This is a genomic window from Terrabacter sp. Root85 (assembly GCF_001429185.1).
GTDB lineage: Bacteria > Actinomycetota > Actinomycetes > Actinomycetales > Dermatophilaceae > Terrabacter.
In genome coordinates, this window is sequence record NZ_LMIW01000010.1 from 284,429 (window position 1) to 342,099 (window position 57,671).

A 57,671-nucleotide genomic window follows, 5' to 3' on the forward strand; every position below is an offset into this window, starting at 1 on the left:
CACCTCAGGGCAGCCGCGACCTGCCGCAGGTCCGTGGACGCGCGCCCGGGCAGCCCGGTGGCCACCGCCTCGAGCACGTCCCACGTGGGTCGGCCCGACCGGTACGCCAGGGCGAGCAGAGCGAGGGCAGAGGACACCTCGGCGTCGGTGGCCCGCCTCCCGTCGTCCTTCGTGCTGCCGGATGAGGCCGCCACTGCGCCGCCACGGTTCGCGGCTGGGGAGCGGTCCGTCGAGCCGATGCCGTAGGTCGAACCGGTCGGGTGGGTCGAACCGGTCAGGCGGGCCGCCTTGGTCGAACCGGTCGGATCTGTCGAGCGGGTCGGGTCTGTCGAACTCGACCCGACGGCGATGCTCGGCGTCTCGTGGCCGGCGCTGACGACCGGGTGACCGCGACCGCCGAGCAGGACGAGCACCGCACCGGCAGCGAGGCCGGCCGCCATGACTCCGAGAAGACGTCCGCCGAGGACCACGTCGGTGAGGGCAACGGCTTCGGCGATCGCCTCGACGACGCCAGGATCGGCGGCAGGAGCAACGACGAGTGCGCTCATGGCCGCACCGCCCGACGGACCATCCGGGAGCACCAGACCCGACCGACCCAGACGAGAAGCACCCCGGCGACGACGGACACCGTCGCGATCGGAGACCCGAGGTAGAGCGTCGCCGGGTCGATGCCGCAGGCCAGCCCGAAGATCGGGCCCGTCAGCGGCAGGAGGGTCAGGACGGTGACCGTGGCCCGGGGCCCGGCCACGGCGACCGCGACCTTGCCCCGACGGGTGCGAGCGTCGAGGAGCCCACCCACCGCACGGTCGACCGCGGAGGCGAGCGGGGCGCCGGTGGTCTCGGACAGGCGCCAGGCAGCCGCGACGAGTGCCAGCTCAGCGGATGCGCTGCGAGCCGCCCATTCGGCCCAGACCGGCGAGGTCGGCTCGGCGCGGTGGCTCGCGTGGAGAAGGCTGCCGACGAGCCGGTCGATGTCGGCGGCCGGCCGGTCATCGCCGCGTGCGGTGCCGCCGGACGACCACGGTCGGCCGGGAGCCGAGAGGGAGGCCGCGTGCCGGCTGTTGCGCGCGCGGGACCGTTGGTCCTGTCGGGCATGGTCCTGTCGGGCATGGGCCTGTCGGGCCAGCTGGACCCGCTCGGCACCGAGCGTCGAGGTGGCCGCGAGCTCGATGGCACGGCTCGGCGTCAGGCCCGCCCCGAGGGCCGGACCGATGCCGCGCAGCAGGTCGAGGACGTCGTCGACGAGCGCTCCCGGCCGTCGGCGAAGTCGCCAGCGCCGGTAGAGGTCGACCGGGTCCTGACGCCACAGGCTTGCTCCACCCTGGCCGGCTGCGAACCCGTCGGTTGCCGAGCCGAGTGCGGCGTGCCGCCCGGGCCCACCACCGTGCCCGCCGGCCAAGCCACCGGAGAGCCGGGCGCCCGCCTCACCTCCGGGAGACTCACCTCCCCAGAGGTCGACCGCGGTCGCCCGAGCGGACACCCCGCTCGGCCACAGGAGCACGGCCAGACCGAGCAGGAGCGCGGCCAGCGCCCCGACGGCACCGGCGTTCACGACGCCTCCGCGGCCGAGGCCGGGATCGGTGGCGCGGCCGGGGCCGTTGGCCGCGAGACCGGGTCCGGCGGCGGGGCCGATGCCGTTGGCCGCGAGACCGGGTCCGGCGGCGGGGCCGATGCCGTCTGCGGGGTCGAGGTCAGAGCCGGGGGCGCCATCACGGTCGGCCGAACGAGCTCCGACTCCAGCCCGAGCCGGCCGGCGAGCGCCGGCCACGCCGGACCGCATCGGGGCTCGTGACCGGGGCCGTCCCACTCGAGCGCGGGCACGATGCAGGGGTTGCCGTCGCGACGGAAGAGCGCCGCCACCGAGGCGACGCGCCGCCCCCCGTGGTCGCGCGTCACGTGCACGACGACGTCGATGGCAGCCGCCAGCTGGGCCCGGACCGCATCGGGCCCCAAGCTCGCCAGGGCACCGAGCGCCTCGAACCGGGCCACGACGTCGGCCGGGGCGTTGGCGTGGACCGTGCCGCACCAGCCCTCGTGGCCGGTGTTGAGCGCGGCCAGCAGCTCCCGCACCTCGGCCCCCCGGACCTCGCCGACGACGATCCGGTCGGGGCGCATGCGCAGCGCCTGCCGCACGAGCGTCGTCAACGTGACCTCGCCGGCGCCCTCGACGTTGGCTGGTCGGGCCTCGAGCCGGACGAGGTGAGGGTGGTCGACCGTCAGCTCGCGCACGTCCTCGACGACGAGCAGCCGCTCCACCGGGTCGCTGCAGCCGAGCAGTGCCGCCAGGAGGGTGGTCTTGCCGGCTCCCGTGCCGCCCGAGACGACGAACGCGAGCCGCCGGGCGACCACGGCGCGCAGCACGGGCTCCCACTCCGGGGGCATCATCGCGCGACCGCAGAGCTCGGTCAGGGAGACCGGCTCCCCGGGCGGCACCCGGATCGTGATGTGCGGGCCACCGTCGACGAGCGGCGGCAGCATCGCGTGGAGCCGAGCGCCGGACGGGAGCTGCCCGTCGACCCAGGGACTGGCCTCGTCGAGGCGGCGCCCCGCGATGCCGGCCAGGCGGACGGCAAGACCTCGGGCGTCGTCGGCATCGAGCCGCTCGCCCACCCACTCCATGCCGTGCCCACGGTCGACCCAGATGCGTCCGTCGCCGTTGACGGCGATGTCGGTGACGCCCGGCTCGGCGAGCCAGGGGTCGAGCGGTCCGGCGCCGAGCACCCGCGAGGCCAGCGCCGACCGGGTCTCGGCGACACGGTGGGCTCCGAGCGCACCACGCTCCTGGGTGGCCACCTCGGCCACCGCCGCGCCGTCGGGACCGATGCCGTCGCGGACGCGCTGCCACACCGCCGGCGTGAGCGAGCCGCCGGGCCGTGGCTGGACGCTCATGCGGCGACCGCCTGGTCGGTGAGCCGCAGCAGCAGCTCGTCAGCGGCACGCACGACCTCGCCGCGTCCCCGAGCGCCCGGCGGCAGTCCTTCGGCCACCTCGGAGACGAGGCGCCGGTCGTCGCCGACCGTGGCCACGAGCGGCACGTCGAGGCCGTCCATGACGAGGTCCTCGAGGTCGGGCTCGGTGTGGGCACCGCGCAGGACGACCCACGGCTCGATCGGCAGGAGGGGCTGGGCCTCCCACGCCCGCCCGGCGTCACGCAGACGGCGGAGCAGGCCGCGCACGCCGGACACGACGGAGGCAGTGGCCGCGAGCTGCGGCACCTGGGTGCCGGACACGACGACGACCGCGTCGACGAGCAGCCCGACGCGGGCCAGCACGGACGGGTCTCGGGACAGGTCGAGAACCGTCAGGTCATGCGCGTCGGCCAGGCCGGCCACGACGTCGGGCAGGCTCTGCGCCCACCCGTCGTCGGTGTCGTCGAGCGGACCCACCCACCCGGAGCCGCCGCTCCCCGAGAGCACGGGCACCCCGCACGAGACCGGGAGCTCGTCGGCGAGCCCGAGCCCGTCCACGACGCCCGCCACGTCGGCCAGCTCCGGCCAGCGCCACCCCGGCTCCTGCTCGAGGCCGAAGACGACGTCGAGAGACCCTGAGACGCGGTCGAGGTCGACGGCCACGACCGAGCGCCCGGCCGCGGCGGCGCGCACGGCGACCGCAGCCGCGAGGGTCGAGGACCCGACCCCACCAGAGGCCGGCACGAAGGCGATGACGTTTCCCATGCGCCCACCGTCACGCACGGGACGGAGCCGGCCCAGCGGCATAGGCAAGCCGGTGGATACCCGGCCCTGCGCCCGAGGGGATGTGGACAAGCCGACCCAGCCGCACGCGCCCGAAGGCAACCGGCCCGGAAAATAGTGGTGGCCTTCGTCCGGGGGAAGACGAAGGCCACCTCACGAGACTGGCACCGGGGGGGAGGGGCCAGATCGCGTCGGTGCTCGACCCATGAGGGGAGCACCACCAACAATGCTGGACGCTAGTCCTTCGGATTGCAAACCGAGAAGTCACGACACGCGGTGATTTCTCGCGATTTGTCACGACACGACAGAAACGTTCAACTCCGAAGGCGCCGACAGATCTTCCCACACAAGGCGGAGGCCCCCCGACCAACGGTCGGAGGGCCTCCAGAGAAGCTCCGGGCTACCAGGCGTGCATTCTCGATAGTGTCGCCCCGGTTGTGCGCCCGGGGGTGGACTGTTCCAAGGGAACTGCTCTCGCGTGGGTACTCGGCCTCTTCTCGAGACATCTGTTCTGCGTGGATCCGGATCTACGCCTCTCGGCGATGTGGTTCCTGACTCCGTTCTACTCCACGCCGTCGGCGTGGCGACACCCCCCTCGTCGCCGCGGCGGCAAGAAACTGTCCACCCCGGTGGACATCCCGCACGAATCGCCGCTCCCGGCCTGTCAGCCAGGGCTCAGATGACTCAGGTGAGTCGTCCCGCCCGCACCGCGTCGCTGATCCGCTCCCCCTCCGCGGCCCCGCGGACCATCGCTTCTCCTGCCTGGGCGAGCCAGAGGCCGACGCCTGCGGCGCCACCCTGGGCGTATGCCGTGAGCGCACCGAGGTAGGCCGGCCCACCGTTCGCCACGTGGCCGGCTTCGGGGACGGCGACTCCGGTCGGGTCGAGCCCCAGGGCCTGGACGAGCGCGCGCTCCATGGCCCGGGCCACGAGCCCGTTGCCGTGGACGAAAGGGCGGATCGCGGCGATCTCGGCGTGCACGAGGGCCGCCACGACGGACGCCGGGACGCGGTTGCTGCCGGCCGCGGCGACGACGACGTCGGAGAGCGAGGCGAGGCGTGCGGCGACGACGGTCGGTGGCGGGGCCGGCCCGAGGTCGACGAGCTCGGTGCATCCCTCGTCACCGATGCGCGGACGGCCGAGGGCGTCACCGCTCACGACCGGCGACGCGGCGGCGACGTGGAGCCGAGCCAGCGCCTGGAGGGGCGCGGTACGCACGAGCGCGACGACGCGCTCGCTCTCTGCCGTGGCCGAGACGGCGCCCTTGAGGGTGCGCAGACCGGGGTCGAGGTCGTCGGGCCAGTCGCGCGCGCCGCTCATCAGCTCGCGCACGACCTCGACGGGGAACTCGGCACCGTCGAGCGCCGCACTCGCCTGGGCACCCCGCACCCGGGACTCGGCCGAGGCCTCCGGGATGCGTCGGCGCAGGGCCTCGTGGAAGCGGAGCCTCGTGCAGGCGTCCCGGGCTGCGTCGGCGCGGGCGCGCACGTCGGGCAGGTCGGTCAGCGCCGCGAGCTGGTCGAGCAGCACGCTCTGCTGGGAGGACGGGCTGGAGGTCGTGCTCGAGGGGGTCGCGCCCGGGGTCGGGCGGCTCGAGGTGGGGAGGCTCGAGGTCGGGCGGCTCGGGATCGGGTCTGGCACGCCTGTCAGCCTAGATCTGTCGAGGGGCCGACCCTGCCTGTCACGATGAGACGGTGGCCACTCCCCCCGTCATCGACTGGCTGCTCGCCGGCGACGTGGCCGTGGCCTACGTCACGACGCGCGACCTGCTCGGGCGCGAGGACCCGGGCCTCCAGGCCCGCATCGCCACGGAGGGTGTCGGCGCAGCGCTGCTCGCCGCGCGGGCACCCGACGGGCACTGGGGTCGAGGGTTCTACCGGCCGAAGTGGACGTCGAGCCACTACACGCTGCTCCAGCTCGGCCAGATCGGCCTGGCCCCGCAGAACGCGGCAGCCCGGGAGACGGTGGGGCTCATCCTCGACGGCTGCAAGGCCGACGACGGCGGCGTCAGCCCGTCGCCGCCCGCCAAGCCGAGCGATGCCTGCATCAACGGCATGGCGCTGGGCTACGCGAGCCGGTTCGGCGCGTCCGAGGACGAGCTGCGCAGCGTCGTCGATCTGCTGCTGCGCGAGGTCGTGGCGGACGGGGGCTTCAACTGTCGGCACAACCGTCCTGGTGTTCGAGTCACGCACTCGTCCGTGCACACGACCGTGTGCGTCATCGAGGGCATCACCGCCTACCTCAGCGCCGGGGCCGCCTACCGCGCCGACGAGCTGGAGCGGGCCCGGTCGTCGGCCGCCGAGTTCCTCCTGCGTCACCGGCTCCTGCGCAGCGAGCGCACCGGCGAGGTGATCCGTGCCGAGTTCACGGGTCTGCACTACCCGGCCCGGTGGCACTACGACATCCTTCGTGGCCTGGATTCCCTTGCAGCTGCAGGCATCCCGCGCGACGGGCGGATGGACGAGGCGCTGTCGATCATCCACGCTCGGCGCCGGGCCGACGGCCGCTGGACACCGAGCCGCGCCTACCCCGGCCTGACCCACGTGCCCAACGAGCGGGTGGGTGCGCCGAGCCCGTGGGTCACGCTGATCGCCGAGCGCGTGCTCCTCGCGTATCCTGACTGACATGAGTTCGACCGTCGCACCGACCCGCGCGTGGTGGCTGCCCAGCTGAGGCGGCCCGTCGAACCAACCCGAGATCCGGAGCCGCCCACGGGCGGCTCCTCGCATGTCCACGACGTGCGGCGAGGTCTCTCCCGTGGGCCACCCACCACACCAGGAGAGACCATGACCAGCACCATCACCAGCAGCACGACCCGCCCCGCCGCACCGCTCGCCCCCGGCGACGCCGACGAGAGGGCGACGTATGCCGTGGCCCTGGAGCGCAGCGCCGTCCTCGACGCGCTCATCGACGAGCACGCCACCGATGCCGCCAAGGACGCCGAGGACGCCGCACGTTTCCGGATGCTGACCGGTGACCGCCCCACCGGCCCGCTCCACATCGGCCACTACCTCGCCAGCCTGCGTAACCGGGTCCGGCTGCAGGAGAAGGGGGTCGAGACGTTCGTCGTCATCGCCGACTACCAGGTCATCACCGACCGCGACTCGGTCGGCGAGATCGGTGCCAACGTCCAGGGGCTCGTGCTCGACTACCTCGCCGCCGGCCTCGACCCGGACCGGACGACGATCTTCACGCACAGCGCGGTGCCGGCCCTCAACCAGCTCATGCTGCCGTTCCTGTCCCTCGTCACCGACGCGGAGCTGCGCCGCAACCCGACGGTCAAGGACGAGCTCGCCCTGTCCGACGGACGGCCGCTGTCGGGCCTGCTGCTCACCTACCCGGTGCACCAGGCAGCCGACATCCTCTTCTGCCACAGCCGGATCGTGCCGGTCGGCCGGGACCAGCTGCCGCACCTCGAGCAGACCCGAGCCATCGCGCGCCGTTTCAACCAGAGGTATGCCGCGGGGCACAGCGTCTTCGCCGAGCCCGAGGCCCTGCTCAGCGAGGTCCCACTGCTGCTCGGGACGGACGGCACGAAGATGAGCAAGAGCAAGGGCAACGTCATCAACCTGCGCGACAGCGCCGACGAGACGGCCGCCCGGGTGCGGGCCGCGCGGACCGACTCGGAGCGACGGATCACGTTCGACCCCAAGGGCCGTCCTGCCGTGGCGAACCTGCTGACGATCGCGGGACTGTTCCTCGACGAGGCACCGGAGGCGGTGGCCGAGCGGGTCGGCGACGGCGGCGCCCAAGCCCTCAAGCGCGTCGTCACCGATGCGGTCAACGAGTCCCTTGCCGGGCACCGGGCGCGGCGGGCCGACCTCGCCCGCGACCCGGCATACGTCACCTCGGTGCTCCACGAGGGGAACGCGCGCGCCAACGAGGTGGCCGAGCGGACGCTGGCGACCGTGCGGGCGGTGATGGGGATGAGCTACTGAGACCCGCAAAACCACATCGCGTGCCCGGCCCCGACGGCCCTAGCCTGAGCCATGGAGAACGACACGCAGCCGGGCGATCTCGCCGGCGCGACACCGCAGGAGCAGCTCGCGGCGATCGCCGATGTGGGCCGGCTCCTCGACGGTGCCGGTGTGCAGCACTGGCTCTTCGGGGGTTGGGGTGTCGACTTCTGGGTGGGCCGCGTCACGCGTCCACATGATGACGTCGACCTGGCCGTCCGGCGCGACGACGGCCCCGCGCTGCACGCTGCCCTCGTCGGAAACGGTTGGCTGCACACGCCGTTCGAGGACGAGGTCGTGGGCACGCGCTACGTGCGTGCCGGGGTGCTGCTCGAGCTGACCTTCGTGGTCGACGAGGGCGGGAGGGTCGTCATCCCGTTCGAGCCCGAGGCCGCCGTGTGGTCCGAGCAGCCGTTCGGGGACGCACGGCAGACACTCGACGGGGTCACGGCGCGGGTCCCGGCTCTCGAGATCATGGTTCGCGACAAGAGGCGGCCCCGCGTCGACGACGAGCAGGACGAGGCCAAGGACCGAGCGGACTATGAGGCGCTCTCACGGATCGACGGGGGCGCCTGAGCGCCACCCGTCGTGACTCGACTGCGCCGGATGCGACGCAGGCGGGCGCGCTTGCGGGAGCGCTGGATCCGCGCCTCGGCTGCGAGGTCTGCCTGGCGCATACCCTCCTCGTCGAGGCGCAGACCCTCCTCGGAACCCGGCGCCGTGCCCCCGCGGGAGGCGGGGATCCACCAGCGGTCGGCGTCGTCCTTCGGCTGGTCGGGATAGGCGTCCATCGCCTCCGCGAGCACGACCTGCAGGCGGTCCCGCAGCTGCTCCGAGACGGCATACGGCTCGGCGTCGGGCGCGGGACTCAGCGGCTCGCCCACGACGATCGTGACGGCCGTGCCCCGGCGGAGGCTGAACCGACCACCCACGGTGAGGATCCGCTGGCTGCCCCAGACGGCCACCGGGATGAGCGGCACCTGGCACCACGTCGCGACCGCGGCCGCGCCGGGACGAAACGGCCGCAGCTGCCACGAGTGCGAGATCGTCGCCTCGGGGAAGAGACCGACGACCTCACCGGCCCGGGCCCTCGCGACGGCGTGGCGCAGCGAGACCTCACCGTGTGCGCGATCGACGGCCACGTGCCCCATCGCCCGCATCGCGGCGCCGACGACCGGTGGTGTGAAGACGCCCTGCTTGGCGAGGAAGCGGACGAAGCGACCCCGCTGTCGTCCGACGAGGCCGACGAACAGGAAGTCGAGGAAGCCCACGTGGTTGGCGGCGAGCACCGCGCCACGCTCGCGCGGCAGGTGCTCGGCGCCCCGTACGTCGATGCGCAGCCCGAGCGCCGCGAAGACGCCGAGGGCAGCGCGGATGACGAGGCGATAGGTCCGGTCGGTCACACCCCATCTTCGTCGCAGGACCGCCGATCGGATGGGCAGCGACACGTCGGCGGCGCCGCGTTCGGGCGCGGCAGCCGAGCCCTCGGGCCGGTCGCAGCGGACCGGCGTATCACCCGGTCGCGCCGGGCCGTCTGTCCCGATGGAAGGCGGCACCGGCCGCCTCCGCGGGGACCATCTGGGAGGACGGACATGGCACAGGCGTCGGTGGGACTGGCGGTGACGCCTGCGGCGCAGCGCGGGTCGTCGTGGCGCCCGGCCCTGCTCTGGGTGCAGGACCACGTGACCGGGCGCGACCGTGAGCTCGCCCGGTTGGACTGGCAGATCGAGAGCGTCCGGGCGCGCTTGGCGGGACAGCCCTTGCGAGCCTCCGAGGCGTGGGAGGGCCGGGACGACGCCCGCGACCGCCCGGACCCGCAGGACGAGGTGCTCCTGCTCCTCGACAAGGCAGCCGTCGCGCGCGAGCAGCACGACGCCGGCAAGGGGTGGGCCCTGGTCAGCCGGGCCGAGGAGCTCGAGGTCTCGTTCCTCGGGCGTCACCAGCTCGAGGCCGCCCGGCACAGCCTCCGGTGCGAGATCGCGCTCGACGAGGAGGCCGGCTGGTGGCGTGAGGCCGCGCTCGACCTGTTGCGCCGGATGTCGGCCGGACCTACGGGCCCTACGGGTACCGCGGGCTCCACGGGCTCCACGGGCACGGCGGCGACGGGTGCCAATGACCCGGGTGAGGAGCCTCCCGCCCGCCGGTCGACACCGTCGGACCTTCGGGCGGACCGGGAGTACCTGCGCGAGGCGCGGCGGATCCGCAACGACCTCAACAGCAGCCGCTACACCGCGATGGAGGCCAACACGGCCCAGCGGATCTGGCTGTCGGTGATCCTCCTCGGGCTGCTCGCCGTCGCCGGCTGGCTCATCTGGGCCCACCTGAGCACGCGGTCGCCCGCGCTCGACACGCCGTGGCTCGCCTCGTCGGCGGCCGTCGCCGGGACCATCGGCGCCGTGACGAGCGCGATGCAGCGCCTGTGCGCCCGCCCGCGGGCCCAGCCTCCGTCGCACCTCGGGTCGCTGACCACCGCCGTCGTGCACGCCCTGATCGGTTCGGTGGCGGCGCTGACCTTCTACTTCGCGGCGGCCGGTGGCCTCATCACCTTCCCCGGTGCGCACGCCGACCTGCTCATCGTGCTCGGCGCCTTCGGGTCCGGGTTCGCCGAGCGGCTCGTCGTCTACGTGCCGCGGAACAAGTCCTGAGCGGGTGCGGTCCCGGCACGGGCCGGGACCGCACCCGACCTGGGTGAGGCGCCGGGTGTGGCGGGGGGCCACCCGACGGGGTGGGCGCTCAGGCGCTGCCGTGGGTCTCCTCGCGGATCGTGTCGGCGACGATCTGCTCCTGACTCGGGGTCGAGCGCCGCAGGGTCCTCGTCGGCAGCGGGTGGTCGGCGGTCTGCCGCAAGCCGCGGATGCCGTCGTCGATGACGAACTCCGCGCGGGTGAACGCCTCCGCGCCGGGTGTCGTCACGACCGGCACGCACCGGAAGCGCGCCGTCAGCTCGGACGGGGTGATCGTCGTCGAGACGTAGCCGCGCAGGTTGGTCCAGAAGCGCAGGTTGGGGTTCCACGTGGCCCACGGGTGCTGGCCCGTCGGGCTGTCGTAGCCGTTGCCGCCCGACGTGATCGAGCTCGTGATGAGCTCCGATCCGACGACCTCGCCGGGCTGGTCCCAGTCGAGGTAGAGGTCCGAGGCCCAGTGGGCGTGCACGTCGCCGGTCAGCACGACGGGGTTGCGCACTCCGGCATCGAGCCAGCCCTGGGTGACCCGCCGACGCGACGCGCGGTAGCCGTCCCACGCATCCATCGACACGGTCGTCCGCGCCGTCGCGTCGTTGTCGCGCTGCCCGAAGAAGACCTGCTGGCCGAGCAGGTCCCACTGCGCCTCCGACTGCCGGAAGCCGTCGAGCAGCCACTGCTCCTGCTCCATCCCGGGCAGCGAGCGCGTCGGGTCGTCCGCCGCGGGACAGTCCTTGTAGCCGTCGCCGCAGGCCTGGTCGGAGCGGTACTGGCGCGTGTCGAGCATGTGGAAGTTCGCGAGCCGACCCCACCGGACGCGGCGGTAGAGGTCGAGGTTCGGGCCGTCCGGCACCGACGAGCGGCGCAGCGGCATGTTCTCGTAGTACGCGCGGTAGGCCGCGGCCCGGCGCTGGAGGAACGTCGGCGTCTCGGCGACCTTCTCGGGGACGTCCCCGGCGTAGTTGTTGTCGACCTCGTGGTCGTCCCAGACGGCGAGCCACGGCGCAGCGGCGTGCGCAGCCTGGAGGTCGGGGTCGCTCTTGTACTGCGCGTAGCGCTGCCGGTAGCCGGCGAGCGTCGTCGTCTCCGGGCCGGCATGGTTGCGGCCGACGCCGTTGCCGCCGCCCTCGTACTGGTAGTCGCCGAGGTGCAGGATGACGTCCGGCCGCTCCTCCGCGAGGCGCCCGTAGGCCGTGAAGTAGCCCGCGGGGAAGTTCGAGCACGAGACGAACGCCATGGCGAGCGCCGACGGGGTCTCCCACGGGTTCGGCGCGGTGACCGCCCGACCGGGCTCGGAGAGGTGCTTGCCCAGACGGAAGCGGTAGAAGTACTCCCGGCCCGGTCGGAGGCCGTGGACCTCGACGTGCACGGAGTGGGCCCAACCGGGCTGTGCCGCAACCGATCCCGCCTTGACGACGTCGGCGAATCGGTCGTCCGACGCGACCTGCCAGTTCAGCTGGTAGGTCGCGGACGGCATACCACCGAGTCCGTCGGCGGCGAGCGGGTCGAGGGCGAGGCGCGTCCAGAGGACGAAGCCGTCGGGCTCGGGGTCGCCGCTGGCGACGCCGAGGGTGAAGGGGTTGGCGGCCGGGACGACGGCCGCCGCGCTGGGACGGCTGTCGAGGACGACGCCGGCCCCGGCGAGGGCGACGGTCCCGGTGGCGAGGCCACCACGGAGAAGGGTTCGGCGAGAGGGCAGCTGGTGAGTCGTGTCCATGTCGTCCACATTTGTGACTCCGCGGCCGCCGCAGCCCACCACGCGGAGAACCTCAGGTGAAGCGTTGGGGCCGGATGGCGTATGCCGTGGTCCCCCCGCGGGTGCCCATGGGCCCGACCGCTCGTCCTCGGACTCGGACCGCTCGGCGGGCTACTCGTCGGTAGCGATGAGACCCGGCTCACTCCGCCCTTGAAGCGCGAACTAGCCTGCGTTTGAGTTGTGCATCAACCACGTCGACCCCGCCGACACGTGCGCGGGCGGCGCGACCGCACCATCGTCGATGCGAAAGGGTGACACCAGTGAGCGAAGAGCCGCTCGAGAACCTCGTCCATGAGGGACTGACCTTCCCGCCGCCGCCCGAGTTCGCCGCGCAGGCGAACGGCACGGCCGACCTCTACGACCAGGCGGCCGATGACCACGACGGCTTCTGGGCCGAGCAGGCCCGCACCTACCTGACGTGGAGCACGCCGTTCACGCAGTCGCTCGACTGGAGCAACCCGCCCTTCGCGAAGTGGTTCGCCGACGGCGAGCTCAACGCGTGCGTCAACGCCGTCGACCGCCACGTCGAGGCGGGGCGGGGCGACAAGGTCGCGATCCACTTCGTCGGTGAGCCCGAGGGCGACACCCGCGACATCACGTACGCCGACCTCCACGCCGAGGTGCAGCGCGCGGCCAACGCCCTCGCCGACCTCGGCGTCGGCAAGGGCGACACCGTCGCGATCTACCTGCCGATGATCCCCGAGGCCGCGGTCGCGATGCTTGCCTGTGCCCGACTCGGCGCCCCGCACTCCGTCGTCTTCGGCGGCTTCTCGGCCGAGGCCCTGCACTCGCGCATCGACGACGCCAAGGCGAAGGTCGTCATCACGTCCGACGGCGGCTACCGCCGCGGCGCCCCGTCGGCCCTCAAGCCCGCGGTCGACGCGGCTCTCGACCACGACGACACGTCGGTCGAGCACGTGCTAGTCGTCAAGCGCACCGGCCAGGACACCGCGTGGAACGACCGCGACGTCTGGTGGCACGAGGCCCTCGAGAAGGCCGCGCCGACCCATGAGGCGCAGCCCTTCGAGGCCGAGCACCCGCTCTTCATCCTCTACACGTCGGGCACGACCGGGAAGCCGAAGGGCATCTTCCACACGACCGGCGGCTACCTGACGCAGGCGGCCTACACGAACGCCGTCGTCCACGACGTCCACCGCGACACCGACGTCTACTGGTGCACCGCCGACATCGGCTGGGTCACCGGTCACTCCTACATCGTCTACGGGCCGCTCACCAACGGCGTCACGCAGGTGATGTACGAAGGCACCCCTGACACGCCGCACCAGGGGCGCTGGTGGGAGATCGTGCAGGACTACAAGGTCACGATCCTCTACACGGCTCCGACGGCCGTGCGCACCTTCATGAAGTGGGGCGCCGACATCCCGGCGAAGTTCGACATGAGCTCGCTGCGGCTGCTCGGGTCGGTCGGCGAGCCGATCAACCCCGAGGCGTGGCTCTGGTACCACAAGCACATCGGCGGGGGACGCGCCCCGATCGTCGACACGTGGTGGCAGACCGAGACCGGCGCCATCATGATCAGCCCGCTGCCCGGCGTCACGACCCTCGAGCCCGGCTCGGCGCAGAAGCCGATCCCCGGCATCAGCGCCGAGATCCTCGACGACGAGGGCAAGCCGTTCACGATGCCCGAGCAGGTCGGCTACCTCGTGCTGACGAAGCCGTGGCCGTCGATGCTGCGCGGCATCTGGGGCGACCCGGAGCGCTACAAGGAGACGTACTGGTCGCGGTTCGGCGAGAAGTACTACTTCGCCGGCGACGGCGCGAAGTACGACGCCGACGGCAACATCTGGCTGCTCGGCCGCGTCGACGACGTCATGAACGTCTCCGGCCACCGCCTCTCGACGGCCGAGATCGAGTCGGCCCTCGTGTCGCACCCGAAGGTCGCCGAGGCCGCGGTGGTCGGCGCCAACGACGAGACGACGGGCCAGGCCGTGTGCGCGTTCGTCATCCTGCGCCAGGAGTTCGTCGAGGAGGCCGACGAGGTGGGCGAGGGCAAGGACCTCGTCCAGGAGCTGCGCAACCACGTGGCCAAGGAGATCGGCCCGATCGCGAAGCCGCGCTCGATCATGATCGTCAGCGAGCTGCCCAAGACCCGCTCCGGCAAGATCATGCGGCGCCTCCTGCGTGACGTGGCCGAGGGTCGCGAGGTCGGCGACGTGACGACGCTCGCCGACAGCTCGGTGATGGAGCTCATCAAGACAGGTATGTCGACGGTCTCCTCCGACTAACCCATCGATCACCGGCGCCCAACCCGATGCCGATGCCGCCCCTCCCGCGCACCTGCGGGAGTGGGCGGCGTCGGCGTGAAGAGGCCCGAGAGGCCGTGTGCCTGTACCCTGCGGTGGCGTGGCCCCCCGGCTGTACCGGCGCGCCACACCAGGGCCCGGTCGTCCGCCGCTGCGCCGGGTCCGAGCCCCACCCCCACACAGCACCTCGTCCATGGAGTCCCGTGCGCCCCACTCACCCACAGCCCGTCCCCCGTGCATGCCGCGCACACGTCGACCTGCGGACGTGCTGATGAGCACCTCTGCACACGGGGGCCGGCCCGAGCTCGTCGACCCGGCGCGCCCAGGCGGCGCCGTCCTCGTCGGCGATTCGGGTCAGAGCGTTGACGCGGTCGTCGAGGATGCACGCACCAGCGTCCAGACGCACGCGACGCAGGCGCGTCCCCGACCGGACCTGGCGTGGATCTCATGGCTGCGGTTCGTGGCCATCGCCGCAGTGGTCACGATCCACACTGTTGGCTACAACGCGCTGGAGCCCGGGGCCCGGGGCACGCTGCGTGGCACCACGGCCATCTACCTCGACGTCCTGGGGGTCTTCGCGGTCCCGGTGTTCGTCATGCTGAGCGGCGCCCTGCTGCTCGACCCTGCCCGCTACCAGGGGCCGCGTGAGTTCCTCCGCAAGCGCGCCCTCCGGCTCCTGCCGGCCATCGTCTTCTGGCACGCCTGGTACTTCCTCGTGCGCGTGCTCCTCCTCGACCAGGACCTGGGGCTGAGCGACGCCGCGGCCCAGGCACTGAGCGGCAAGCTCTACGGCGCCCTCTACTTCTTCTGGATCGTGCTCGGCCTGGCGGTGCTCACACCGTTCCTCATTCCCTTCGTGGCACAGGCGACGCGCCGCCAGATGCTGGTCGTGGGCACGCTCGGGTGCCTGATGACAGCCGTGAGCCAGGCGACGGCGCAGTGGCGCGACACCCCCGACGTGTTCGTCGAGACGGCCTGGACGTGGTGGGTCCCCTACCTCGGCTACTTCCTGCTCGGCTGGGCGCTGCGCGGCGTCGTCCTGCGAGGCCGAGCGCTGGCCGGGTCGCTCGTCGTGGTTGTCGCGCTGGGAGCACTCATGCCGTGGCAGTGGCGCAACCCTGACGCACCGGAGTGGCTCGAGACGATGAGCCCGGCCTGGTACTACAGCATCACGGCGATGGTCTACTCGGCGGCACTGTTTCTCCTCTTCCAAGGAGTGATCCGGCGCGACGGACCGCTGCACCGTCTCGCCTCGCCCCGGATGAGCTCGCTGGCGCGAACCCTCGGTGACGCGACGATGGGAGTCTTCGCGCTCCACCTCACGATCCTGTTGTGGGCCTTCGAGTGGCCCGTCATCGGTGGCGAGCACACGGCGGGGAGCACGGTGGTCCTGCTCATGCGCATCGCGGCCGTGCTCGCATTGACGTACGTCATCGTCCTGCTCCTGCGACGCGTGCCGGGAGTCAAGCGCCTGCTCTGACGCGGTTCCGCCTCCCGCCCGAAGCCGGACCCTGGACGCCCTGGGTCCGGACGCCCGGTCGCGGCGACCGTCACTTCCTGACGATGCGGATCTGCAGCGCCTCGAGGCGCAGCGAGCGCCCGGTCGTGCCGGCCGTCGCGCCGTTGGACACCCAGCCCATCCAGCCGATGTTCTGCACGTGGACGCGATAGCTGATGGTGTAGCGCGTCGCGAGGTTGCCCGTGAGCTTCAGCTGGATCGCCTCCATGCGGAGCGACCGCCCCACCGTGCCGATGACGGCGCCGGGAGCCTGGTAGCCCATCCAGCCGATGTTCTGCACGTGAGCGTTGCCGACGACGGACCCGGTCGTCGTCGTGTTGGTGTCGGTGATCTTGATCGCCTCGGCGCGCAGGGACCGACCCGTCGTCCCGGTCATCTGACCGGTCGACACGGTGGGCTGCCAGCCGATGTTCTGCACGTGGGCGGAGTAGCGCAGGACCGGCACGTTCGCACCGTAGGCATGGGCGAGGTACGAGGCGCGCTGCGCGGCCCACGAGCGGAGCAGCGCCACCTCGGCGGCCCAGGTCGACGTGATCGGCGAGTGCCCGCCGTTGAAGGCGATCACCGAGGTCTGGCCGAGGATGTTGGGCCAGACGACGAAGTTGTGGGCGGCCGACTGCAGCAGCTGCGTCTGGTAACCGTCGATCGTGGAGGGCACGTCGTTGACGAAGGGCTTCAGCGTCGCGTACGTCGCGTTGGCCTGCGCCGCGAACGCCTGGTTGCGGAAGAGCTGCGTCCACCAGTCGAAGGGGCCGTTGCCCTTGATCGTCAGGAGCTCGTTCTTGACGTAGTCCTCGGTGGGGTTGCCGCCGCGGTTGGTGGTGGCGTAGTTGCCGAGGGAGATGTCGTAGTCCCAGACCGGTCCGGCGTGCAGCTTGTCGGTCGGGCCGTCCTTGTAGAAGAAGACGCTGGACAACGCGACGTCAGGGTTCTCGACGAACTCCGAGACGAAGTAGTACTTGACGAACGAGTCGACGTCGATGAGGGCGCTGATCTTGGTCCAGTCCGGATTCCGTGCGTAGAGGAGCCCCTCGAGGGTGTTGATCGTGCTCTGGACGTCGTCCCACCCGGCCTGGGTGTCGGCATCGAGCACCACTCCCGGGTCGTTCTTGAACCCGACATAGGAGTCCTTGAGCGTGAAGATCGACCTGCTCCTGGCCGTCGTGAAGTGGATCGGTTCGGCGGCGCCGAAGTGGCTGTCCATCTCGACGAGGACGCCCTGGGGGCTCGTCAGCGCGACGTGGCTGTCCGGCTTGGTCGGGTCGAACTTCGTGACGGTCACCTTGTCGGTCAGCAGGTAGCTGCCGAGATCCTGGCCGTTGACGACGAGGTCGACGAACCGCGACTCCGGGGTGGCGACCATGCCGAACTGGCGGGCGAGCTCGAGCGTCGCCTTGTTGCGCATGAGTGACGGGTCGGCCCGGTTGGCGATGAGGATCCACGTCTTGCCCGGCAGCATGCCCAGGATCGCGGTCTTCTTGTCGAACTTCAGCTGGTAGGACTTCTTGTCGAGGGTCCAGGTGAAGTTGCCGTGGCCCTTGATGGTCGGGCAGCCGACGCCGAGGGGGGCGACGTCCGTGGGCAGTGTCGTGCACGCGAGCGTCTGGGTGGTCGTGCCGTCGGCGACGTCGACCTGGCTGGCGACGGGAACGTCCTTGTTGGCATGGATGAAACTCAGGGAGTCCTTCGCGGGCAGGTCGGTCAGCGTCACGTAGACGGTCGGCAGGTCCGTGACCGTCGCGGGTGGCGTGGGCACGGCCGCGGTCGCGGCCACGGCGGGCCCCACCAGGGCCAGCGTCGCGAAGAGCGACAGGCTCGCAACTCGAAGGTTTCTCATAAGCAAAGAATGCAGCTACTAAAGGCGTGCGAGATCGGTTTGGGAATTGTCGACCTTTAGTCGCAAGTGCAATTCATGACAATGCCTTCTTTTTCTCATTTGTTTATCTCAAGTCTGAAATATCGTGCATTCCCGGCGTTCAATCGCCGCACCCCGACCGACAGGACCACCGACCGGCCCTGTGGCATGGGTCACAGCCGCAGCACCGGGGCGTCAGGAATGCCCGACGACCCGTGATAGTTGGTTGAACCGTGAAGCAACTTCGTATCGTCGTGTCCTCCACCCGCCCCGGCCGCATCGGCCCGAAGGTCGCCGAGTGGGTGGCCGCCCAGGCACCCGCGAGCGAGTGGGAGGTCGAGCTGCTCGACCTGTCGTCGCTGCCCTTCTTCGACGAGGAGGACATGCCGCGCAACGGCAACTACGCCAAGCCGCACACGAAGGACTGGGCCTCCAAGGTCTTCGAGTCCGACGCGATCGTCGTCGTGACGCCGCAGTACAACCGCAGCTTCCCGGCGCCGATCAAGAACGCCATCGACTACCTCTTCGCCGAGTGGGACGCCAAGCCCATCGCCCTCGTCGGCTACGGCTGGAGCGGCGCGAGTGACGCCACCGCCGACCTCACGAAGGTCCTCCAGCACGTCAAGGCCGACGTCGTCGGCTCGACCGGCCTCGTCTTCACCCAGGACGTCTCCCCCGCCGGTGAGCTCGACGTCACCGACGAGCGTCGCGCCGAGCTCGGCGCGCTCCTCGACGCGCTGGCCGCCCAGGTCGACGAGCCCGTCGGCGCCACCGCCTGACCCCAGCACACGCACTCCCGACGGGGGCCGCCCACCACGGGCGGCCCCCGTCGTCGCTCCCCGATGGCGTATGCCGTCACTCCGCCGGGCTCCCCCGCCGCCGGGGCGTCTGCCGGAGTATCAGACCCGCCCCCACGCGCTCCGTCTGACAGGTACGCCGTTCGGTCGATTCGCCTGAAGTGAGGCGTGCCCGGTGCTTGACTGGACGGGTGCCACGGATGGGAGGGCGGTTGTGATGGGCACACAGCTGCGCGGGCCGGCAGAGGTCGCGCCATGACCCATGTCCTCGACGCGCTCCCGCTCGACTTCACCGACCCGAAGGTGCAGCAGCTGGAGACCGCGCTGATCCAGACCTTCCCGACGGCGGGTGACCTGCGCATGGTCCTGCGCAAGTCCGGCATCTCCGAGGCGTACGTCAACCTCCTGCAACCGACGGCCGCCGCATGGCAGGAGGTGCTCGACGTCGCCCGCAAGCAGGACCGCCTCAGGGTCCTCGTCGCAGTGGTGATCCGCGAGCCGAACTCGGCCGCGATCCGGCCCATGCTCGAGGCGCTCCTCGCCGACACGCTGGCAGCGACACCGAGCGCCGAGGCACCTCCTCCCGACGAGCCGATCGCCTGGAAGAGCGACCCCACCCCCGACGGGCTCGAGCGCCAGATCGGGGCCCAGTCGACCCTGCTCGACGTGTCCTTCCTCCAGCGCGGCATCGAGATCAGCCCGTCGGTCGTCAAGCTCGTCGTCACGCTGAACGACGAGATGCGTTACAACGGAACGGGATTCCGCATCTCCGACGACCTACTCCTCACCAACCACCACGTCCTCTTCGACGACCAGGGTCCGGCCACGACCGTCGAGGCGTGGTACGGCTACGAGCGGTCGTTCGCAGGGGCGACCCGGGAGCCACAGGTCATCGCCTGCGACCAGGGCACGATCGTGGGGCGCAAGGACCACGACTGGGCAGTCGTCAAGGTCGCGAGTCCCCTTCCGGCACAAGCGCGCCCGATCGAGATCGCGGGGGCACCGACGCCGGCGGTGGCGGACCGGGTCTACATCATCCAGCACCCCGACGGGCGGGTGAAGCAGATCGGGATGGTGCACAACACCGTGGTCAAGGTCGACGACGACAGGATCGGCTACCTCACCGACACCGAGGGCGGCTCGTCGGGCTCGCCGGTCTTCGACGAGCAGTGGCGCCTCGTCGGGCTGCACCACCGGTGGGAGACGGACGTCGTGGGCGGCCGACGGCGCATCTACAACCAGGGAGTCCGCATCGAGCGCGTCGTCGAGGGCCTGGCGGCCGCAGGCGTCGTCCTGGAGGGGGCGGCCTGATCATGGGCTACCTCGACCACCGGTTCGACCCCGGCACCCCGGCCGGGCAGTACGTCGTGGAGCGACTCGGGTCCCGCTACTTCGAGAAGCAGCCGATCCAGGAGCTGGCCCTGGCGGCCGGCGTGCAGCGCGACCAGATCTTCTGGGAGCAGAAGGCGTCGCAGCTGTGGATCGACGTGCTCGAGACGGCGTGGAAGCAGCAACGGTTGCGTCTGCTCTTCATCGCCATCTCCCAGGACGCCGGCGCCGACCGGATCTTCCAGGACCTCGCGGCGGAGCCGACCGATCACGAGGTCGTCGAGATCCCGCCCCAGTCGGGTCAGTCGCAGCCGGTGGTGGCCGGAGCCGTGGCCGCCGTGGCCGAGGCGGTCGGGGCGATGTTCACCGCCGCGGTCCTCTGGGACGACGTGCCGCTCATCGACCGCACCGACCTGCGCGGCCACGTGCAGCGGATGCTCGGACCCGGCGGTAGGCGGGCGCTGCTCGTCAGAGGCCCCAGCGGTGCCGGCAAGACCCACACCCGCCAGTTCATCCGCTACGTATCCGAGAACGCCGTGCCACCGAACGGCACGAAGGCGAAGGTCAGCCCCGTCGACGCCGCCCGCCGCGCCGGCAGCCCGATCGACGTCCGTGAGCTGGCCGACACGGTCGCGCGCTTCGTCGTCGGCGAGCCCGCGCCGAACTTCGACCCGACCGCCCAGCCGCAGACCGTCGTGTGGCTCTTCAAGGACTGGCTCGTGGCGGAGGTGGCCGCCAAGGGCGACATCCAGGACTGCTGGCTCGTCTTCGACGGCTTCGACCGGACGACCGCCACGGCCGCGGCGCTGCAGCTCGTCATGGAGCTGGCGCAGTCGGCCGCGGTCCGTGACCTCGGGCCGGTGCGCGTCATCGTGCTCGGCTACGACGACCCCCTCTCCGAGCCGGACCAGGCCCTCGTCGAGCCCCTCCGCCACCCCGGCGACGACGACGTCAAGGCGTTCATCCGCGCGTACGCGACACGGGCGCAAGGCATCTCACCCGGCGCTGACGCAGTCGACGCCGTCTTCGACGAGCTGGTCAGCGACGGCGGTCCCGTCGCCGACCGCCGGCTGGTCGAGCTCGGTCCGAGCGCGTACGCCCTCTGTCTCGACGTGTTCGGGGCGCTCCCGTGAGCGGGTCCCCGTCCGGGCGGACCCCCGTCGTCACGGCCGAGGACGTCCGGGCCCGGCTGGCCCAGCGGGCGTCGGCACGGTCGGCACCGTCAGCCCCGAGGCCCCAGCCCACCGCGCCGGAGGCCTCGGGGGCAGCCGCCGTGCCCTCGTCGACGAGGGACGTCGAGCCTGCCGCGACGGGCCCCACCAGTGACGCAGCCGCCCCGGACCCCGCTCGGCAGCGCCTGCGCGAGCGGGTCGCCTTGCTCGACTACTTCACCGTCGACGCCCTCGAAGGCCGTACGACGCGAGAGACCCCGCGACACCAGGAGATCGACGGCTTCATCGGCACCGACTGCGAGCTCGTCACCACCAGGTCAGGAGGGGGCGCATGGCGCCTGCGGCCCGAGGTGCGCGCCGACGTCCTGAGGTCACTCGGCCCCGGCCGGGCAGTCGCGCTGACGACCGGGCGGTGGGCCGTCGCCCCCGCACCCGACGACGTGACCCACCGGATGGCGGTCCGTCTGATCCACGGGGACACGACGCTCCGCGCGCTCGCGCCGGCCGAGCTGACCGGCATACTCAAGGCCGCCGTCTGGCTGGAGGGTCTCGGGCTCGACCTGCCGGCCGCCGCGGACGTGCAGTCGGCCCTCGACCTCGCCAACGTCCTCACCCCGCTGCGGGCGGTGTCCACGCCGGACTTCGTCGGACGCGAGGTCGAGCTGGCCCAGCTCGAGGCCCACGTCATGGGTGGACCCGGAGGCCTCCCCCTCGCCCTCCACGGCCCCGGCGGCGTCGGCAAGTCGACCCTCCTCGCGACCTTCGTGCTCGACCACATCGAGGGGACAGCCGCGCGCCCGCCGATGCCCTTCGCATACCTCAGCTTCGAGCGGGCCGAGCTCGACCCGGAGTTCCCGATCGGGCTCATCGCCGAGGTGTGCCGTCAGCTCGCTCTCCAGTCGACTGACCTCGCCGGGCCGCTCGGCGAGCTGCGCCGGGAGATCGTCGCCGTCGTCGAGGCGGAGGCGGCGCTGCAGCGCGAGACGTCGAGCTCTCGGGGGCTCGGCACCAAGGACGCCGTGCGTCGGCACGTCGACGAGGACTCGTTCCTCATGGAGCTGAGCCAGCGGCTGCGGCGCGCCTGGGGCAGCAAGCCGGTGCTCGTCGTCCTCGACACGTTCGAGGTCGCGCAGCGGCGGCGCCGCTCGACCCTGGGCCGTCTCAACCGCACGCTGCAGAGCCTCCAGCGTCAGCTGCCGTCGCTGCGGGTCGTCGTCGCGGGTCGGGCCGAGGTGACCGAGCTGCAGGTCGAGAACCGACCGCTCGAGGGGCTCGACGACACCCAGGCGAGGCAGTTCCTGCGCCGCGCGGTCGCCGACCTCCCGGTGACCGACGCGCTCGTGGACTCCGTCGTCGAGCAGGTCTCGGGCAACCCGCTGAGCCTGCGGCTCGCCGCCGACCTCATGCGCCGCGAGGGTCCCTCCGTGCTCGCCACGAAACGTGGTCGACGGCGTCTGCTCTTCGACCTCCGGGCGGAGCAGGTGCAGGGCGTGCTCTACCGCCGGATTCTCGACCACGTGGCCCGCCCGATCCGGCCGCTCGCCAACCCGGGGCTCGTCGTCCGGCAGATCACGCGTGAGGTCATCAGCGACGTCCTGGCGGTGCCGTGCGGTCTCGGGGAGCTCGCGCCGGAGCGGGCGGCCGAGCTCTTCGAGATGCTGCGCGGAGAGGTCTCGCTCGTCACCGAGTCGCGCTCCGGCGTCCTCGTGCACCGCGCCGACGTCCGCCAGGAGATGCTGCCGCTGCTCGACGCGGAGAGCCCGGAGCGGGTTGCCGAGATCCACCGCCGCGCCGTCGCGTTCTACGGTGCCCGCTCCGGCACCGACGACCGCATCGAGGGGCTCTACCACCGGCTCATGCTCGGCCAGGCCTCGTCGACGCTCGACGCCCACTGGGACCGCGGCGCCGGGCCGTTCCTCGAGCCGGCGATGAGCGAGCTGCCGCCGTCGTCGCGGGTCTACCTCGCCGGCAAGCTGCGGCTCGAGGTCGACGCCGCCGACCTCGCCGAGGCCGACTACACCGCCTGGGCGCGGCAGGCCACGAAGCAGGCCAGGTCGCTGCTCGACTCCGGTCGCCCGGCCGCCGCCTGGGACCTCCTCGCCGCCGACGACCGCCAGCCGCGCCTCGTCGAGGTCAGCCGACTGCGCATCGAGGCGCTGGCCACCCTCGGCCGTCACGAGGAGGCGATGGCCGAGGTCGACGCGGCGGTGAGCGCCGCCGAGGAGCGTCCCCTGTCGCTCGACTACATCGAGCTGTGCATCGTCGGCGGCCGCGTCGCGGAGGACGCGGGCGACCTGGAGCGGGCGGCCCGGCTCTTCGTCGACGCCCGGGAGAGCGCCACCGACTTCGGGGCGCGGTCCGCGGCGCTGACGGCCGGCGTCGGCGTCCTGCGGATGGTCCGGCGCCAGGGAGGCCTCGGGTCGCAGTCGGCGACCCGCCGTCTGCGCGGTGAGCTCATCGCCGAGGCGGCCGGGCTCACCGAGCAGGACAAGGCGAGCCACCCCGGTCTCGTGCGCGAGCTCGCGGCAGAGCTCGGGGACGCCGTGCCGAGCCTGCTCGCCGACGCCTCCCTCCACGTCGGGGTCACCTCGGCCGGCGACGACGCCTCGGGCCACGACGCGAGCACCCTCGACGTCATCCAGGCCAACATCCGCCGAACGATCGAGAGCGACCCCACCATCGGACCGACCGACCGAGACCTCGACGAGGACGAGGAGGAGACCGCACCCGACGTCGGCGACCTGTCGTCGGCGGTGCAGGGCCACGCGCTCGCCGAGGCCGTCAAGGCTCTGCCCGACGACCTCGACCTGCGCGAGTCGGTGAAGAAGTACTGGCAGGGCGAGGCCGACCGTCCGTCGTTCGACTACAACGCCGACAGCTGACCGCTGACGGGCCACCGCATCACGCGAGAGGGGACGTCAATGCCCACGAAGCCGAAGGCCGATCCGCCGGACCCGAAGCCCGATCCCGCGCCGGGTCCGGCACAGCCCGGGCCGGGGGAGCCGGACCCTGCGCCGGCGCCCGCGCCGGCGCCCGCGCCGTCGACCAGTGCCTCCGCGAGCGGTGCGAGCTGGCGCTGGCTCTTCTGGGCCGCCATCGCGATCGTCTTCGCCTACGTCGTGTTCGTCCTGCTCGCCTTCGTCCGCGCCGACGACAAGCTGCCCGAGACGGACTGGAGCCGGTCGGTCTACGTGCTGCTCGGTGTCGAGGCCCTCGCGTTCACGGCCGTCGGCTGGCTCTTCGGCCGCGAAGTGCACCGCGGTGAGGCGCAGGAGGCGCAGAAGCACGCCGACGAGGCGAAGCACGTCGCGACGCTCGAGAAGGACCGCGCCGATACCGCGAAGGACGCCGCAGCACAAGAACGTTCGCGGGCCGACGCCGCCCAGACCAAGGGCCGGATCCTCGCGAAGGCGGTTCACTCCCTCACGGCGCCGGAGGAGACCGGCGGGGGGGACGAGAGGTCGCCTGCCGGCGGTCGCACCCGCGGCATCGACGGCCCGGCCGCCGGCTCGACGCAGGCACTCCGCAACATCGCCGACGACCTCTTCCCGTCGGACTGACGCCGGGTTTGTCGACGCGATGGCGTATGCCGCCCTCCCGCCGTCGGGCGCGTGAGGCCGGCTTTCGCGACCGTTTCGCCGACGAGCCGTCCGATCCGGTGATACAAAGCGGGCATACAGGGCATACGTGTCGTTCCTGAAACAACCCGGGACGCGGCCGCCCCCCGCCACCACCCGGAGGATGCATGTCGCACGACGACGCCAACACGTCTCACAGCCCGAGCCGACGCACGGTCGTCAAGGGTGCCGCCTGGACGATGCCCGCGGTGCTCGTCGCCGCGCCGGCACCGGTGGTGGCGGCGTCCGTGGCCCCGCTCACCTTCAGCGGATCCGCCTGCAAGCTCCCGGGCGGCTCGTCGGACACGTACAAGGGCTACGTCTTCGAGCTCGTCGCCACGAGCGCGGGCGGTTCCGACAACACGGTCACGGTCATCACCGGGGTGACCGTCGACGGGATCGCTGAGCCGCACTACGCCGTGTCGGTCAAGACCGGCTCCTGCACGTGCTCCTCGTGCGGCAGCGCCCCGACGAACCACCAGTGGTGCACCCAGAGCGGCGCCGGCACGCAGCGGGTGCTGCTCTACACCGACGGAGCGGCGAGCGGCACGAGCTCCAACAGCGAGGTCTGCGTCACCTACACCCGCTACCGCTGCGACTGCTCGCCCGTGGTCGGCTCGCAGCCGGTCACGATCTGCAGCGGTCGGCGCTCGACGCCGCCGATCACGGGCGGCGGCGGCGCCTGCCGGATCTCCGACGTCTTCCCCCTGCCCGCCTGAACACACACGGACACGGGCCGGGCGCGATGCCATCATCGCCACGAGGTGGGCGAGGACAGGGGTTCGGGATGGATGGACACGTCCGACGACGGCCCGTGCGGGCTGCAGTGCGCCTCGCGGCTCTGTGTGTCGTGGCCGGGTCGCTCGGGGCGTGCGGCTCTGCCGCCCCTCCACCCGCCTCGCGACCGCTCACGACGGCAGCGGGCGTCGTCGCCGAACCGCCCGCGACAGCTGCGTCCACGACACCCTCCGCGACACCCTCGGTCGCCGTCCCGGCCGACCTCACGATCCGACGGAAGACCTGGGGCGGCCTGTGCCCGGGCGGTCCCTGCGGCTCCAGCCTCGTCGTCACCGCGTCCGGGGCATGGGTCCTGAGCTCCGAGGGCGCCACCAGGACCGGCACCCTCCCCTGGGCCCGCGTCGTGGCCCTGGCCCTGGCTGCGCGCTCCAGCCATCTCGACACCGCCACCGGCACCCCGGACTGTGCCGCGAACCACGATGGCACGTCGGTCGCCTACTCCTGGACCATCGACGGCGTCACCCGATCGGCCTCCTCGTGCGACCACCCGATCGACCGCAGCGACCCCCTCGCCGTTCAGGTCGAGGAGGTCGCGCGGAGCATCAAGGCCTGACCGGATCGGTCAGCCGAGGGCGTCATCGCGCCCGCTCCGGGGTGGGCTGGTTTCGGCGAGCGCTCGGACGCACTACCGTCGAGTGGTGAGCGAGCCGAGTGTCGAGTCCCCCGTCAACGAGTCCCCCGAGGACGGGCCGCAGATCGCGGACGCCGCTCCCGAGCCCGAGCGCGTCTCGTTTGCCGACCTCGGTCTCGACGACAAGGTGCTCAAGGCGCTGCGCGACGTCGGCTACGAGTACCCGTCGCCGATCCAGGAGGCGACGATTCCGGCCTTGCTCGACGGGCGCCACGTCGTCGGGCTCGCCCAGACCGGCACGGGCAAGACGGCGGCCTTCGCCCTCCCCATCCTCAGCCGGCTCGACCTCAAGCAGAAGAGCCCGCAGGCGCTGATCCTCGCGCCGACGCGTGAGCTCGCCCTGCAGGTCTGCGAGGCCTTCGAGCGGTATGCCGCCCACCTCAGGGGCGTGCACGTGCTGCCCGTCTACGGCGGGCAGGCCTACGGCGTCCAGCTGAGCGCGCTGCGCCGCGGCGTCCACATCGTCGTCGGCACCCCCGGCCGCATCATGGACCACCTCGAGAAGGGCACGCTCGACCTCAGCGAGCTGCGCTTCCTCGTCCTCGACGAGGCCGACGAGATGCTCAAGATGGGCTTCGCCGACGACGTCGAGACGATCCTCGCCGACACCCCGGACGACAAGCACGTCGCGCTCTTCTCCGCGACTATGCCCGCGCAGATCCGGCGCATCTCGAAGAAGTACCTCCAGGACCCGGTCGAGATCACCGTGAAGACGACGACGTCGACGGCGCCGAACATCACGCAGCGCTACCTCACGGTGAGCTACCCGCAGAAGGTCGACGCCCTGACCCGCATCCTCGAGGTCGAGAACTTCGAGGGGATGATCGTCTTCGTCCGCACCAAGAACGAGACCGAGACGCTCGCGGAGAAGCTCCGGGCCCGAGGCTTCTCGGCGATGGCGATCAACGGCGACATCGCCCAGAACCAGCGCGAGCGCACCGTCGACCAGCTGAAGTCCGGCAAGCTCGACATCCTCGTCGCCACCGACGTCGCGGCCCGCGGGCTCGACGTCGAGCGCATCAGCCACGTCGTCAACTACGACATCCCGACCGACACCGAGTCCTACGTGCACCGCATCGGGCGCACCGGCCGGGCCGGCCGCAGCGGTGACGCCATCTCGTTCGTCACCCCGCGCGAGCGCCACCTGCTCAAGGCCATCGAGAAGGCGACCCGCCAGTCGCTCACCCCGATGAACCTGCCCACGGTCGACGACATCAACGCGACCCGTCTCACCCGGTTCGACGACGCCATCACCGAGGCCCTCTCGACCGACAAGGTCGACTTCTTCCGCGACGTCATCGCCCACTACGTCAACGAGCACAACGTCCCCGAGGCGGACGTCGCCGCGGCCCTGGCCGTCGTGCTCCAGGGTGACGAGCCGATGCTGCTCGACCCCGATCCGGTCCGTGCCGCACGGACGTTCGACGACCGTGGCCCGCGCGACCGTCGTGACGACCGCGGTGACCGCGGAGGTCGGCCGGGTCGCAACGACCGGAGCGACCGCGGAGACCGAGGCGACCGGGGACCGAGGCGCGGCACGTCCGGCCCGATGGCGACGTACCGGATCGCGGTCGGCCGACGACACAAGGTCGAGCCGCGCCAGATCGTCGGCGCCCTCGCCAACGAGGGTGGTCTGGGGCGCCAGGACTTCGGGCACATCGACATCCGCGCCGACCACTCGCTCGTCGAGCTGCCGGCGACCCTCCCGCCCGGCACGTGGGACAAGCTGCGCTCGACGCGCATCTCGGGCCAGCTCATCGAGCTGAGCGAGTCGCAGGAGCGCGGCAGCCGGCCGGCGCAGTCCAAGCCGTACCGCAAGGGCCCGCGCGACTGACCCCACCGAGCGGCCTCGTCGGCCTTCGGTCTCAGGTCCCACCGTCCGGCCGTTGACAGCGGAGCGCTCGGTCGAGGGGCTCCCGACGGCGCACGGTGCGCTCCCCCCTGTGCAGCACACCCTGCCGTTCCGTCAGCCCGTGCCGGGCCCCGGCTCCCTGAACGCCGACGAACCTCCACGAACTCGTCCAACCCCCACCCTCGTCGTGCCATTCTGAAGGCCGGAGCGGATCACTGTCGAGTGTCGTTTCAGACACCTTGACGGCGACCGCGCTCGGCTCTTCGCAGGGCTTCGGCTGACGGCGGCGGCACTCGCCCTCGTTGGAGGAGGAGACATGGTGCTCAGTCGACAGGTGGCGTCCGCCAGCGTGGCGCGAGACCTCGCTGTGGCTGCCGCGCGCGGCGAGCCCTTGTTGCCGTTGCTGCCCGCCGTCGTCGAGGTCCTCCGAGCCGACACGGGCGTGGGGCTCACCCGCCTACGTCGGACCGGCCAGGGCATCGACGTGTCGGTGGATGTCGCCGGTTCGGCCCCGATCACGCCGGCCATGGGTCGCCTCGCCGCCGAGGTCGCCGACCGGCACCCGGCGATCCCCGTGCTTTCGACCGCCGGAGCGGTCCGGGTCAGCGACCTCGTCCCGATCAGGGACTTCTGGCACACGGACGTCTACGAGCGGATGCACGGACACGTCGGCGGGCGATACCCGGTGGCGATCATGCTCCACAGCTCCGCGACCGACGTCGTGTTCCTCGGCGCCCACCGCGGCACCGTCGACTTCAGCACGGAGGACCTCCTGCTGCTCGAGGCGATCCAGCGCCCACTCGTGGCGGCGCTGGCGTTCCGGGCCGCGCTCGACGAAGCCATCGCGGTGCTCAGCGACGACGGGATGGCGCTGAGCTGCGGCTCCCTCAGCGAGGACCTGGCGCCGATCGCCGCCCTCTGCGCCGCCTACCGCCCCACCCAGCGCGAGGCGGAGGTGCTGAGCCTCGCTGCCGCCGGGTGGACCAACCTGCGCATCGCCCGCCGGCTCGGCATCACCGAGCGCACCGTGCGCAAGCACCTCAGCTCCGTCTACGAGCAGTCGGGTCGCCGCGGCAGAGCGTCCGCCGCGGCATGGTGGGCGGCCCAGCAGGACCACGGCTGAGCGATGGCGTATGCCGTCCGCTCCGGCCCGCGCCCCCGACCTTCTCGTAGGGTCGGCACATGGGGGACGACTTGACCGCACCACTGCCGGTGCGGCGCGTGCGACGGTCGACCGACGCCACGCTCACCCCCACACAGTGGCCGGCGACTCTGGCCCCGATCGCGCACGTCCTCGACGGAGGCCTCGACCTCGCACCCGCGACGATCGTCGTCGGTGAGAACGGCACCGGGAAGTCCACGTTCGTCGAAGCGGTCGCGGTGGCATACGGCCTCGCTCCCGAAGGCGGCTCGACGGGCGCCCTGCACGCCACGCGCCCGACGGAGTCGCCTCTGTCACAGTCGATCTCACTGGAGCGGGGTGCGGGCGCCTCGAGATGGGGCTACTTCCTGCGCGCCGAGACGATGCACGGCCTGTTCACCTACCTCGAGGACAACCCGTCGCGTCGCCCCGAGCCGCGCTTCCACGAGCTGAGCCACGGAGAGTCGTTCCTCGCGATGCTCAACTCGGACCGCTTCACCGGTGAGGGCTTCTTCGTCATGGACGAGCCCGAGGCCGGACTGTCGTTCCACGCACAGCTCGCGCTCGTCGGGGCCCTGATCCAGCTCGTCTCGCAGCCGGGCGTGCAGGTCCTCATCGCGACCCACTCGCCCGTCGTGGCGAGCCTGCCCGGTGCGCTGATCCTCGAGTTCGACGAGGACGGCATCCACGAGCGGGCCTGGGACGACCTCGACGTCGTCGACCACCACCGCCGCTTCCTCGAAGCGCCAGAGCGCTACCTGCGACACCTCCGCTACTGAGCCGGCGCGACCGTCTCGAGGGGGACGACGGGAGTGGGCCGCCCACCAACGGGGACCAAGCGACGCAGTCGCATCGACGGCCGCTCGACGAGCAGCCACGACGCCCATGCGACAGGCACGGTGATGGCGACGGACAACACCGCGAACCAGACCGAGCCGACTGATGCTGCGACCCCAGCGATGATCATCAGCTGCTGGAGCGGATAGGCGAAGAGATACAGCCCGTATGAGATGTCGTGACGCGTGCCGACGCGTAGCGGCAGACGCGCACCGAGCCAGAGCAGGGCAAACGCGAGCGGCAAGGGGGCGACAGCGAGGTAGAGCGTGTGGTTGGACGCCAAGCACCCAGTCACGACGCCGGCGGCGGCAACCGCCATCCATGGCGACGACGGCAGCCGCTCGCGGATGAACCACAGCAGCACCCCCGCCGCGAAGAAGGCCCAGAGGCGGGCCAGGTCGGGGTCGAAACGTGGCGCGACTCCCGCGCCGAACTGCATCGTCGTCAGCACGGACAAACCGATCAGAATGCGGGATGCAGTGCGCGCCCCGAAGCCAGGCAAAGCCACGAGGAGTCCGAAGAAGAGGTATGCGCCGGCCTCGAAAGTGAGCGTCCAGAGCGGCCCGTTCCACAGACCCGCGTAGGGGACGCCGTGCGGGCTGCCGCCGATGCCGAGGATCGGCGTGACGAGCATGGAGTTCCATGTGACGTACTTGCCCGCCTCGTCCCATGCATACGGGGAGCTCGTGATCTTTGCGGAGACGGGCGCCACGACCAGAGCGGTGAACAGGAGAACCGCCCAGTAGGCGGGCACGATCCGTAGGGCTCTTCGCCAGAGATATGGCCGCATGCCCATCCTCGTGCGACTTCCGGTGATGAGGAAGCCCGAGATGGCGAAGAATCCGTCCACCGCGAAGCCACCGGCATACGGCATCGGTCCACCCGGACCGTGGACCAGCGAGTAGGAGTGCTCCAGGATCACGATCGATGCGAGAACGAGGCGCAGGGCGTTGAGGGCGTTGTCACCCCCAGTGAGACCCACGTGCAGTCGCTCGGCTCCCCCGCTCCCCCTAACTGGCATGGGGCCAGCGTGCACGAGCCACGACAACGTGACAGATGAACGCGAAATCCTTTGGTATCAAGGAGATTCGATAACATCCCAAATGGTCACGAATGGGACCCGCTCAGGGTCGACGCGCGATCTGTCGGCCGCGCCTCATTCTTCCAGGAGGACGTAGTCGGCCGTCTGGCTCACAAGGTGCCAGACGCCGGAGGCACGCATGGCTGGAACGACGGAGGCGTCTGATGGCAGGACGGCATGGGTGCAGCCGACCTGGGCGGCATAGTCCTGCCAACCCGGCTCGGCGGCGACGAAGCCGAGGTAGGTCCTGATGCGCTCCACGGTGTAGAGCTCGACGCGGGTGTCCATCGTGGGACGCAGTCCGGGATGGCGGAGCATGAGCCACCCACCGTCAGCCTGGTCGTTGCACACGACAGTGCCGGCAGGGAGCCGGTCGAGCGCGGCGTCCAGCCCGTTCGGTCCGATCCCGGGCGAAGCCGCAGCCACCGGGGCGAGGACGGCCGCCAGCACGAGGCTCAGGCCGCTCGAGAGCAGCACCGCGAGCCGCTCACTGCGCGGGACGGCGGAGCCGTTCTGTCGGGCCAGTCGTTGGAGTGCCAGGGCGGCCAACGGCGCCAGCACGACCGCGGCAAGCCCGGTGGTTCGGGACCACGTGACTGCGAGCACCAGGCCCAGGACAGCAAGCAGCGCGACCGTCCACTCCCCACGGCCGCGGACGACCTGGTCCACGACCACCACGGCTACGAGCAGCAACGCCGCGAGCATCCCCGGGCTAGTCAGGCCCGGGGCCTGCCACTCGTTGATCAGCCCGGTCACACCACTCACCTGGAAGGGCGAGATGAAGAGTCGAGGTCCCACAGGCGTCAAGGCACCGACGGCCACTGAGAGCACCGGCACCGCGGCGAGCCGCGCCGCCTCGCCAAGGGAGAGGCGTCGCTCGAGGAACATCCCGACCACGACAACGCCACCGAGGACGGGACCGATGAACCACATGCCGTGGCTGCACGCCCAGAGCCAGGTGAGCGGTACAAGCCACCAGCGAGCACGTCCGTCCTCGCGGGTCAGGAGCCACGCGCTCGTCGTGACCGCTGCCAGAGCGAACGTGACGAGCTGGGGTCTGGGCGAGAGGCTCCCGCTCAGGGCGACGAAGGTCACCGCCAGAACGAGAGCCGAGACGAGGGCTGACGAACGGCGCCGGCACGCGGCATACACAGCGACGCCGACGAGCAGCGAGCCGAGGCAGAGCAGCCATGCGATGCCAGGGAGGCCGTATGCCGCGTGCGCCCCGTGCATGAGCACCTCGGGCAGCCACTGGTTGAGGATCCACACCTTCTCGGTCGCGGCGCCGAAGGGGTCATCGAGGACGAACTGCCTTGTCTGCGTGAGGTGCTCGCCAGCCACGATGTGCCAGTACGCGTCTGGGTCCTTGAGCGGTCCGAGCGGTTTGAGGGCGAACAGTGCAAGGACCAGGGCGGGCAGGAGCCAGCCGAGCCGAGCCGCCGGTGAGCTCGGCCCGTGATCTTGGGCCGCACCGGGCCTCGGGTCCGTGACAACGGCCACGGTGTCGGTCAGCCGCCGCTGAAGGCCTGCATCATGCGGATGCCGCCTGGGCCGATGATGACGATGAAGAGCGCCGGCAAGATGCAGAACATCAGCGGGAAGAGGATCTTGATGGTGACCTTCTGGGCCTTCTCCTCCGCCTTCTGGCGACGGACGAGGCGCATGTTGACGGTCTGCTCGCGCAGGACGCCCGCGATAGGCAGACCGAGACGGTCAGCCTGGACCAGGGCGGTGATGAAGTTCTTCACCTCGGGCAGGGTGACCCGGTCGCCCATCGAGCTGAAGGCCTCGCCGCGCGACTTGCCGATCTGGATCTCGGACAGGACGCGGGCGAACTCGCCGGAGATCGGGCCTTTGACGTTTCGCGCCACCTGGAGCAGCGCTGAGTCGAATCCCTGCCCGGCCTCGACGCAGACGCTGAGCATGTCGAGAGCGTCGGCCAGGCTCTTACTCGTCTCTTCCTGCCTGCGCAGGGCGACATTCTTGATGAGCAGGTCTGGGAGGAAGAAGAGGGCGGCACCGCCGATCACGGCGAAAAGGAGGGCATTGGGCAGCTGGAACTTGCCGTAGAAGGCCCCGAGGACGACACCGATCAGGAGGGCCGCGCCCTTGATGCCGAGGATGCGCTCGACGGTCCAGCCCGCGGGGTTGCCCGCTTGGTCAAGAAGCTTCGTGTATCGGTCGTCCGCGCCTCCCGGCGACAGCGCTCGGGCCAGACCCTTCGTGCGCTCGAGGATGGGTGCCACCAGCCGGTCCTTGGCCGCAAGGTCGGTCGTGACGACCTCACGACGGTCGACCGAGGCGTCGATAAGCATGAGGGACTTGGCCACACCACGTGGCTCACCACTGCTGAAGCTGACGCTCAGCACTGCCACGAGGACACCGACTGCGAAGAGGCCCGCGGCGACGTAGACGGGGTTCAGGTTCACGTCACACCTCGATCTTCACGACTTGACGCATCCAGACGATGCCGACACCAAGGGAGATGAGTCCACCGACACACATGAAGAGACCCACGGTCGTCGTCCACAGGAGGCTGACGTACTCGTAGTTGACGCGCGTCATGTAGACGAAGATGAAGATGGGCAGCGCCACGAGGATGTAGGCCGATAGCCGACCCTCGGCGGAGAGGGTAGCGACCTGCCGATGGAGCGACTCCCGCTCCCGGAGCGTGCCCGCGGTCGTGCGGAGCGTGTCGGCGAGGTTGCCGCCGACCTCGCGCTGGATGCGGATCGCCATGACCGTCCAGTGCATCGAGGTGCTCTCCATGCGGTCGGCCACCCGCTCGAGGGCATCCGAGATGTCGGTGCCGATGCGCGTCTCTGCGAGGGCTCGGCTGAACTCCTTGCCCGCAGGCTCGGCGGCATCCCGGGCCACGGCGTCGAGGGCCTGCGGGAGTCCGAAACCACTGCGGAGGCTCGTCGAGATCAGGAGAAGGATCTGCGGCAGCTGGGCCTCGAACTTGCGGGCCCGTCGAGAGGCGGCGAAGCGCAGCCCGATTGGCATGATCAGCACGCCGAGGACCGCGCCGAAGATGAGGCCGACGACCTTCGCCTGCCCTGCGAGGACCAGGCCCAGAGCCATGGCGACGATGACGGCAACGACGCGGAGCACGAGCCACTCCCCTGCCCGGAAGGGCAGGTCGGCTCGCTCGATGAGAGCCATCGTCTTGCTCGTCGACTTGCGGTCCTTCATGACGCGGTCGCCCATGTCGAGCAGCTGCGCCGTGATGGTGCTCTGCGCGGCCTTCATCTCCTGGCGCGAGAGCGTCACCGTGTCGCCGACGACGTAGGAGTCGATCGAGGCGACGCGGCGCTCGCGCTTGGTCTGGAGCGTCGGCATGAGCGATGTTGAGAGCACGACGAAGAGGGCCAGCGCGAGCAGGCCACCCGCGATGAAGGGCGTACGGTCCGTGATCGGGACCGGTCCCAGGCTGAGGCCCGCGGCCTGGGGCGCGGGGGCCGCGACCGGCGCGGGTGGCGACCCAGAAGGCCTCGGCGCCGTCGCCGGCGCCGCGAAAGTGACCTCCCGCGCGAAACCGAAGACGGTGCTGCCGGCGACGCCGGAGATCTCGTAACGGTGAAGACCGTTGAGCGGCTTGGGGATTGCTGACGAGAACTGGACCTGGCGGTTGAGGGCCTGCGCCGACGCCGCGAACGCAGCACTCACGCCGGCCGTGTTGTCGGCGGCCACGACGGTCCCGCCGTTGGTGTCGGCGAACGCCTGAAGAGCCTTCGTCGCCTCGGGGTCGTTCGTGTTGAAACGCACGACGTCGACGCGGATGCCACCGGCCTTGAGCTTCGCGACCGCGTTCTTGAGGGCGAGAGCCTTGTTGTCGGCCACGGTGTCGGCACCATCGCTGAGGAGGACGATGCTCCGGTCTCCCGTCCCGCTCAGCGCGGCTGCGGCACTCTGCATGGCGGCATACAGGCTCGTGTCGCCGCGCGAGTCGAGGCCATTGATGACCCGCTGGGCTGCAGTTCGGTCGACGGTCGGCGCCAGATCGACGCCCGCGGTGTTGGCAAAGGAGGCGATCCCGACCTTGACGTCAGTCGGCACCGTCTTGAGGTAGGTCGCCGACGCCTTGCGCACCGTCGACATGCCCTGGGCACCCATCGAGCCGCTCGTGTCGATGACGAGCATCGCCCGCCGGTCGAGCTTGGCGGCCTGCTTGACGGTCGCGGGGAACGGCTCGTCGTCGACCTTCAACTTCAGTGTCTTGGGGTCGAGCTGCACGTCCTCCTTGCTGCGCAGCGTGATGACGCCGGTGACGGTCGAGCCCGAGCCCGACGAGGTCGCCTTGACATTGCTGAGCCCCACGGAGACGTCGTCGGCCCTCGCGATCCCGGCAGGCAGGACCACCAGACCGACCACGAGGGCGGTCAAACCGGTGACGAGACGACGGGTCGAAGGGCTCACAGCGCCGACCGTGAGAAGAGGTTGACGGGCAGCTCGACACCCACGTCGGCGAGGTCTGAGGTGAACTTCGGGCGGATACCCGTCGGCATGAGGCCGCCGAGGAAGCGTCCGTTCTCGTCACGGCCGGCGCCGTAGTTGAAGGTGAAGATGTCCTGGAGCGTGATGACGTCCGACTCCATACCGACGACCTCGGAGATCGCGACGATGCGGCGCGTGCCGTCCTTGAGGCGCGACTGCTGAACGATGAGGTCGACGGCGCCGGCCACCTGCTCGCGGATGGCGCGGACGGGGAGCTCGACGCCGGCCATGAGCACCATCGTCTCGAGTCGGGCGAGGCTGTCTCGGGGCGTGTTGGCGTGGACCGTGGTGATGGAGCCATCGTGACCGGTGTTCATGGCCTGCAGCATGTCGAGCGCTGCGCCGTCTCGGATCTCACCGACGATGATGCGGTCGGGACGCATACGCAGGGTGTTCTTGACGAGCTCGCGGATGGAGACCAGGCCGCGACCCTCGATGTTGGCCGGACGGGCCTCCAGTCGAAGCACGTGCTGCTGCTGCAGCTGGAGCTCGGCGGCGTCCTCGATGGTGACGATCCGCTCGTCGTGGGGCAAGAAGGAGCTGATCACGTTGAGGGTCGTCGTCTTGCCCGAGCCGGTGCCGCCGCTGATGATGATGTTGCGTCGGCCCTTGACGCAGGCGCTGAGGAAGTCCCGGACGTTCTCTGTGAACGTGCCGAACGAGATGAGGTCGCGGTCGGTGAACGGGTCGGCCGAGAACTTACGGATCGTCAGCATGGACCCGTCGAGCGCGATGGGCGGCACGACGGCGTTGACACGCGAACCGTCAGGCAGACGGGCGTCGACCATGGGACTCGACTCGTCGACACGACGACCGACGCGGCCGACGATCTTGTCGATGGTGCGACGCAGGTGGCTCTCGTCGGAGAAGCGGGCGTCGACGGGGAAGATCTTGCCGGCGCGCTCGATGTAGATGTCCTCGGCGCCGTTGACCATGATCTCGGAGACCTCTGCATCCCGCAGGTATGGCTCGAGAGGACCGTGGCCGAGGATGTCGTCGGAGACGTCCTGGGCGATACGGGTGCGGTCGGAGTGCGAGAGCGGCGTCTGCTCGGAGTCGATGACCTCCTGCAGCGTGGTGCGCACCTGTGACGCGAGCTCGCTCTCGCTGAGGTTGGGGTCGTAGAGCCGTGGGCCGAGCGAGGCGACAAGGGCTTGGTGCACGCGCTCCTTGACGCCGGCAAAGGGGTCGACGCCGCGGCGGCGCACGGGTGCAGCGCCGTTCGTGATGCGGACCTGTCCGTTGGTGCTCGGCGCGGGCTCGTTGATCTGCGTCGACTGGCGGGCCCGCTCGAGGCGGTCGGCGAGGTTGCTCATCTCTTGCTCCCGAAGAGTCCGAAGCTGCGCTTGGCGCCGTTCTGCAGGTCCTCGCCGAACCGGCGGCGGATCTCGTGGTCGGCGAGGTCGCGGATCGCGAGTGACACGGGGTTGCGCGGGTCGTCGAGGACGAGCGCGACGCCGCGGTTGACCGAGGCCGGCACCGTGAGGCTGTTGGGCACGTTCGCCGAGATGGGCGCTTTGAGAGCGGCCTCGACGTCGTCGGGCTTGAGGCCGACCTTGGCGTCGGAGCGGTTGAGCACGATCGTGCGTGCCTCCCGCGAAGCGCCGAGCGTGTCGAGGGTGTTGATCGCGATGCGCAGGTTCTTGACCGCGGGGATGTCCAGCGTCGCGATGAGGACCGTGAGGTCGCTGACGTCGAAGGCCGCGAGGACGTGCTCGGTGAACGACGGCGGCGTGTCGACGAGGACATAGTCGTACTGTCCGCGCGCGACGCGGAGAAGTTCGATGATGACGTGTGACGGGACGCGGTCTGCGTCGGCCGGGTCTGCCGGCGCCGCTATGACGTCGAGTCCGCTCTCCTCGTGACGTGTGACCACCGACTGGACGCCCTGGTCGTCGAGGTGCCCGCTCATGGCGACGACGTCTCGCACCGAGCCATGCGGCTGGAGCTGGAGGCTGATCGCGACGTCGCCGAACATGAGGTCGAGGTCGACCAGAAGCGTTTTGGCTCCGACGGAGGCGAGATAGACGGCGAGGTTGGTCGACATCGTCGTCTTGCCGACGCCGCCCTTGGCGCTGAAGACGGTGATGATCTTGCCGTCACGCCCTCCGACTGTGGTCCCGTGGCCGCTGAGCTGCTGCGTCAGCGCAACTGACCGGCGAACCGCGTCGGCGAGCGCCGTCTGGTCGTCGGCCTGGACGACCTCGCGGACGCCGCTGCGCAGGGCCTGCGCGAGCGCTGTCACGTCGAGGCGGTGGCGGAGCAGGATGACGCCGAGCTCCGGACGGTCGATCCGCTCGCGCTCGGCGAGCTCACACGCCGAGTCGAGGTCGATGTCGGGCCCGATGACGACGAGTGACTGGTTGCGGTCCTCCTCGAGGGCGCGGCTCACGCGCGGCGCCGAGTTGAGGTGGAGCGCGTCGCCGCCGAGGGCGAAGCGGTAGGTGTCCACCGCGGCCGGGTCGTAGTCCCAGAGGATCGTCATTGGCCGGTCACCGCATCTCGCAGCTGGAGGTCCGTGACCTCGGTCGACGGGTCGATCTTGACATCCGAGCCCCGTAGGCCCGCGTACAGCGTGCGGCGGTTGATCCCGTGGATGAGGATGGCGGCATCCGTCGGCTTGACCGCGACGGTGACCAGGTAGCCACCGCTCGCCCCCGCGGCGGTGGCCGGCTGGCCTTCGACTGGAGCGGCCGCAGCTTGACCGGCGAGTGGCGCATCACCCATGGCGATCACAAGGACGTCAGGCAGGAGGAGGCTCGTGCCACTGACGTCGTTCTCGTTGAGGATCTTGGCCTCCGGCGTGTCCCTGAGGTCCTTGATTTTGTAGGTCTGGAAGAGCGCGATGTGCGATCCCGGCGTGACGAACTTGCCAACTCGAGCTGGGTCGGTGAGCGCGACAGACACGGCCAGCATCCCGGTCGGCACCTCGATCGCCTTCGTGCCCGCGGGCGTCGTCCCGAAGCGAGCCGCGAGGAGGTACTCGCCAGCTGGGATGTCGGACGTCGCGAGCAGGGCGTTGTTGTCGGCGTTGATCTCCTGTAGGGCCCCGACCGGGACCGCCTTCGCGCTGACGGCGGTCTGGGCGATGAGCCCGGTCCGCTGAGCGTCCTTAAGGGTCGTGCCCGCCGGGACGGGTTGCTGAGCCACCCAGACGGGCGTCGGCGACGCCTCGGCGATGGCCCGGGCGTCGGCGTTGCGCGCATACATGATGACGAGCGCGCCACCACCGATGGCGAGTGCCAACGCCACGACGATGGCGAGAATGCGACGGTTCATGCGGAGATCCCCCCAGAGAAGAAATTCTTGGCTTTGCGTCTGGTGTCAGCCAGCCGGCTTCACGATCGTGACGCCGTAGTTCGGATTGGTCGGTGTGGGAGGCACGAAGTCCCCAGTCGGGATGAGGTCCTTGAGGAACCATCCGGACAGACAACGTTGAGAGTTGCTGCTGCCACAAAGGGCGTTCGGCGGCCTGATGCTGACCTGGTCACCCTTCGTGAGCCGCCAGCCGCTGAGGTAGAAGGCGGCGAAACCGGAGATGTGGTACCACGTGTTGTTTCCCGATCCGGCATTGCAGTTGTCAGTGGATATCGGTTCACGCGCCAGATTGCTGGCCGCCATGCAGTCGAAGACCGGCACGTAGATGACCGTGCCACGCAGTGGGTCGAAGACGGAGGCGTCGCAACCGTCGGCTCCCGTGTTGCCGTGGATCCAGGCGCTGTCGCTCACAGCGCCGGTGCAGGCACTGAGCAGCCCGTCGAGCCAGGCGAAACCACCCGGAGCCGTGCCGCCCGGGCTCGACGTGTCGCACGTCGTGTCGTTGCCCTTGGAGTAGATCGTGTTCTCACTGGCCGGCCAGTCGGGTCGGGCGTCAGTGTTGGAGTAGCCGGGCCACGTGCCTGATGGTCCAGGCGGATAGTTCGTGGCAGACGGGTAGCCCACCTGGGCCGCCCAGTCACACTCGGACATCGCCAAGGGCAACACGGTGAGGCTGCTCGGGCCCCCAGGACCCCAGGCAGCACGAGCACATGCGGTGTCGCGTGCTCCCCCCGTCAGTGCCTGGGAGAAGATGCTCGGCAGGATCGTGTTGTCTGTGGCGCTGGATTTGGTCTGGACACTGGTCTCGACGTACCCCAGGTCCTTGCCAGCACCCGAGACGAAGTAGTCGCTGAGCGGAGGGCACAGCCCGAGGTTGTTGAGGGCCGCGGTCTTCTGCGCTGCAGTGGCCGTCGACGAGGCACACGCTGGCATGCCAGTGAAGGTGACGCCCGTCGGTGGCCTCGCGCACTGACCGTTTGTCCCGATCGCGGTGTTCAGCTGCGAGGCGTTGTCGATCGCGTTGGCGCTCGCCAACGCGTTCAACGAGGTAACGCTCGTGGTGGCGTTACACGTGGTGACGTCGTTGGCGCACATCTGGGCGAGGGCCATGGATGTTGCATCCGACCCATTCTGCAGCTGGCGTCGCTCGAACATGATGTTGCCCATGTCCACGCTCAGGGCCATCGCTGGCATGGCAATGAACGTGACGACCAGAGCCGCAACCACGGCCGTGGCGCCCCGGTCCCGTCGAATGCCACGCATCTTGCTCAACCGCCGCATTTCATCACCGCCGTCGACGAGAGGACGTTGCTGGCACCCCAGGTGCCACCGACGATCCGAATGGCCGGCCCCATGACCAGCCACTGGAAGCTTGCCTGCACAGTGACGGACGCGTTGGTGGTGCCGCAGGTGACCATGCCCGGGAAGCTGAGGTCAGCGACCGGAATGCCGCCGATGGCCGCCTTCGCTCGGTCCTGGATCTCGGTCGTGGTCAGCGTGCCGACCGCAGCCGCCCGTGCGCCTTCGCGCGCCGAGTTGGCCAGCTGGATCTGGTAGAAGTACGCGCGTCCGAAGTCGACGATCGCCGCTATCAGCAGGAACAGCACGGGGAGGACGATCGCGAACTCCACGGCCGATGCGCCGCGCTCAGTTCTGGCCATGCCAGATCGCCCTCCCCAAAGTTGTGCGGTTTCGTCCGTGGCCCCCCGGCGTGGACGTCGTACGAAGTGTCAGACCTGGGCGGCGACGTTGTTGAACGTCGTCGACAGGTTGTTGCCGAGCAGCGAGACGGCGGCGATGATCACGACGGCGATCAGGGCGACCATGAGGCCGTACTCGACGGCGGTCGCGCCGCGCTCGGAAGCGAGTCGGCTCTGGATCTTGGCAGCAAGCTTGGTCATTGATTCTCTCCCTGGTGATGAGGCGCTACGCCCGAACTGTGTGAGTTGGAGCTCGTAGGACCCCTCCACGAGCGAGTCACGGGTGCGAAGCCGTACCCCCGGCCTCGCACCCGCGGTCGATGCTCAGACCTTGGCGGCGACGTTGTTGAACGTCGTCGACAGGTTGTTGCCGAGCAGGGAGACAGCAGCGATGATCACGACAGCGATCAGGGCAACCATCAGGCCGTACTCGACGGCGGTCGCGCCGCGCTCCTTGTTGAGCAGCGTCTGGACCTTGGCAGCAATCTTGGTCATGGTGAAGGGTTCCTCCCAGTGATGCAGGGCCACCCGAATGTGCCCCCCGCTGATCGGAAGAGTAGGCGGGCGCCGACAGCGTGTCTTGAAAATGCTTGAACTTCACAACACCTTCCCAATCTGCGCCTTTCGGACAGGGAGAGATGGCACGGTTGGAGACATCCTGCGCTCGCATGATCGGAAATCCGAGAACCCCGTTCTGGACACGTGCAGTCGGACTTGAGCAACCAGAAGTGGAGAATATGTATGGCGGCCCAGGGCACGCCCATCGCAGCCAAACGCCGCCTGCGGCCACCGCCCGGTTCCGGGGTCGTCGTCGGCTGGATGGTCGTGGGCGCCGCCCTCTATGTCCGCTGGAGCGCCTCTGCCACATGGAATTTCGTTGATCTCACCGACTTCTACTACGGCGGTGTGTCAGTTCTCGAGGGTGTCGACGTCTATGCGCCAAGACCAGGCGTCCTCGCCTTCAACTACCCTCCGTTCGCCGCCGTCGCGTTCGTGCCACTCGGCATCGTCGGGCTATCCGTGTCGAAGGTCGTCTTCACCATGGCGACCCTCGTCGCCTACGTCGTGAGCCTCGTTGCCATCCGGCGGGCCCTCGGTGCTCGCTGGACCACGACGATCCTGCTCGGGGCGGCAGGTCTGGCCCTCGAGCCTGTCGTCCGTACTCTGGTCCTCGGCCAGATCGGCATCATTCTCATGGGGCTCGTACTCGCTGATCTCTATCTCATGCCGGCGCGCTTCCGGGGTGTCCTGATCGGGCTCGCGGCAGGGATCAAGCTCACGCCCGCGGTCTTCGTCCTCTATCTCGTCCTTCGCCGCGACTGGCGTGGAACCGTCCTCGCGATCACCACTGGCGCGGCAACTCTCGCCGTGGGCTGGCTTGCAGCGTCAGGCTCCTCGCACAGGTACTGGTTGGGAGGCTTCGACAAGTTCGATCGTTTCGGCGACCTGGCTTTCTCACCCGTGAACCAGTCCGTGCGTTCGTTTGTGTCGCGCGTCGCGCCTGAGGCGCCGACTGGGGCGCTGTGGATCGCGATCGCTGCGTCGGGAGTGCTGGCCTTCTCGACGGCAGCTCTCCTCGGCCGACGAGGCAACTGGGCCAGCGTCGCCCTCAGTCTGGCAGGAGCCACACTGTTGCTCTCGCCGATCTCCTGGACACATCACTGGGTCTGGGTCGTGCCCGCACTCGTCGCCCTTGTCCACGCGGGGAGCCGCATCACTGCGGCCCTGATCGCGCTGGTGTTCTACGTGGCCCCGATGTGGGCCGTCCCGGAAACGGGACCGTTAACAGCCGGTCAGCTCCTCTTCGCGTATGCCTACCTGTGGGTGGCCATCGGGCTCCTGGTGACGTCTGCCGCCACCGCCGTTTCGGACCTGCGTCGCTCACCATTGAGCCGAGTTGGGGCATCATGACCAGGACATCCGCGGGTGAACGCCATGCGCACACACGCAGAGCCGCTTCCACGTCAACGCTCGTCGTGGTCGCTCTAGGTGTGGTGGCTTGTGTGATCGCTTGGCTGTCCGTGGTCGGCTCCGATGCCCTGTGGCTGAGCGCTCTCGGTGACACGATCCGCGCCGATCGCCAGATTCCGGCAGGCGTGCCGTTCGCCGCTGCGCCCTCGCAGGGTTGGGTCAACACGACGGCACTCGGGCAGGTGCTCTTCTCGTTCATCCATGTCGCAGGCAGCCTCGGCGTCGTCGCGGCACAGGTCGTCGTAGTTGTGTGGACCCTCTGGATCCTCGTCTCGTCCGCCCGGCGTCGCGGTGCGCACGTGATCGGCCTCGTATCGGTGCTGCTCCTTGTCCTGGTCGGTGGCGCCGCACCGTTGCTCATCGCGCGTGCACAACTGTTGTCGCTGGTGCCCTATGCCGCGTTGGTCGTCCTGCTGCGGTTGGAGCACGATCGCCCGTCGAGGCTCATCTGGGCGACCGTCCCACTCATCGCCCTGTGGGGAAACCTTCACGGCGCAGTACTGGTCGGCGTCGCGGTCCTCGGCTGCTACCTGGCCTTCTCGCGCCTCCGCTTCGATCCTTGGACGGCGGTCGGTGTGGGACTCGCCTCGCTCGCAGCTTCCTGTCTCAACCCCGGCCTACTCCAGGCGCCGCACTACTACCTCGGTGTCTTCGGCGGTGCCGCCACCAATGACGACTCCGGGATGTGGAGCCGGCTCAGCCTGTCCAACCCGTTCGACCTCATGCTGCTGGTGGCGGCGACCTGCTTGGGGTACATGACGTTTCGTCACCGTCGACCACTCTGGGAGTATGCCGCTTCGCTTGGCTTCGCTGGGGCGACCCTCGTCGCCGCACGCCACGGCATCTGGCTTCTGCTGTTCCTGGCCGTCCCCGCAGCCCTGGCGCTGATGACCCGGCACCGGCGCCCAGAGGAGGCACCGACACGCAGGGCCAACTTGGCGCCCGCAGCGGCCTGCGTCGCCGGCATGATGGTGGTTGCCGGCCTGCTCGCGGCCCGAGCTCCGACCTTCCACGCTGCCGATGCAGAGGCGTCACAGCTCGCTGCCGCCACGCGCGGGGGCGTGGTGCTCGTCTCCGAGCCACTCGCCGAGTCCATGGCCGCAGCGGGAGCCTTGGTGTGGGTGAGCAACCCGCTCGACGCCTTCGACCACGCCGACCAGACGGCATACCTCGCCTTCATGGACGGCGACGCGACAGGTGGAACGCGCGGTTTCGCCCGGGCGGACGTCGTCGTCGCTCCACCCGCGTCACCACAGGCACGAGCGGCGGTGGCCAACGGCTTCACCGCCCGTCAGCTTGTCGGCGCGTACGTGCTTCTGCGTCGCAACTAGTTGGTCGCGATCACCGAAGGCCGGCTGACCAGCGGCACGGACTCCCCGACGCCTTCGGTCTCGGTGGCGCCGGAGGTGCGCACATCAGCCGCACCACGCAGTCGTCGCTCGAGGGGGCGCTCGACGACGACGTGGAGCACGAATGAGACGCCGACGACGGCGAGCACGACCAGCGCGCAGCCGAGCAGCGACCCGAACACTCCCGCGGAGACGAGCAGCGGCTGGGTGAACCCCATGACGAGCGGGTGCGCCATGTAGATGCAGAAGGACCACTGCCCGAGACTCACCAGAGTCCGGCTCTGCAGCGGTGACGGAGCACCGACGAGGTCAACATGGGCGTTGACGGCGATGAGCATCACGAGGCTCGGGACCATCGCGAGTGACAACGCCCACCGATCCTCGAAGCGGTAGCCGATGGCGACGGGGAGTACGAGCACGCTGAGGTAGGAGACGACGACGAAGACGCCGGCCCACCGCACTCGCAGCCGCGGCACCCAGCCACGCGTCATAGCCATGGCAGCCAGCGATCCCGCGACGAACTCGACCATCCGGAAAGCGGGAAGGTGAAAGAGCCACGCACCCAACTCGGGGTCGTGACGCTGCATCGTGACGCCAACGGCGAGCGCGACGGCGATGGACACTGCACCGACCACGAGCGGACGACGGACCCAGCGCCAGATCAACCGCACGAGCAACGGGAAGGTCGCGTAGAAGAAGAACTCACACGACAGCGACCACGAGACTCCAGAGAAGGACCGCGCAACGGGATCGTCCGGCGACCATGCCTGCAGCAGGGCGAGATTCGCAGGGAGGGCACCCCAGTTTGGCGGCGGACTCCACGGCACCATCGCGAGTGCGATGAAGAGCAGATGCACGGGGTAGACGCGAGCGAACCGCCGTCGATAGAAGCGCGATGCGGTGGCGTCGATGTCCCACGAATACGTCAGCACGAATCCGCTCAGCACGAAGAAGAAGGTGACGCCGACGTAGCCGGCGGCCGCAAGACGTCCGACACCCCCCAGCCCGGGTGCAACCAATGACAGATGGAAGACCACGACAAGCAGGGCTGCGGCGAAGCGCAGACTCGTCAACGAGCGCAGGTGCGCACTCGGTCCAGCGTTCATGACTCCCCCAACCCGTGAGCGCCCGCCCACGACCACCGCGACCCTGGCCCCTCGCCCGCCGCCTCCCCGAGGCCGACCCTAGGGCTGTCGGGTCACCTTCCGAAGGGCATTTCCGAAAGGTCCGATTCGTCACTTCCTGGCTCGTTCGGCCTCCCGAGTCACCCAGCCGACTCACCAATCGTCCAAAGGAACGACGACGTCCGATTCGTCGCGATATCGTGACGCCGCGAGTGCCCCAACGGCGCTCCGGCCGCAGACCAGGCCACGAACGGGGACCCACCAGATGGCTCGACAGCAAGTCGGCGACCGGCTTCCGCGCTCCGCGAGCGAGACAACCGGTCGCTCGGTCCCGTTCTCCGACGCAGCAGCAACGGCCTTCGTGGGCCGTTGGTGGCTCTGGCCGCTCGCCATCTACCTGACGACCCGCCTGATCAACGTGGCCATGATCGCGATAGCCAGCAGCTCATCGCTCACGCTCGAGGAGTTCGTCGGGCTGGGTGGGCGCCACTTCGGCACCGACGCGGGCACGGCGCCGCCCGGCTACCTGACGGCAGTGACCCGATGGGACGGACAGTGGTATTGGGAGATAGCCGCACACGGCTACCCGTCGGAACTTCCGACCGATGCGTCTGGCAATGTCAAACAGAACCCGTGGGCGTTCTTCCCGCTGTATCCATACGTCGTGCGCGGTGTCATGTTCGTGACTCGGCTCGACTTTCCCATCGCTTCGGTGGCTGTCTCGCTCATCGCGGGCGCCGTGGCGATGCTCCTGCTCTACCGACTCGTGGCTCGCCGACACGGCCGACTCGGGGGCATCATCGCCGTGCTGGCGATGAGCACCTTCATCTGCGCACCCGTGATGCAGATCAGCTACACGGAGGGTCTGGCCCTCACGTTCGTCCTCACGGTGATCACGTGCGTGACCCGCGAGCGCTTCTGGTGGGCGGCTCTCGCTCTCCTGCTTCTCGGGCTCACGCGCGGGGTTGCCGTGGCGTTTGCACCTGCCCTCGTGCTCTACGCGTACCTCCTCTGGCGGCAGGGGGCGCTGTCGCGGCGACGGGCTCTCCCACTCGCCCTTCTGGCGGCGTGGGCCGGGCTCGTCGGGGTCATCTGGCCGATCATCGTCGGTTTCGTCACGGGAGAACCCCGCGCCTACTTCCTGACGCAGCAGGCGTGGAACCCTGAGTTGAGGGCGACCCCGATCGCGCGCTTCCTGGAGCGGAACAGCGACGTGCCGGGTGGCTTCGTCACCGCCGCCGTCATCGCAGCTCTTTGGGCTCTGCTGCTGCTATGGCTCTTCACCGTTGGTCAGCAGGAGCCGATGCTGCGGGCATGGACGATCGCCTACATCGTCTACGTGCTGGCTGTCGTCGACTGGAACTGGAGCGCCGTCCGCTACTACATGCTCGCGATCCCCGTCTTCTGGCCTCTGGTTCGCGCTGGCGTCCCTGAAGACCGGCCGCGCCAGCGAATCGCAGTTGCCATCGCGTTCGCCGTCATAGGCGTCGCGGCTCAGTGGTGGTGGATCCGCTACTGCCTCATCGTGTCTCGAGAGCTCGTGCAGGTGCCGTAGGGCCCAAGCCCCGTCAGGCACTCACGGCCCTGACGCAGAACTCGTTGTAGATGAAGACCTTGCCGGCGCGCCGCGGGAACGGGAAGCTCCACGACCGCTCGGGCTTCAGCCCCACGGCTCTGGCCAGGTCGACGAGCTCAGACCCGCTAGCGAACCACACGTGTGTCGGGTCCGAGGCATAGCCCCGTTCCTGCGGACAGATGAAGAAGACGGTGCCGCCCGGCCTCAGATACGGGAGGTACGTCCGAAGCAGGCCCTCGGCGTCAGACCGTTCCATGTGCTCTACGACGTGCGCGAGCAGGATGGAGTCGTAGCCCTCGAGCGAGGCCTTGTCGCTCGCCATGAACGCGTCGACGGTCATGGCATCGAAGCCCAGCCCCCGCGCATACGCCACAGCGGCCTCGTTGTGGTCGACCCCGACCGAGCGCGGGCCGAGCGTGCGGAGGTTCCTACCGATGCCACATCCGACCTCAAGGGTGCGACCGAGGCGCTGGCGTCGCAGGTGGAGCTGGTAAGGCAGTTGCACGGGGATGACACGCTTCCACCACACCCGCTGCGCATGCTCGAGCCGGTCTGCGTAGTCACGCGCTGCGGTGTCTCCGCTCATTCGGCGCCCAGGCCCGCGACCGGGACGGAAGCCGGCTGGGGCGACACCTGTAGCTCGATCGGAGCCAGGGGCGTACGCAACTCACGGGCCAGCGAGAAGTAGGCGAGCCTTCGGGCGTACGCAAGAGCTTTCGCCTTCGCGCGCCCTCGAGCGAGATCCGTCCGAGACAGCAGGTCGGGACACGAGGCGGCGAGGTCACGGTGGAAGGCCACGACCTGACGGTACTGGTTGCGGGCCAACGCGTGGCTCCACTGGCTGTCGCTCAGCCGGAACGACGCGAGCGGCTCCTCCAAACCCACGAAGGTGCCTCGCATGAGCACCTTGGAGTACGTGTGCTGGTCGAGGACGTACGAGTGGGTGCCGTCCCAGCCCCCGACCGCTTCGAGGCTGGACCGGCACAGGAGGACGCAGGCAGGTTCCCCGAACGTGTTGGTGCCCGACTGCACGGCCTGTCGCACGGCTGCCCGTCCGGAGAGCTCGCCCAGCATCCTGGGCAGCCCCCAGGACCGCAGCACCATGTCACCCCTGGCCGTAACGACGTCCCGCCGGGAAGCGACCATGACCGCGCGGGGGTGTGACTGCATCGCGGCCACCTGCCGCTCGAGGCACTCCGGCGCGAGGAGGTCGTCACCGCAGACGAGCTTCAGGTATCTGCCGGTTGCCGCTCGGGTGGCGTTGTCCCAGTTGTCATGCGGATGGTCCGTGCGCGGCATCTGCAGGAGATGGACGCGGGGGTCGGACGCGAAAGGATGGAGCAACTCCCACGTGCCGTCGGTGCTCGAGTGGTCACTGACGATGAGCTCGAAGTCGGCGAACGTCTGCGACAGGATCGAGCGCATCGTATCGCGGACGAACGCGGCGTTGTTGTACGTCGGGACGACGATGGAGACCAGGGGCCGTGGCAGCTCCGCACTCACGCTGCGACCTCGTTGCGGTGGAAGCTGAAGCGGCTGTGACCCAACCAGCTGACGAACGCGTTGAGCGTCGTGATGCCGGCTTGGGCGACGAGAACCGGCAGCCCCGCGACCTCGACGGCGAGGGGCAGCAGGACTGCATTGATGCCGAGTGCCACGAGGTAGACCGACTCGAAGCGCCAGAGGTCGCGCAGCACCGAGCCCGACACCTGGAAGACGAGACGTCGGTGCGTCATGAACGCGAAGAGGACCGTTGTGATGTGCGCGAGGACGAGCGTCCACATGTAGCCGAAACGCACACCGACGAGGTACTGGTAGGCCACGAAGCACCCGAAGCCAAAGGCGGTGTTGAGCGCGCCGGTGAGGACGAACTTCACGCGCTTGTCGGCGAGAGCCCGCCGGCCGAGAGCCGCCAGCCGGTCGACCGGCCTCATGGCAGCAGGTCGCACGACGAGGACCTCCACCCCGCTGTCCGCCTGTGCCGTCATGTGCCCTCCCCAGAGCCGGAGACGCTCCCCTTTTCGGCGTCTACCGCGGCCCAGCATGCCTTGGCGAGATCCCCGTGTCCGGGGAATCAATAACTTCGGCGATTCCCATCCATTGGGTACCGGTGGGGAGGCTAACGACGACCCGATGACCGGGTATGCCCTATTACGGGCAGTCAGGACGCCGAAATGTGAGCCGAGCAGCATCGCTTCGCTTGTGCAACCCCTACGGGGACGTGGCGTCGCAATTCGCGCATTTGCCCAGGCCGTCTGACCCTCCACACAGGCCGGGGGACATTTGAGCACCGGGGGCGGTCGGTTGGCCATCTGGAATCGTTCGGGTGTTGCCGACAGTCCCGCTTGTCCCTAACGGCTCGTCGCGCGCACTCTCAGTGCCGCGTGCGTCTCCGGCCGAAGATCGTCGAGACGCGACCACGGTGGCCGACAGAAACGGACCTGGCGGCCTCGTCCTCACGCAGCTGCTGCAACAGCGTCTTGGGCTTCGGCGGCGGCCAGTCCTGCGCCCGCGGGTCCTTGGTGTCCATGTAGTACTCGGTCCAGCCGTAGTCGTCGCGATAACGCAGCGTGCCGTCGCCGACGTAGTACCAACCTGCTGGCTTGTCGTTCATCGTCAAACCCCCAAAATCTTCACCCAGATGCGGGAGCCCCCCTCCCGAGCCACAATCTACGGCTGTCAACCGTTCGGAATCCACCGATGTCTAATTAGTCCGATTTGACCGTGCCGCAGTGTGTTCCAGCCCGGGCGGCGCTGAGGCCGCACCCTTCGAGGGCAGTTCGTCCCGCCGCCACGTCCGGCTCCCGGAACGCGACAGGAGCTGCGTCAGCCGTCTCGCTAGAATCGGGGCGGCTCACGGCGACGACGCGAGTGGCCATGGTGTGCCGGGAAGTCTGGTCGGCGGCCCATGACCCATCCCCCGAAGGGACCCCAGGTGAGCGACTACGACCCCACCACGACCCCGCCGACACCACCTCGAGACAGCGCCGGCAACCGGCTGCTCGGCCGAGGCAGCTGGCGTGAGGCCCGCTACGTCGCCGACCTCCTGCGCGCCGAGACCGTCGGCGGCGCGATCCTCCTCGCCGCAGCCGTGGCCGCCCTCATCTGGGCGAACTCGCCGTGGCGCGACGGTTACGCCGCCCTGCGTGACACCGTCATCGGCCCGCATGTCCTGCACCTCGACCTGTCGCTGGGGACGTGGGCGGCCGACGGGCTGCTCGCCGTCTTCTTCCTCGTCGCCGGCATCGAGCTCAAGCGCGAGTTCGTCGCGGGCGACCTGTCCGACCGACGCAAGGCGGCATTGCCCATCGCAGCCGCGGTCTGCGGCGTCGCGCTGCCCGCGATCCTGTTCGTCGTCACGGCCACGCTGATGAGCCGGGGCGACAGCGCGAGCGAGCTCAGCGGCATACTCCGTGGCTGGGCCGTCCCGACAGCAACCGACATCGCCTTCGCGCTGGCGGTGCTCGCCGTCATCGGCACGCACCTGCCGAGCGCGCTGCGCTCGTTCCTGCTGACCCTCGCCGTCGTCGACGACCTCATCGCGATCACGATCATCGCCGTCTTCTACACCGACACGGTCAGCTTCCTCTGGCTGCTCGCCGCGGTCATCCCCCTGGCCGCGTGGCGCCTGCTCCTCAAGCGCAGGATCACCAACCCACTCATCCTCGCGATCCCGGCCCTGCTCGCCTGGGTCTTCGTCCACTCCAGCGGCGTCCACGCCACGGTGGCCGGCGTCCTGCTCGGGCTCCTCGTCCCGGTCAACCGCGAGGTGGAGGACGATCCCGACCGCCACTCGCTCGCGGAGCGCATCGAGCACAAGATCCGTCCGTTCTCCGCGGGCTTCGCCGTGCCCGTCTTCGCGTTCTTCGCTGCCGGGGTCACGGTCGTCGGCGGCGGGTTCGGCTCGGCACTCGGCGACGCAGCCGCAGTCGGCGTTGTCGTCGGGCTCGTCGTCGGCAAGACGGTCGGCGTCCTCGGCGGCACGTGGGCGGTCGCTCGCTTCACCCGAGCCGAGCTCGACGAAGACCTGGCCTGGACCGACGTCCTCGGGCTGTCAGTGCTCTCGGGCGTCGGGTTCACGGTCAGCCTGCTCGTCGGGGAGCTCGCTTTCGGCAACGGCTCGGAGCGCGACGACCACGTCAAGCTCGCCGTCCTCTGCGGCAGCGTCATCGCCGCGCTGCTCTCGAGCGTCGTGCTCCGGGTGCGCAACCGGCACTACCGCCTCGTCGAGGCCCGAGAAACGGAGGACCGGGACCACGACGGCGTCCCGGACGTTTACGGAGAAGCTGTAGTTGAGCGCGACTGACGACGCTCAGTCGCGAGTGCCGGGATCGTAGTCACCGATCACTGCCCGCCAGAGAATTCGTATGAGGCGCGCGTGAGCCGATGTGCCGCTGATCTTGGTCGGAGTCGGTTCTGAACGCGGGTATGAGCGCGCCACAGGGACCTCCCCTGTGCGATAGCCGAGACGCGCAGCACGTATTGGCAGGTAGGCGAGGAGCTCATAGGAGTCGAAGACATCCCGGAAGACATCGACACGCGGGTCCGTCAGTAGCGCTCGCGAGTGTCCGCGGAAGCCATTGGTCGTGTCGGTGTACCGGCGCCGCGCTCCGAATGACGTCAGCGGGGCGTGGACTAGGCGGATCCCCAGCAACCGGTGTAGAGGCGTGTTCTCGGCCCTGCCACCCGGGATGAACCTGGAACCTTGCACGAAATCAAGTCCGGAGTCGATTGCGCCCGCCATCCTCGCTATCCCATCGGTCCCATCTTTCCCGTTTCCGTCCATTGTGAGGACGCCCAGGTAGTCAGCATCAAGCACGTATCCAAAGGCCATCCGGAGCTGGGCCGAGAGGCGACCCGGGCCCCGCTTGACCAAGAGTGCGGTCACACCCAGTCGTTGTAGCACCGCGGGGTTCGTGGATCCGTCGCTCGATCCCCCGTCAGCGACGATCACGTCCACCTCCGGAGCAGAGGCTTGAATATCGGCGAGCTGGCGATGGAGGCGTGCCCCCTCGTTGATGACGGGAATCACTAGTGCAAGGCTGTGTCTCTGTGGCGCGAGCTGCCAGACCGTCGAAGCGGGACGTCCCGCCACTTCTGTTACTTCGTACACGTTCACGAGCTAGCACCGTAAGCCGCGCTGAACCATTCAAGGGTGGTGATCAACACCTCATACTCCCCTTCGGGATTTGCCGCGAGCATCTCCAGGGTGCACCAACCGTCATAGCCCACTGCCTCAAGGGCCGACCGCACGTCGATGTGATCGATGTTCCCCGGTGGAGGACCGAGCATCGGAGCACTAACATGCACATGACCGGGCATGTGTGACAGCACGGCGGCGGCCGAATCGACCCCCGCCATTGAAAGGCAGCCGGTGTCGACCTGAGGTTGCACGTAGCTAGACCCGAGAAGCCGACTCAGCCGCACGCAGGACTCGTAATCAGTTAGGTAGTCCGCGCCGTACGCAGGGGCGTTTGGCTCCAACGTGAGCACGACCTCTTCATCCTCGAGCACTGGTACGAGGCGAACAAAGAACGACGCTGCCATTTCGTCAGCGAGGTCCTCGTCCAGGATTCCGCGGCGCCGGTTCTTCGGAGAACCAAACACCGCACGCCTCGCTCCTAGGCCACCTGCGAGACGAATCATCTTTGCAAGGTGATCGAGGAGTGCATCGTGCGACGCCGGGTCGAACAGTTGAAGATCTGGACGTCCGTAGAGCAGTGACTGGATACCGCTGACCGCAAGCCCCCCACGCCTCCAGAAATCAGCCTCGCTAACGAGCTGTGAGGTAGCGACATCTGGCGTCTCTGGCCACACGGCTGTCAGCGCGAGCTCGACTCCAGACACGCCCTTGTCAGCTAAGAGATCGCGAACCGTCTTCTGATTGAGCGAACCCCATCCGAGGTTGGATACGGCGAGCTTCACTTCGGCATGCCCGCCGACGTTGTCCGCATCCATCGCTTTTTGAGTCGCCTGATTCCGTCGAGTTGGTCGGAGCGCGAGCCCAAGTAGTCGCCGCTACCGCCCAGGGGGCGCGCATGCAAGGTCCTCACGTCGTAGCCGACTGGCTCGCTTGTCCCCTTCAGCTCGCTACCGAAGAGCCCAGCTACGTCCCGAGCAGTCACTGGCTCCATGGCGAAGTTGACCACAGACAGGTCCGCAGCGAGGCACTTTTCGACGTACTTCCATGTCTGCCCGACATCGAAGAACTGGAAGCTCGAGGCAGGGGACACCTCCTTGAACTGGTCTGACCGGCCTTCCAGAAGGTCGAACACCAAGTTCTTCCTCAGACCGTCGCCGTAGAGAGCCGGAAGCCTAACGATCAGACTTCTGGGGAAGGTAGCCTGCACGAAGGTCTCGAACCACGCGCGGTTGCGGCCATAGGCCTGGGATCCGTCGAGAGCCGGCTTCGAAGACTCATCGACATCGACCGGTCTCCTATAGACATCCACGGTCGAGACGAGGACGAACTGCTCTGTGCGCACGGTAGCGAGCACTTCCGCCAGTTTGCGCGTGTTCGCCCAATCTCCCTCCGGGTCAGCGTTGGCAAGGTACTTTGCACCCGGCAGACCAGCGCAGACCACCTGGCCCGCGACTGCGCCTCGGATTTCTTCGAGGTTCGGCCTGTGAACGGACTGATCGAACTGTGTCTGTTCGGACAACGCCGACCCGACAAAGCCAGTGGAGCCCACGAGTATGCGCAAGATCTTGCCTCCGGTAACGACTCGGACCGCCTGATGCCCACGCGAATGATAGTTGTGGGCGGCGGTCTTTTCGGTGTGTGGTCATCATTGGTGCTGGCGAGTCGCGGGAGTGATGTGATCCTCCTCGAGCAGTCTGACGCGCTCCTGTCGCGGGCATCGACCGTGAACCAGGCGCGGCTTCACACAGGACTGCACTACCCGCGAAGCCTCAGCACCGCGAAACGTGCTTTGGCGAATTTCGAGCGATTCTGCGCAGAGTTTCCCGATGCCATCCACCGCTTCGACCAGATCTACGCCGTGGCGCGCCACGGCTCAAGCACGACTGGCGTGGGTTACGAACGCTTCATTGACCGTCTCGGCATCTCAGCGCACCGCCTGCCCGTGTCCAGATGGTTCAACGAGTCGCTGATCGAGGCCGCCTGGCGCGTGGAGGAACCGTCCTTCGATGTCAACGCAGTTCTCGAAGCGCTGACCCATCGGATCGCGACAAGCCATCGCATCACGGTGAGGACAGGGGTCGTGGCGACGGGAGCGCGGGTCACTGGTTCCGGCGTATCGGTGCAACTGCGAAACGGGGAGCTGATGTCAGCCGACGGACTAGTCATCGCGACGTACGCGGGCATCAACGCGTTCAGACGAACGCTTGACCTTGAGCCGCTACCCCTAGCCCACGAGGTGGCCGAGGTGACCCTCGGACGCGTTGACAACAGGCTTGAAGGGACGGGCTTCACCGTGATGGACGGGCAGTACTGGTCAATGATGCCCTATGGCCACAGTGGTCGCGTCAGCCTCACCTCGGTGGGACTGACGCCAAGCCGGCGGGCAACAGGCTTGCCTGTCTTCTCGTGCCAAGATCGCCGCGAGGACTGCAGTCCTATCGCACTGGCCGACTGCTCCACGTGCGACGAACGACCTAGGTCGTCACGGAGACATAAAGTCCAACAGGTATCCGCCTACCTCAAGGCGTCCGACGCTTTTACGCCGGAGTCATCCGTCTGGACAATCAAGACCATCCTCAAGACGGCTGACGTGGACGATGCTCGGCCCACCGTCGTCCTGAAGGAACCCTGCGGGCCAGTATGGACCGTCTTCTCGGGCAAGGTCAGCACCATCTTCGATATTGAGCGGGGACTCGCGTGAAGAAGGGGTACATCAGTCTCGTCATCTCGGGAGATTCGTCACTCGACGGCGGGACGTTGGCTCGCTTGGACTCCAATCTTTCCGAGGTAGCTGAGGATCACGAGATCATCGTTGTCGTTTCAGCTCTGACCGAAGACGCCATCACCCTGAGTACGCGCTGCGCCGACGCAGTGTTGACCAACCCCATGAGCCTCGTCGTCACTTGGCATGGTTCGAGCCGCGACGCGAGTCTGATGGCAGGACTGTCTCGAGCGGTCGGCGACTTCGTCATCGATTGGAATGCCAGCCCATCCGAGCTCACGACTGCGCTGCTAGTAGAGATGGTCGAAGCGGTCGACGAAGGGTACGACGTCGTGGAGTTCTGCCCGGCACAGCAGTCGACCACGAGTCGCGCGTTCTACAGCGTGGCCAACGCCTTCCGCCCGAGATCATCCCCCCTCCGGCCAACGTTCGCCCGGCTCTTCTCCCGGCGCGCCTTGGACCTTGCCATCGCGGCAGGACGCACTCTGCCGAACCGCCTACTGCTTGTGGCTGGGATGGGACTTCCACGAAAACTGGCAACACATGAAGTGCGCAGGCCGCCAACCCAGAGATACCGGGAGCGATGGGGGGAGGCGATCACGGTCCTTACTCGCGGCACCCGCGCCGCAAGCATCTTGCCGGCAATAGGCGCATTCGCATTTGCGCTGTTCTCCTTCGCAACAGCCATCTTCGCGCTCGTCTTGTTCTTCTGGACGGGCCAGGCCCCCGAGGGATGGACAACTCTCATGGTTGTGGTTGGGTTAGGACTGGCAGCAGTCCTAACCTGCCTAGGGCTTCTTTGGGAGCGTGTCGAATCGCTTTCACGGACTCTGGAACAGCCCCAAGATGCAACGGCCCATGTGATGGTCTTTCCGGCCGTCGCGGATCCCACCTCCTAATGGCGTCGAGAGCACCCATGAACGCGGCAAGGACTGCCCCGTCGCTCCCTCGACCAGGTCCAGCGAGCCTTGCGCCCTTGCTTTGGGCGATTGTGACCACTGTCAGCGTCATGATCCTCGTCATCACCTATTCCGCGAGACTGACGGAGAACTTCGCCGATCTCACCACCGGCACGATGGCGTTTGCTGGGATTGGCGACAAGTCGGTAGAACTGATCGGCGCGTTCGCCGCTGTATCGCTCGGCGCAGTTGTGGGCTTCACGACTGCCTGGTTTCGGGACCACCGCAGTCACCCTTATGCGTCCCAGGTTCCGCTACCTGACTCGTCATTCGTTCCCAATCCGGTGGTCGTCCTCTGCGCCTTCCTTATCGCCACGTGCACGGTCACAATCGGCCTGCGAACAACACTCGCGGGGCTCGGAGTCGAGTCCGGCTCCTGGGCCTGGCTGGGTGTCGCCCTGCTGTGGATTGGTCTTCTGGCATGGCAAGCGAGAACCCGAGAATCGTCCCCGCCGACAGGCACCACTTTCATCGTCATCGCCCAGTCAGTGCTGGGCTCAGGCGTTTTCGCGCTCCTGCCGGCGCCAGATCCACACGTCGGGCCGGCAGCCAACGCGTGGACGACGCCATTTGCGTGGCTCACAGCCGTTGTGGTGACGGGAGTGGTCTGCGCGACAGGTCTGCACACTCTCCGGTCGCTGAGACGAGGCGCCACACTCTCTGCTGCAGAGCTGGTCAATGGGCCAGCCGTCGTAGTAACAGTTGTCGCCCTAAGCGCGACCGTCCTGGGCCCGGTAATCCCTCGGGACGGTTACCACTTCGGAGAATTGGTGTCGCCGGGTTACCTCGCAGGCGTCTGGGGCCAGATGCCATATGTGGACCAGTTTCCTGCGCGCGGCCTCCTGGTGAACTACACCCCAAATTGGTTCGCGGACCTCATGGCCGCCCCAGGAGCTGGCCTTGTGACTTTGGGCCACGCATGGCTATCACTCGCCTTGGCCACCCTCGCATATGCACTGGCCGCACGTCACCTCCCCGTGACCGCGACTCTTCTCGTCACCCTGACGACGGCATTCGCCTCCGCGAACCTCATCGCCATTGGAGATGTCGCGATGGTTCTCGGCCTCGTGCTCGTCTACCGGGTGTCGCAGTGGCGCCACAGCTTGGCGTGGTCCTTCGGCACACTTTTTGCGGTGGTGGCAATCCTGGCCGCCCCTGCCCAAGGGGTGGCGTGCTTGGTCGCAATTATCGTCCTTACTGTCGCCCGCCTCGCCGCAGAGCGGAACCCGAGGCTTCGACTGACAGGAATCGTCGCAGCGGCATGCGTGGCCATCATCGTCGTAGCCGTGCCTCCAATTCGAACCGCTCTGACATCCGCTATGGGATACGTGGCAAGCCAGGGCTCGGTCAACGACCAGGTTTGGGGAACACCGTGGTTGTGGTCCATTCAGCTTCAGTCGCAGGTCTCTGGCGCAACGGTTATATTGGAGCTCGTTCGCGCGGCCGTCCTACCCCTCCTCGCCGTAATCGGTACGCTCATCCTTGGGCATCTTTCGCGCGAACGCCTGCAGGCGAAGGCGCTTCCCCTATCCCTTGCACTCTTCGCCTACCTCGTTCTCCAATTGCCGCGGGCGCTAGGGCGAATCGACCCGGACGGGATCTCGCGGATCGGAGCTCTGACTCTCGTAGCAGCGGGCATTGCTCTGCCATTCCTCGCGTGCCAGGGTCGATGGTTCCACTGGACGAGGGCGACCAACATGGCCGCTGCATTGGTAGTGGTGCCGCTCATCCTTCTTGACGGAGGAATAGCAAAAGCTGCCACGTTCACTTCGCGAGCAATGACGACAACTGATTCCACTGCGGGCGGCAGGCTCGTCCGAATGGATGGGCGATTTGGCGGCGCCATGATGGATCCAGCCCTAGCGGCTGAGTACGCGGCGCTGGCCTCACAGCTCCATCAGCTGCCCGGAGCGACGGACGGACTACTCGACCTAACAAACAATCAGGCGGACTTCCGCTACCTCGGCGCACCCAACGCCCTTTCCTACGGCGCTGCGTACAACATTACGTCGACTTCGGTTGAGACCAGCGAACTCGCCCGTCTCTCACTGCGACCGCCCCGGGTTTCTCTGCTTACGACCAACCTCAGCGAGTGGCATGACGGTGGAAGCGTCGGGCTCCGAATCCCACGGATCTACCGCTGGATCCTCGACCACTACGTCCCGATTCAGTGCGGCACACCGGGAGAGCCTGGATTCGCGATCTGGGGCACGAGTGATGGCACCGCGCCCAGTGGGTGCATGCGCGCCGGGTCCCTCGACGAGAGAGTGGAGATGTTTGATCTCGCATTCTCACCACCTCTGAATCTGTATGCCTTGGCGCGATCATGGGGAG

The 57,671-nt window shown here is 69.1% G+C and carries 50 protein-coding genes (2 of these 50 running past the window's edge); 23 read left to right on the forward strand and 27 right to left on the reverse strand.

What is annotated here, in order from left to right; translation table 11 throughout:
* The 5 genes from ASE25_RS15635 to ASE25_RS15655 all read right to left on the reverse strand — a co-directional run.
* A protein-coding gene (locus ASE25_RS15635) for a type II secretion system F family protein (protein ID WP_157623457.1) crosses the window boundary here: on the reverse strand, positions 1 to 548 show its 5' portion. Its footprint begins 283 nt before the window's first position; only the first 548 of its 831 coding nucleotides appear in the window; it begins with the start codon at positions 546 to 548; its stop codon lies beyond the left edge, outside the window.
* Complete coding sequence (locus ASE25_RS15640; protein WP_056826523.1) at positions 545 to 1,552, reverse strand: type II secretion system F family protein; 1,008 nt, start codon at positions 1,550 to 1,552, stop codon at positions 545 to 547. The genes ASE25_RS15635 and ASE25_RS15640 overlap by 4 nt, the downstream gene beginning before the upstream one ends.
* A complete protein-coding gene (locus ASE25_RS15645; RefSeq protein WP_082622904.1) occupies positions 1,549 to 2,889 on the reverse strand; it encodes a TadA family conjugal transfer-associated ATPase in 1,341 nt (446 codons plus the stop codon). Before ASE25_RS15645 ends, ASE25_RS15640 begins: the two co-directional genes overlap by 4 nt.
* Positions 2,886 to 3,674, reverse strand: coding sequence for a hypothetical protein (locus ASE25_RS15650; protein WP_056826524.1), 789 nt, complete (start codon positions 3,672 to 3,674; stop codon positions 2,886 to 2,888). Before ASE25_RS15650 ends, ASE25_RS15645 begins: the two co-directional genes overlap by 4 nt.
* A gap of 702 nt (positions 3,675 to 4,376) precedes the next feature.
* Entirely contained in the window at positions 4,377 to 5,333 is a 957-nt protein-coding gene (locus ASE25_RS15655; RefSeq protein WP_082619595.1) for a Fic family protein, read from the reverse strand.
* A gap of 53 nt (positions 5,334 to 5,386) precedes the next feature.
* Between ASE25_RS15655 and ASE25_RS15660 the strand changes: the two genes are divergently transcribed.
* The 3 genes from ASE25_RS15660 to ASE25_RS15670 all read left to right on the forward strand — a co-directional run bounded on the left by ASE25_RS15660 (position 5,387) and on the right by ASE25_RS15670 (position 8,224).
* The gene (locus tag ASE25_RS15660; RefSeq protein WP_056826525.1) at positions 5,387 to 6,316 is read left to right on the forward strand and encodes a hypothetical protein; all 930 of its coding nucleotides are present in this window, start codon (positions 5,387 to 5,389) and stop codon (positions 6,314 to 6,316) included.
* A gap of 162 nt (positions 6,317 to 6,478) precedes the next feature.
* Entirely contained in the window at positions 6,479 to 7,630 is a 1,152-nt protein-coding gene (gene trpS, locus ASE25_RS15665; protein ID WP_056826526.1) for a tryptophan--tRNA ligase, read from the forward strand.
* A 51-nt stretch (positions 7,631 to 7,681) separates the two neighbouring features.
* On the forward strand, positions 7,682 to 8,224 hold the full coding sequence (locus ASE25_RS15670) for a nucleotidyltransferase domain-containing protein (protein WP_056826527.1): 543 nt from the start codon (positions 7,682 to 7,684) through the stop codon (positions 8,222 to 8,224).
* Here the strand turns inward: ASE25_RS15670 and ASE25_RS15675 are convergent.
* The gene (locus tag ASE25_RS15675; RefSeq protein WP_082622905.1) at positions 8,188 to 9,051 is read right to left on the reverse strand and encodes a 1-acyl-sn-glycerol-3-phosphate acyltransferase; all 864 of its coding nucleotides are present in this window, start codon (positions 9,049 to 9,051) and stop codon (positions 8,188 to 8,190) included. The genes ASE25_RS15670 and ASE25_RS15675 overlap by 37 nt on opposite strands.
* Before the next feature lie 189 nt (positions 9,052 to 9,240).
* Here ASE25_RS15675 and ASE25_RS15680 point away from each other — a divergent pair, with 189 nt between their 5' ends.
* A complete protein-coding gene (locus ASE25_RS15680; RefSeq protein ID WP_056826528.1) occupies positions 9,241 to 10,293 on the forward strand; it encodes a hypothetical protein in 1,053 nt (350 codons plus the stop codon).
* A gap of 88 nt (positions 10,294 to 10,381) precedes the next feature.
* Here the strand turns inward: ASE25_RS15680 and ASE25_RS15685 are convergent, their stop codons facing one another.
* The gene (locus ASE25_RS15685) at positions 10,382 to 12,046 is read right to left on the reverse strand and encodes an alkaline phosphatase (RefSeq protein ID WP_056826529.1); all 1,665 of its coding nucleotides are present in this window, start codon (positions 12,044 to 12,046) and stop codon (positions 10,382 to 10,384) included.
* Between the two features lie 299 nt (positions 12,047 to 12,345).
* Between ASE25_RS15685 and acs the strand changes: the two genes are divergently transcribed.
* Entirely contained in the window at positions 12,346 to 14,331 is a 1,986-nt protein-coding gene (gene acs, locus ASE25_RS15690; RefSeq protein WP_056826530.1) for an acetate--CoA ligase, read from the forward strand.
* 289 nt (positions 14,332 to 14,620) lie between these two features.
* Complete coding sequence (locus ASE25_RS15695) at positions 14,621 to 15,829, forward strand: acyltransferase (RefSeq protein WP_162260613.1); 1,209 nt, start codon at positions 14,621 to 14,623, stop codon at positions 15,827 to 15,829.
* A gap of 70 nt (positions 15,830 to 15,899) precedes the next feature.
* On the opposite strand, the gene ASE25_RS15700 is transcribed toward ASE25_RS15695, so the two are convergent.
* On the reverse strand, positions 15,900 to 17,705 hold the full coding sequence (locus tag ASE25_RS15700; protein ID WP_082619599.1) for a CotH kinase family protein: 1,806 nt from the start codon (positions 17,703 to 17,705) through the stop codon (positions 15,900 to 15,902).
* A gap of 251 nt (positions 17,706 to 17,956) precedes the next feature.
* Here ASE25_RS15700 and ASE25_RS15705 point away from each other — a divergent pair, with 251 nt between their 5' ends.
* From ASE25_RS15705 to ASE25_RS15750, 10 genes are all read left to right on the forward strand, one after another.
* Positions 17,957 to 18,502 (forward strand): NADPH-dependent FMN reductase, encoded by a 546-nt coding sequence (locus tag ASE25_RS15705; RefSeq protein WP_235508705.1) that lies wholly within the window; start codon positions 17,957 to 17,959, stop codon positions 18,500 to 18,502.
* Positions 18,503 to 18,775: 273 nt separating this feature from the next.
* Positions 18,776 to 19,831 (forward strand): trypsin-like peptidase domain-containing protein, encoded by a 1,056-nt coding sequence (locus ASE25_RS15710; RefSeq protein WP_056773897.1) that lies wholly within the window; start codon positions 18,776 to 18,778, stop codon positions 19,829 to 19,831.
* A 2-nt stretch (positions 19,832 to 19,833) separates the two neighbouring features.
* Positions 19,834 to 20,982 (forward strand): hypothetical protein, encoded by a 1,149-nt coding sequence (locus tag ASE25_RS15715; protein ID WP_056826533.1) that lies wholly within the window; start codon positions 19,834 to 19,836, stop codon positions 20,980 to 20,982.
* On the forward strand, positions 20,979 to 23,903 hold the full coding sequence (locus ASE25_RS15720) for an ATP-binding protein (protein ID WP_056826534.1): 2,925 nt from the start codon (positions 20,979 to 20,981) through the stop codon (positions 23,901 to 23,903). The genes ASE25_RS15715 and ASE25_RS15720 overlap by 4 nt, the downstream gene beginning before the upstream one ends.
* 39 nt (positions 23,904 to 23,942) lie before the next feature.
* Entirely contained in the window at positions 23,943 to 24,581 is a 639-nt protein-coding gene (locus tag ASE25_RS15725) for a hypothetical protein (protein ID WP_056826535.1), read from the forward strand.
* Positions 24,582 to 24,766: 185 nt separating this feature from the next.
* Complete coding sequence (locus ASE25_RS15730) at positions 24,767 to 25,357, forward strand: hypothetical protein (protein ID WP_056826536.1); 591 nt, start codon at positions 24,767 to 24,769, stop codon at positions 25,355 to 25,357.
* Between the two features lie 95 nt (positions 25,358 to 25,452).
* Entirely contained in the window at positions 25,453 to 25,989 is a 537-nt protein-coding gene (locus tag ASE25_RS15735; protein ID WP_235508706.1) for a hypothetical protein, read from the forward strand.
* A 142-nt stretch (positions 25,990 to 26,131) separates the two neighbouring features.
* Complete coding sequence (locus ASE25_RS15740; RefSeq protein WP_056775216.1) at positions 26,132 to 27,901, forward strand: DEAD/DEAH box helicase; 1,770 nt, start codon at positions 26,132 to 26,134, stop codon at positions 27,899 to 27,901.
* A 334-nt stretch (positions 27,902 to 28,235) separates the two neighbouring features.
* Positions 28,236 to 29,042: a LuxR family transcriptional regulator gene (locus ASE25_RS15745; protein ID WP_056826538.1), complete on the forward strand. Its 807-nt coding sequence runs from the start codon at positions 28,236 to 28,238 to the stop codon at positions 29,040 to 29,042.
* 59 nt (positions 29,043 to 29,101) lie between these two features.
* Positions 29,102 to 29,839, forward strand: a complete 738-nt coding sequence (locus ASE25_RS15750; RefSeq protein ID WP_056826539.1) for an AAA family ATPase — start codon at positions 29,102 to 29,104, stop codon at positions 29,837 to 29,839.
* Here the strand turns inward: ASE25_RS15750 and ASE25_RS15755 are convergent.
* The 11 genes from ASE25_RS15755 to ASE25_RS15805 form a co-directional block, all read right to left on the reverse strand.
* Entirely contained in the window at positions 29,833 to 30,918 is a 1,086-nt protein-coding gene (locus ASE25_RS15755; RefSeq protein WP_082622908.1) for an acyltransferase, read from the reverse strand. The genes ASE25_RS15750 and ASE25_RS15755 overlap by 7 nt on opposite strands.
* Positions 30,919 to 31,053: 135 nt before the next feature.
* Entirely contained in the window at positions 31,054 to 32,319 is a 1,266-nt protein-coding gene (locus ASE25_RS15760) for a hypothetical protein (protein WP_156415493.1), read from the reverse strand.
* A gap of 167 nt (positions 32,320 to 32,486) precedes the next feature.
* Entirely contained in the window at positions 32,487 to 33,407 is a 921-nt protein-coding gene (locus ASE25_RS15765) for a type II secretion system F family protein (protein ID WP_056826541.1), read from the reverse strand.
* A 1-nt stretch (position 33,408) separates the two neighbouring features.
* A complete protein-coding gene (locus ASE25_RS15770; protein WP_056826542.1) occupies positions 33,409 to 35,397 on the reverse strand; it encodes a type II secretion system F family protein in 1,989 nt (662 codons plus the stop codon).
* Positions 35,394 to 36,791, reverse strand: coding sequence for a CpaF family protein (locus ASE25_RS15775; RefSeq protein WP_056773923.1), 1,398 nt, complete (start codon positions 36,789 to 36,791; stop codon positions 35,394 to 35,396). The genes ASE25_RS15770 and ASE25_RS15775 overlap by 4 nt, the downstream gene beginning before the upstream one ends.
* A complete protein-coding gene (locus tag ASE25_RS15780) occupies positions 36,788 to 37,960 on the reverse strand; it encodes an AAA family ATPase (protein ID WP_056773926.1) in 1,173 nt (390 codons plus the stop codon). The genes ASE25_RS15775 and ASE25_RS15780 overlap by 4 nt, the downstream gene beginning before the upstream one ends.
* Complete coding sequence (locus ASE25_RS15785; RefSeq protein WP_056826543.1) at positions 37,957 to 38,754, reverse strand: Flp pilus assembly protein CpaB; 798 nt, start codon at positions 38,752 to 38,754, stop codon at positions 37,957 to 37,959. Before ASE25_RS15785 ends, ASE25_RS15780 begins: the two co-directional genes overlap by 4 nt.
* Before the next feature lie 45 nt (positions 38,755 to 38,799).
* Complete coding sequence (locus ASE25_RS15790) at positions 38,800 to 40,056, reverse strand: Tad domain-containing protein (protein ID WP_235508715.1); 1,257 nt, start codon at positions 40,054 to 40,056, stop codon at positions 38,800 to 38,802.
* 5 nt (positions 40,057 to 40,061) lie between these two features.
* The gene (locus ASE25_RS15795; protein WP_082622909.1) at positions 40,062 to 40,454 is read right to left on the reverse strand and encodes a TadE/TadG family type IV pilus assembly protein; all 393 of its coding nucleotides are present in this window, start codon (positions 40,452 to 40,454) and stop codon (positions 40,062 to 40,064) included.
* Positions 40,455 to 40,523: 69 nt separating this feature from the next.
* The gene (locus ASE25_RS15800) at positions 40,524 to 40,694 is read right to left on the reverse strand and encodes a Flp family type IVb pilin (protein ID WP_056826546.1); all 171 of its coding nucleotides are present in this window, start codon (positions 40,692 to 40,694) and stop codon (positions 40,524 to 40,526) included.
* A gap of 123 nt (positions 40,695 to 40,817) precedes the next feature.
* Positions 40,818 to 40,988 (reverse strand): Flp family type IVb pilin, encoded by a 171-nt coding sequence (locus tag ASE25_RS15805; RefSeq protein WP_020145236.1) that lies wholly within the window; start codon positions 40,986 to 40,988, stop codon positions 40,818 to 40,820.
* Between the two features lie 219 nt (positions 40,989 to 41,207).
* Here ASE25_RS15805 and ASE25_RS15810 point away from each other — a divergent pair, with 219 nt between their 5' ends.
* Both ASE25_RS15810 and ASE25_RS15815 read left to right on the forward strand, forming a co-directional pair.
* Complete coding sequence (locus tag ASE25_RS15810; protein WP_157623459.1) at positions 41,208 to 42,404, forward strand: glycosyltransferase 87 family protein; 1,197 nt, start codon at positions 41,208 to 41,210, stop codon at positions 42,402 to 42,404.
* Positions 42,401 to 43,795: a hypothetical protein gene (locus tag ASE25_RS15815; protein WP_157623460.1), complete on the forward strand. Its 1,395-nt coding sequence runs from the start codon at positions 42,401 to 42,403 to the stop codon at positions 43,793 to 43,795. Before ASE25_RS15810 ends, ASE25_RS15815 begins: the two co-directional genes overlap by 4 nt.
* On the opposite strand, the gene ASE25_RS15820 is transcribed toward ASE25_RS15815, so the two are convergent.
* A complete protein-coding gene (locus ASE25_RS15820) occupies positions 43,792 to 44,919 on the reverse strand; it encodes an acyltransferase (RefSeq protein WP_082622911.1) in 1,128 nt (375 codons plus the stop codon). The genes ASE25_RS15815 and ASE25_RS15820 overlap by 4 nt on opposite strands.
* 283 nt (positions 44,920 to 45,202) lie before the next feature.
* Between ASE25_RS15820 and ASE25_RS15825 the strand changes: the two genes are divergently transcribed.
* The gene (locus ASE25_RS15825; RefSeq protein WP_157623461.1) at positions 45,203 to 46,492 is read left to right on the forward strand and encodes a hypothetical protein; all 1,290 of its coding nucleotides are present in this window, start codon (positions 45,203 to 45,205) and stop codon (positions 46,490 to 46,492) included.
* Positions 46,493 to 46,505: 13 nt separating this feature from the next.
* Here ASE25_RS15825 and ASE25_RS15830 read toward each other — a convergent pair whose 3' ends face one another.
* The 4 genes from ASE25_RS15830 to ASE25_RS15845 form a co-directional block, all read right to left on the reverse strand.
* The gene (locus tag ASE25_RS15830; protein ID WP_056826551.1) at positions 46,506 to 47,099 is read right to left on the reverse strand and encodes a bifunctional 2-polyprenyl-6-hydroxyphenol methylase/3-demethylubiquinol 3-O-methyltransferase UbiG; all 594 of its coding nucleotides are present in this window, start codon (positions 47,097 to 47,099) and stop codon (positions 46,506 to 46,508) included.
* Positions 47,096 to 48,016, reverse strand: a complete 921-nt coding sequence (locus ASE25_RS15835; RefSeq protein ID WP_056826552.1) for a glycosyltransferase — start codon at positions 48,014 to 48,016, stop codon at positions 47,096 to 47,098. The genes ASE25_RS15830 and ASE25_RS15835 overlap by 4 nt, the downstream gene beginning before the upstream one ends.
* The gene (locus ASE25_RS15840; RefSeq protein WP_200959133.1) at positions 48,013 to 48,501 is read right to left on the reverse strand and encodes a GtrA family protein; all 489 of its coding nucleotides are present in this window, start codon (positions 48,499 to 48,501) and stop codon (positions 48,013 to 48,015) included. Before ASE25_RS15840 ends, ASE25_RS15835 begins: the two co-directional genes overlap by 4 nt.
* A gap of 386 nt (positions 48,502 to 48,887) precedes the next feature.
* Positions 48,888 to 49,127 carry a hypothetical protein gene (locus ASE25_RS15845; RefSeq protein ID WP_056826554.1) on the reverse strand — a complete coding sequence of 80 codons (240 nt, stop codon included), beginning with the start codon at positions 49,125 to 49,127 and terminating at the stop codon, positions 48,888 to 48,890.
* Between the two features lie 321 nt (positions 49,128 to 49,448).
* Between ASE25_RS15845 and nhaA the strand changes: the two genes are divergently transcribed.
* Complete coding sequence (gene nhaA, locus ASE25_RS15850; RefSeq protein WP_056826555.1) at positions 49,449 to 50,819, forward strand: Na+/H+ antiporter NhaA; 1,371 nt, start codon at positions 49,449 to 49,451, stop codon at positions 50,817 to 50,819.
* A 6-nt stretch (positions 50,820 to 50,825) separates the two neighbouring features.
* Here the strand turns inward: nhaA and ASE25_RS22455 are convergent, their stop codons facing one another.
* Genes ASE25_RS22455 through ASE25_RS15860 form a run of 3 tightly spaced genes read right to left on the reverse strand, consistent with a single transcriptional unit; the run spans position 50,826 to position 52,998 of the window.
* Positions 50,826 to 51,632: a glycosyltransferase family 2 protein gene (locus tag ASE25_RS22455; RefSeq protein WP_082622912.1), complete on the reverse strand. Its 807-nt coding sequence runs from the start codon at positions 51,630 to 51,632 to the stop codon at positions 50,826 to 50,828.
* Positions 51,629 to 52,471 (reverse strand): sugar phosphate isomerase/epimerase, encoded by an 843-nt coding sequence (locus tag ASE25_RS22460; RefSeq protein WP_082622913.1) that lies wholly within the window; start codon positions 52,469 to 52,471, stop codon positions 51,629 to 51,631. The genes ASE25_RS22455 and ASE25_RS22460 overlap by 4 nt, the downstream gene beginning before the upstream one ends.
* The gene (locus ASE25_RS15860; RefSeq protein ID WP_235508707.1) at positions 52,435 to 52,998 is read right to left on the reverse strand and encodes a hypothetical protein; all 564 of its coding nucleotides are present in this window, start codon (positions 52,996 to 52,998) and stop codon (positions 52,435 to 52,437) included. Before ASE25_RS15860 ends, ASE25_RS22460 begins: the two co-directional genes overlap by 37 nt.
* Before the next feature lie 141 nt (positions 52,999 to 53,139).
* Here ASE25_RS15860 and ASE25_RS15865 point away from each other — a divergent pair, with 141 nt between their 5' ends.
* The 3 genes from ASE25_RS15865 to ASE25_RS22865 all read left to right on the forward strand — a co-directional run.
* Positions 53,140 to 54,357, forward strand: a complete 1,218-nt coding sequence (locus ASE25_RS15865) for an FAD-dependent oxidoreductase (RefSeq protein WP_157623462.1) — start codon at positions 53,140 to 53,142, stop codon at positions 54,355 to 54,357.
* Positions 54,354 to 55,277, forward strand: a complete 924-nt coding sequence (locus ASE25_RS15870) for a hypothetical protein (protein WP_056826559.1) — start codon at positions 54,354 to 54,356, stop codon at positions 55,275 to 55,277. The genes ASE25_RS15865 and ASE25_RS15870 overlap by 4 nt, the downstream gene beginning before the upstream one ends.
* 110 nt (positions 55,278 to 55,387) lie before the next feature.
* Positions 55,388 to 57,671, forward strand: the 5' portion of a protein-coding gene (locus ASE25_RS22865; protein WP_157623463.1) for a hypothetical protein. 374 nt of this gene lie beyond the right edge of the window; only the first 2,284 of its 2,658 coding nucleotides appear in the window; its start codon is at positions 55,388 to 55,390; the stop codon falls past the right edge of the window.

What these genes read in the sequence shown, in the direction of transcription:
- ASE25_RS15645 (WP_082622904.1), bottom strand. Translation starts at nt 2,889, where the DNA reads ATGAGCGTCCAGCCACGGCCCGGCGGCTCGCTCACGCCGGCGGTGTGG.
- ASE25_RS15650 (WP_056826524.1), bottom strand. Translation starts at nt 3,674, where the DNA reads ATGGGAAACGTCATCGCCTTCGTGCCGGCCTCTGGTGGGGTCGGGTCC.
- trpS (WP_056826526.1), top strand. Translation starts at nt 6,479, where the DNA reads ATGACCAGCACCATCACCAGCAGCACGACCCGCCCCGCCGCACCGCTC.
- ASE25_RS15670 (WP_056826527.1), top strand. Translation starts at nt 7,682, where the DNA reads ATGGAGAACGACACGCAGCCGGGCGATCTCGCCGGCGCGACACCGCAG.
- ASE25_RS15680 (WP_056826528.1), top strand. Translation starts at nt 9,241, where the DNA reads ATGGCACAGGCGTCGGTGGGACTGGCGGTGACGCCTGCGGCGCAGCGC.
- ASE25_RS15685 (WP_056826529.1), bottom strand. Translation starts at nt 12,046, where the DNA reads ATGGACACGACTCACCAGCTGCCCTCTCGCCGAACCCTTCTCCGTGGT.
- ASE25_RS15695 (WP_162260613.1), top strand. Translation starts at nt 14,621, where the DNA reads ATGAGCACCTCTGCACACGGGGGCCGGCCCGAGCTCGTCGACCCGGCG.
- ASE25_RS15700 (WP_082619599.1), bottom strand. Translation starts at nt 17,705, where the DNA reads ATGAGAAACCTTCGAGTTGCGAGCCTGTCGCTCTTCGCGACGCTGGCC.
- ASE25_RS15710 (WP_056773897.1), top strand. Translation starts at nt 18,776, where the DNA reads ATGACCCATGTCCTCGACGCGCTCCCGCTCGACTTCACCGACCCGAAG.
- ASE25_RS15715 (WP_056826533.1), top strand. Translation starts at nt 19,834, where the DNA reads ATGGGCTACCTCGACCACCGGTTCGACCCCGGCACCCCGGCCGGGCAG.
- ASE25_RS15725 (WP_056826535.1), top strand. Translation starts at nt 23,943, where the DNA reads ATGCCCACGAAGCCGAAGGCCGATCCGCCGGACCCGAAGCCCGATCCC.
- ASE25_RS15730 (WP_056826536.1), top strand. Translation starts at nt 24,767, where the DNA reads ATGTCGCACGACGACGCCAACACGTCTCACAGCCCGAGCCGACGCACG.
- ASE25_RS15745 (WP_056826538.1), top strand. Translation starts at nt 28,236, where the DNA reads ATGGTGCTCAGTCGACAGGTGGCGTCCGCCAGCGTGGCGCGAGACCTC.
- ASE25_RS15750 (WP_056826539.1), top strand. Translation starts at nt 29,102, where the DNA reads ATGGGGGACGACTTGACCGCACCACTGCCGGTGCGGCGCGTGCGACGG.
- ASE25_RS15755 (WP_082622908.1), bottom strand. Translation starts at nt 30,918, where the DNA reads ATGCCAGTTAGGGGGAGCGGGGGAGCCGAGCGACTGCACGTGGGTCTC.
- ASE25_RS15775 (WP_056773923.1), bottom strand. Translation starts at nt 36,791, where the DNA reads ATGAGCAACCTCGCCGACCGCCTCGAGCGGGCCCGCCAGTCGACGCAG.
- ASE25_RS15780 (WP_056773926.1), bottom strand. Translation starts at nt 37,960, where the DNA reads ATGACGATCCTCTGGGACTACGACCCGGCCGCGGTGGACACCTACCGC.
- ASE25_RS15785 (WP_056826543.1), bottom strand. Translation starts at nt 38,754, where the DNA reads ATGAACCGTCGCATTCTCGCCATCGTCGTGGCGTTGGCACTCGCCATC.
- ASE25_RS15790 (WP_235508715.1), bottom strand. Translation starts at nt 40,056, where the DNA reads ATGCGTGGCATTCGACGGGACCGGGGCGCCACGGCCGTGGTTGCGGCT.
- ASE25_RS15795 (WP_082622909.1), bottom strand. Translation starts at nt 40,454, where the DNA reads ATGGCCAGAACTGAGCGCGGCGCATCGGCCGTGGAGTTCGCGATCGTC.
- ASE25_RS15800 (WP_056826546.1), bottom strand. Translation starts at nt 40,694, where the DNA reads ATGACCAAGCTTGCTGCCAAGATCCAGAGCCGACTCGCTTCCGAGCGC.
- ASE25_RS15805 (WP_020145236.1), bottom strand. Translation starts at nt 40,988, where the DNA reads ATGACCAAGATTGCTGCCAAGGTCCAGACGCTGCTCAACAAGGAGCGC.
- ASE25_RS15815 (WP_157623460.1), top strand. Translation starts at nt 42,401, where the DNA reads ATGACCAGGACATCCGCGGGTGAACGCCATGCGCACACACGCAGAGCC.
- ASE25_RS15820 (WP_082622911.1), bottom strand. Translation starts at nt 44,919, where the DNA reads ATGAACGCTGGACCGAGTGCGCACCTGCGCTCGTTGACGAGTCTGCGC.
- ASE25_RS15825 (WP_157623461.1), top strand. Translation starts at nt 45,203, where the DNA reads ATGGCTCGACAGCAAGTCGGCGACCGGCTTCCGCGCTCCGCGAGCGAG.
- ASE25_RS15830 (WP_056826551.1), bottom strand. Translation starts at nt 47,099, where the DNA reads ATGAGCGGAGACACCGCAGCGCGTGACTACGCAGACCGGCTCGAGCAT.
- ASE25_RS15840 (WP_200959133.1), bottom strand. Translation starts at nt 48,501, where the DNA reads ATGACGGCACAGGCGGACAGCGGGGTGGAGGTCCTCGTCGTGCGACCT.
- ASE25_RS15845 (WP_056826554.1), bottom strand. Translation starts at nt 49,127, where the DNA reads ATGAACGACAAGCCAGCAGGTTGGTACTACGTCGGCGACGGCACGCTG.
- ASE25_RS22460 (WP_082622913.1), bottom strand. Translation starts at nt 52,471, where the DNA reads ATGGATGCGGACAACGTCGGCGGGCATGCCGAAGTGAAGCTCGCCGTA.